The sequence below is a fragment of the Streptomyces sp. NPDC127117 genome (genome assembly GCF_042677325.1).
GTDB lineage: Bacteria > Actinomycetota > Actinomycetes > Streptomycetales > Streptomycetaceae > Streptomyces.
On the sequence record NZ_JBHXTM010000003.1, the window covers coordinates 199,201 to 255,902 of the forward strand.

Below are 56,702 nucleotides of genomic sequence, written 5' to 3' on the forward strand. Positions count from 1 at the left end.
TCCGGCGCCCCCGGGCCGCGCCGCGGGGGGGGGGCCGGGTTCCGGGCGGCAGTCCCCCGGCGGCCCCCCCCCCCCGGGGCGGCGCCGGACGCGCTCGACAGACGGCTCGGGGGCTTGAAGGCCCAGCGGGCCCGGCAGACGGTTCATCGACTCGGGGAGGACACACACCATGGGCGTCACGCTCGCCAAGGGAGGCAATGTCTCCCTCTCCAAGGCCGCACCCAACCTCACCCAGGTGCTGGTCGGGCTCGGCTGGGACGCACGATCCACCACGGGCGCCGACTTCGACCTCGACGCCAGCGCGCTGCTGTGCCAGTCGGGCCGGGTGCTCGGCGACGAGTGGTTCGTGTTCTACAACAACCTCACGAGCCCCGACGGCTCCGTGGAGCACACCGGTGACAACCTCACGGGCGAGGGCGAGGGCGACGACGAATCGGTCATCGTGAATCTCACCCAGGTGCCGGCGCACTGCGACAAGATCATTTTCCCGGTCTCGATCCATGAGGCCGACAATCGGGGCCAGACCTTCGGCCAGGTCAGCAATGCGTTCATCCGCGTGGTGAACCAGGCGGACGGTCAGGAACTCGCGCGTTACGACCTCAGCGAGGACGCCTCGACGGAAACCGCGATGATCTTCGGCGAGCTCTACAGGTACAACGGCGAGTGGAAGTTCCGCGCAGTGGGACAGGGGTACGCGTCCGGGCTGCGCGGTATCGCTCTAGACTTCGGGGTCAACGTTTCGTAAAGCCGCGCACGGCGCGGGGGAGCCCCGTACATCTCGGGGGAGACCCGTTACATACACGATGGGGTAGCCAGTGCTTCTGAAAACCTTCGGCTGGTCGTTCGCGGTTACCGCGCTCGGCCTGGTCGCAGCGGTGATCTACGGAGGGTGGGAAGCCTTCGGTGTCGTCGCGATTCTTTCCGTCCTGGAGATCTCGCTGTCCTTCGACAATGCGGTGGTCAACGCCGGAATCCTGAAGAAGATGAATGCCTTCTGGCAAAAGATCTTCCTCACGATCGGTGTGCTCATCGCGGTCTTCGGTATGCGGCTGGTGTTCCCCGTCGTGATCGTGGCCATCACCGCCAAGATCGGTCCGATCGAGGCGGTCGATCTCTCCTTCAACCAGCCCGATCGCTATCAGGAACTCGTCACCGACGCCCACCCGGCGATTGCCGCGTTCGGTGGGATGTTCCTGCTGATGATCTTCCTCGACTTCATTTTCGAGGACCGTGACATCCAGTGGCTGCGCTGGATCGAGCGTCCGCTCGCCAAGCTCGGCAAGGTCGACATGCTGTCGGTCTGCATCTCGCTGATCGTGCTGCTGGTCGCGGCCATGACCGTCGCGACCAACGCGCACCAGCACGGTGGCGGTCACGCGGACAAGGCGGAGACGGTCCTGCTCGCCGGTGTCGCCGGTCTGATCACGTACCTCATCGTCGGCGGCCTCTCCGGCTTCTTCGAGAACAAGCTGGAGGAGGAGGAAGAGCGCGAGCACGAGGAGGAGGAAGAGGCCAAGCGGACCGGCAAGAAGGTCTCCGCCGTCGCGCTCTCCGGCAAGGCCGCGTTCTTCATGTTCCTCTACCTGGAAGTGCTCGACGCGTCCTTCTCGTTCGACGGTGTCATCGGTGCCTTCGCCGTCACCAACGAGATCGTGCTGATGGCCCTCGGCCTCGGTATCGGCGCCATGTACGTCCGTTCGCTCACGGTCTACCTGGTCCGCCAGGGCACGCTCGACGACTACGTCTACCTGGAGCACGGCGCCCACTACGCGATCGGTGCGCTGGCCGTGCTCCTGCTCGTCACCATCCAGTACCAGATCAACGAGCTCATCACCGGTCTGACCGGCGTCGTGCTGATCGCCTGGTCGTTCTGGTCCTCGGTCCGGCGCAACAAGGCGCTGGGGGCCGGCGGCAACGACGAGGGTTCCAAGGCGGAAGTCCCGTCCGGGGTGTGACCCGGTAAGGATTGAGGAACGCTCTCAGCGGGGCGGTCCGTGAGGCAACGGTTCTCCGGAGACATCCGGACCCGGCCCCGCGGCCGCCCCGCAGTGATGCGGGCGCCCCCGCCGAGGCGCGGGCCGGCCGTGGGACGGGCACTTTTCCACTGAGATGCATGGGGGTTGGGGATGGGGTTCTGGGACGGCCTGTGGCCGCGGCGGGAGGCACAGTTCGAGTCGGGCAGCGCGGCGACCAACTCCATCGTGCTCACCCGGCGGCACGCCACGGTCTCGCTCACCAAACAGGGTGCGCTGACCGGCAATCTTCGGGTCAACCTCTCCTGGCAGATGCGTACGTCGGACATCATGGGCCGGTCGCGGCAGAGCGGCCGGCTGCTGCGGCCGATGAAGCTCTTCCAGCCCGAACCGGTCCAGGCCCACACCCAGGGCATGGTCAACGTCGACCTGGACCTGGGCTGCATGTACGAACTGAAGGACGGCACCAGGGGGGTCGTCCAGCCGCTGGGCAACCTCCTCGGCGACCTGAACGCGCCACCGTACATCCGGCTCAGCGGGGACGACCGCTTCGGGGCGCCGTCGGGTGAGACGGTCTACGTAAATCTCGACCAGCGCGACCAGATCAAACGGCTGCTGTTCTTCGTCTACATCTACGACCAGACACCGGCCTTCGACCGTACCCACGCCAAGGTGACGCTGTACCCGGGCAACGGCCCGCGGATCGAGATCGAACTCGACGAACACGCCCCGGAGGCCCGCTCCTGCGCCGTGTTCACGGTGGACAACTCCAAGGACGAGCTGATCGTGCGGCGCGAGGTGAAGTTCGTCTACGGATTCCAGTCGGAGCTGGACCGGCTGTACGGCTTCGGCATGCAGTGGGGGCGCGGTTACAAGTCCCGGACCTGAGCGCTGCCACCGAAACGCCCCCGGCCCGTGTGTGTGGGGCCGGGGGCGTTTCGTGTCGCTGTCGCTGTCGCTGTCGCTGTCGCTGTCGCTGTCGGTGCCGGTCTCGCGTCCGCTTCCGCTCAGGCGCCCGCCTCAGGACCGTACGAACTGCGGTCCCTGCGGCGGCAGCACGAAATTCGGGTCCGGGGCGGGCGCCGCGGCGGCTGCGGGCTGCGGATAGGCGTGGGCCGGCTGCGCGGCGGCCGGCTGCGGGTATCCGTACGCGGGCTGCGGAGCCGGCTGGGCGGCGGGCTGCGGATAGCCGTACGCGGGCTGCCGGTGCTGGATCGTGGCCTGCGCGTCGGGTCCGGAGGCAGCCGGAGGGAACTGGGGCGCGGGCGGGATCCCGGGCACGGGCGAGGGAGCCGGCGTGGGCGACGGGGCCGGGCCGGGCTCGGCCGCCGCGGTCTCGTCGACCGAGATGCCGAAGGCGGTCGCCAGGCCGATCAGCCCGGTCGGATAGCCCTGCCCCACGGCTCGGAATTTCCAGCCATCGCCGCGCCGGTAGAGCTCGCCGCAGATGATCGCCGTCTCCTCGCCGGTCTCCGGCCGCACGTCGAAGACCGCGAGCGGCTCCCCGTCGGCCGACGCCGAGTCGTACAGCAGGATGCGCAGATCGCGCACCTGAGCGAACGCGGCGCCGTCGGAGGACGCGGCGACGACCACCTGCTCGACCGAGGCGTCCAGCCCGCCCAGGTCGGCCTCGATGGTGTCCGTGAGCCCCTCGGGGACGCTGCGCTTCGGCAGCCGTCGTACCAGGCCGGAGGGGTGGCGGGGCTGGTTGTAGAAGACGAAGTCCTCGTCCGAGCGCACGCGGCCACCGGCTCCGAGCAGCAGGGCCGAGGCGTCCACGTCCGGAATTCCGGCGCCTGGGGTCCAGCGCAGAACGGCCCGTACGGCCATGGCGTCCAGAGGGACGTTCGAGCCTTTCACCATCGCGTGCGTCATGCCCGTCATCCTGCCTGCTGGCTGCCCGCGCGGACAACGCGGGGGCGCACCGGATGTCTCCCGGGCGCGCCGGGAATACCGGATCCGGGGCGGTCCCACCCATCGGGAAATGGACGAGTTACCCGGAATTCATGCACGTGGGGAACTCTTGACACCCGCCCGTACGTACTATTACCGGCCATACGTCGTCCGGCCGGTCAGGCAGTTCGGGGGAGTTACATGCGTCATTTCGGGCATATTGCGCCCGCTACGAGGAAGGGTCTGTTCTTCCAGGAGCCGTGCGAGTTCGGTCCGGATTCGTCGGCCCGCGTGCTGTCGGCCGCCCTGGGAGCGACCCTCTACAGCCCTGCCACCCGGCCCGGGCTTGCTGACGACGTCATCAAGCAGGCCGGACGCGGTGTTGTCTCGATGGTGCTGTGCCTGGAGGATTCGATCGACGACTCCGAGGTCGCCGGTGCCGAGGAGAACCTGGTCAGACAGTTCGCCGACCTCGACGCACGTGGCGTCGAGGTGCCGCTGCTCTTCATCCGGGTCCGGGAGCCGGGTCAGATTGCCGATCTGGTGCACCGCCTCGGCGACACCGTCCGGATGTTGTCTGGTTTTGTACTTCCGAAGTTCACCGAAGAGCGTGGCGTGCCCTTCATGGAGGCGCTCACCAACGCGGAGAAGGCGTGCGGGCGGCGTCTGTTCGCGATGCCCGTTCTCGAATCGCCGGAGCTGCTGCATCTGGAGACCCGGGGCGAAACGCTTCAGGGAATAGCCCGCACCGTCGACAAGTACCGCGACCGGGTGCTCGCGCTGCGGCTCGGCGTCACCGACTTCTGCTCGGCGTACGGACTGCGCAGGGCGCCCGACATGACGGCGTACGACGTGCAGATCGTCGGCGCCGTCATCGCCGACGTGGTCAATGTGCTGGGCCGCGCGAACGGCACCGGCTTCACGATCACCGGGCCGGTGTGGGAGTACTTCCGGCTCCAGGAGCGGATGTTCAAACCCCAGCTGCGCCGCAGCCCGTTCCTGGAGGGCCGGGCCGAGGAGCTGCGCACGGCACTGATCGAGCACGACCTGGACGGCCTGCTGCGCGAGATCGACCTCGACCGGGCCAATGGGCTGCTCGGCAAGACCTGCATCCACCCGTCGCACGTCGCGCCCGTGCACGCGCTGTCCGTGGTCAGCCACGAGGAGTACAGCGACGCCCAGGACATTCTGCGGCCGGAGCGCGGCGGCGGTGGCGTCATGCGCTCCGCGTACACGAACAAGATGAACGAAGTGAAGCCGCACCGCGCCTGGGCCGAGCGGACCCTGCTGCGGGCCGAGGTCTTCGGCGTGGCGAGGCAGGACGCCGGTTTCGTGGAGCTGCTGGCCGCGGGCCTCGCGGAGTGAGCGCGGGGCGCGGCACGAGCGTGTCCCGCCGGGTGGGCACGGGATGAACGGCAGAGCCGGACGACCGGCAACGGCAGAGAAGGAGACGGCGGACGTGGTGTGGTCGGGCAGCTGGGTGGCGGAGCGACTGGGCGTCGAGCTCGTCGGTGACGGGAAGCCGGACGGCGACGGGGAGCTGAAGGACCTGCTGGGACTCGCCCTGCGCCGCAACCCCAAGCGGGCCCACCTCCTCGTGTCGAACGTGCTCGGCAAGCACGTGCCGCAGAAGCCCTCCGTGGTGTACGGCACCGGATTCGAGCTCGGTCGCAGGGTGCGCGAACTCCTCGGCGACGCCGAGGCGAGCCGGGCCGTCGTGCTCGGTTACGCGGAGACGGCCACCGGCCTCGGCCACGCGGTCGCCGACGGGCTGGGCGTGGCACCGTACCTCCACTCGACCCGCCGACCCGTCGAGGGCGTGGCACGGGCGGGCGGCTTCGAGGAGTCCCACTCGCACGCCACCTCGCATCTGCTGCTCCCGGAGGACCCGGATCTGCTGGCGGGCGACGCCGGTCCGGCGCCCCTGCCGGGCGCCGTTTCCGACGCGCCGCTGGTGCTGGTGGACGACGAGTTCTCCACGGGCAACACCGTGCTCAACACCATCCGCGCACTGCACGAGCGGTACCCGCGGAGCCGTTACGTCATCGTCGCCCTGGTGGACATGCGGTCGCCGGCCGACCGGCGGCGGCTGACCGGGTTCGCCGCGGAGATCGGTGCCCGCGTCGACCTGGTGGCGCGAGTCTCGGGCACGGTCACCCTCCCGGAGGGCGTCCTGGAGAAGGGCCGGGCGCTGGTCGCCGCACACGAGCCGGAGCCCGCGGTTCCCGCCGGGCCCGAGGCAGCCGCCGCCCCCGCCCCCCGTCCCTGCACCCGGGTCGATCTCCGCTGGCCCGCCGGTGTGCCCGACGGCGGACGGCACGGCTTCACCCCCGCCCACCGGGCCACCCTGGAACCCGCGCTCCCCGCCATGGCCGCCCGGATAGCCGGAGCCCTGGGCGACGCCCGCCGCGTACTGGTCCTCGGCTTCGAGGAGCTGATGTACGCCCCCCTGCGTCTGGGCACGGCCCTGGAGCACCACACCGACGCCGAGGTGCGCTACTCCACCACCACCCGTTCCCCCGTCCTCGCCCTGGACGACCCGGGCTACGCGATACGGACCCGGCTGGTCTTCCCGGCCCATGACGACCCGGCCGACGGACCCGGCGACCGGTACGCGTACAACGTCGCGGGCGCCGGGTTCGACGCCGTGGTGCTCGCCGTGGACTCCGCCGCCGACACACCCGAACTCCACGCCCCGGACGGCCTGTTGGCGCAGCTCGCCGCGCACACCGACCGCGTCCTGCTCGCGGTCGTCCCCTCGTACATACCCCCGTACGCCCGGTCGGCCCCCGATCCGTACGCCTCCGAACGGCAGGAACCCCCCATGCTGCCCGAGCCCCTCCGCGGCCCCGCCTTCTCCTCCTACGCGCCGGACGAGGTCGGCTGGCTGCTCCAGGACCTCTCGGACACCGAGCTGGAGGCGCCCACCGAGGAGCGCGAGGAAGCGATACAGAGCGGTGGCGCGCACTACGCCGAGTCGCTGCCCGTCGAGTACCAGCCGTCCGGCCAGTACCAGGAGCTGTTCAAGGCGGCGCTGGAGCTGTCGGCCGCCCGCGTCGCCCGCGCCGTGGGCACCGTCACCGAGACCGTCCTCGCCGAGCGCACTCCCCGCCCGGTCCTGGTCTCGCTCGCCCGGGCCGGCACACCGGTCGGCGTACTGATGCGCCGCTGGGCCAGGCACCGGCACGGAATCGACCTGCCGCACTACGCCGTCTCCATCGTCCGGGGCCGGGGCATCGACGCCAATGCCCTGCGCTGGCTGGCCGCCCACCACGACCCGGCGGACGTCGTCTTCGTCGACGGCTGGACCGGCAAGGGCGCGATCACCCGCGAACTCTCCGCGGCGCTCGCCGAGTTCGACGGATTCAACCCGGAGATCGCGGTACTGGCCGACCCCGGCGGCTGCGTCCGCACCTACGGCACCCGCGAGGACTTCCTCATCCCGTCCGCCTGCCTCAACTCCACGGTCTCCGGGCTGATCTCGCGGACCGTCCTGCGCGCCGACCTGGTGGGCCCCGAGGACTTCCACGGCGCGAAGTTCTACCGGGAGCTCGCGGACACCGATGTCTCCGGCCACTTCCTCGACACCGTGGCCGCGCACTTCGACGAGGTCGCCGAAGCCGTGGACGCCGAGGTCAAGGAGGTGCTCGCGGCCGATCGCGCACCCACCTGGGAGGGCTGGGCCGCGGTGGAGCGCATCAGCGAGGAGTACGGCATCCACGACGTGAACCTGGTCAAGCCGGGCGTCGGCGAGACGACCCGCGTACTGCTGCGGCGCGTCCCGTGGAAGATCCTCGCCAAGCGAGGGGCGGGCGCGGACCTCGAACACATCCGTCTGCTGGCCGAGCAGCGGGGCGTACCGGTGGAGGAGGTCGATGAACTCCCGTACACCTGCGTGGGTCTGATCCACCCGAAGTACACCCGGGGCGCGACGGGCGCGGACGGCAGGGCGGTGGAGTCCAAGTGACCGGCCCGACGCCCTCGGCCGGTGCGGACACCGCCCCCGTGACACTCGTCGCGAGCGACCTCGACCGCACCCTGATCTACTCCTCGGCGGCGCTCCAGCTGGCCATGCCGGACGCCGAGGCGCCCCGGCTGCTCTGCGTGGAGGTGTACGACCACAAGCCGCTCTCCTACCTGACGGAGACGGCCGCAACACTCCTGGACGAACTGGCCCGCACCACGGTCCTCGTCCCGACGACCACCCGCACCCGCGAGCAGTACGGACGCATCCATCTGCCCGGTCCCGCACCGCGGTTCGCGATCTGCGCCAACGGGGGACACCTGCTCGTGGACGGAGAGTCCGATCGCGACTGGCAGCGGCAGGTGGCCCGCAGGCTCGCCGACGAATGCGCCTCCCTCGCCGAGGTCCGCGCCCACCTCCTGGCCGCCGCCGACCCCGCCTGGCTGCTCAAGGAACGGGTCGCCGAGGACCTCTTCGCCTACCTCGTGGTGGAACGCCCGCTGCTGCCCGAGGACTGGGTCAAGGAACTGGGGGAGTGGGCGCTGACGCGGGGCTGGACGGTCTCCCTCCAGGGCCGCAAGATCTACGCCGTTCCGGGCCCGCTCACCAAGAGCGCCGCCATGAACGAGGTGGCCCGGCGCACCGGCGCCACGCTCACCCTCGCCGCCGGTGACAGCCTCCTGGACGCCGATCTGCTCCTCGCCGCCGACCGCGCCTGGCGCCCGGCCCACGGCGAACTGGCCGACACCGGCTGGAGCGCCCCGCACGCCGAGGTGACGGCCGAGCGCGGCGTGGCGGCGGGCGAGGAGATCCTCCGGCACTTCCTGCGGGCCGCCGGCGAGGCAAGATCGTCCTGACGCGGGACGGAGACGTCACCGGCCGATCGACGGACGAGGAGCACGGCATGACCAAGGGCAACGAAACCAAGATCACGGACGAGCTGTACGCGTACATGCTGGCGCACAACCCACCGCTCGACCCGGTGCAGCGCGAACTCGTCGAGACCACGTACGCCCGCCTGCCCGAGCAGGCCGGCATGCAGTCGGCCGAGGAACAGGGGCCGCTGCTCGCCTTCCTCGTCCGGCTGACCGGGGCCCGGCACATCGTGGAGGTCGGCACGTTCACCGGGTTCTCCGCCCTGTCGATGGCACAGGCCCTGCCCGCCGACGGGCGGCTGATCGCCTGCGACGTCTCGGAGGAGTGGACCGCCTACGGCCGGGAGGCATGGGAGAAGGCGGGCGTCGCGGACCGGATCGAACTCCGCATCGCCCCCGCGCTGGACACACTGCGGGCGATGCCGGCCGAGCCGCACATCGATCTCGCCTACCTGGACGCGGACAAGGGCAACTACATCCCGTACTGGGAGGAGCTGGTGCCCCGGATGCGGCAGGGCGGCCTGATCGTCACGGACAACGTGCTCTTCCACGGCGGGGTGACCGACCCGCACGCGACCGGCGGAGCGGCGGCGATCAAGGAGTTCAACGAGCATGTGGCCGCCGATCCGCGGATGGACAGCGTGCTGCTCACCGTGTCCGACGGCCTGACCCTCTCCCGCAAGCGTTAGAGCCCCCACGCAAGGACTGACCGGGGGGCTGCCCGTCCCCTCAGCCGCAGCAGCCCCCACCACAGCAGCCGCCCCCGCCACCGCCGCCACCGGCCGAAGGAGCGGCGGGAGCGGAGGAAGCGGACTTGGCGGACGACCCGCCGACGGCCACGGTCGAGAGCAGCTTCACGGTGTCGGCGTGCCCGGCGGGGCAGGAGGCCGGGTCGGACGACTGAGCCATCGGACGGCTGACTTCGAAGGTGTCTCCGCAGGAGCGGCAGCGGAATTCGTAACGAGGCATGGCCCCAGGCTAACCGCGACCCCGGCCTCAGGAGTCACGCCGGACGCCCGGCATCGGTGGCGTGGCCGCCCTCCGGCTCAGCCGCATCTCCCGCTCGGCCTCCTCGGGGTGGCGCGCCCGCCAGTACGGGTTGTCGTGCGGAAGGCCGCCGCTGACCCGTCCGTACATCCCGAAGACCATCAGCATCAGGCCGACCACGAAGCTGAACAGCACGTTCTGGATGCGGAAGGCGAGGAAGTTGTAATCGGTCTCCAGCAGCGCGAGATTGACGAAGCCACTGAGGATGAAGGCGATGCCCAGAATCATGTTGAGCGTCGAGGCGAAGTTGCCGCCGATCACCATCCCGGTGAACAGGAGCAGACCGACGCAGATGGACAGGACGCTCAGCGCGCCGTTGGTGTTGAGGCCCGCGACGGTGGCTCCGCCGGTGTTGAAGAAACCGATCTTGTCGATCAGCCCCAGGACACCGAAGGCGAGCAGCACCAGCCCCATCAGCCCTGCTCCGACCCGATAGACCCGGCTGAGCCGGTGATCGACCGGCAGATGCCTGTCGAGCTGGGTGGCCTTGCGGCGGCGGGGAGCCCGTCGCCCTGTGGGGTGCAGCACATGGGTGGCCATGGCGGTCGTCTCCTTCGGGCGTACTACCAGGATCCGCCCAAGGCGCTGCCACTGCACGCCGCACGCCGCACGCCGCACGCCGGAGCTGCCGGGACGCGGCGGGACGCGGCGGGAGGCGGCGGGAGGTGGCGGGAGGTGGCGGGAGGCGGCGCGGGAGGTGGCGGGTGGTGGCGGCGCGCAGTGGGTGCCGTTCCGGTGTCCGTGTTGCGGAGCGGGCGCTGCTCAGGTCCTCACGCTGCGGAGTGAGTGCTGCTGGGGTGCCCGCGTCGCGGAGCCGGTGCTGGGGTGCCCGCGCGTCGGAGTCGGTGCTGGGGTGCCCGCGTTGCGCAGTTGGTCCCGCCGACGCAGTCTGCGTCGTTCAGGTGCCCGCGCTGCGGGGCCGGTGCCGCTGGGGTGTCCGCGCGTCGGAGTCGGTGCTGGGGTGCCCGCGTTGCGCAGTTGGTCTCGCCGACGCAGCCTGCGTCGTTCAGGTGCCCGCGCTGCGGGGCCGGTGCTGTTGGGGTGCCCGCGCGTCGCGGAGTCGGTGCTGCTCAGGTCCGCCCCGCGCGGTCCCGGTTCGTACCGCCGACGCAGCCCGCCCCGCTCAGGCGCCCGCCCCGCGCTCCTCGCGGATCTCGGAGACCACTCGCGCGGCCGTCCGCCGCACCGCTTCGGTCTCGGTCAGGAAGTGCCAGTAGTCGGGGTGACGCCCGTCGAGCGCGACGACGGCGCGATCGAGCCGGGCCACGGCATCGTCCAGCGGACGGGCGTGGCGCGGATCGGGCGTGCTGCGGCCGTCCATGGCCAGGCGCTGGGCGTCACGGACCGCGAACCGGGTCCGCTGGATCTCCTGCTGCGGGTCCTTCGCCACCGCGTCCAGCCGGTGCAGCCGGTCACCGGCCGCGGACACCGCCTCGTCCGTGGCGTTGAGCAGGGCGCGGACCGTGCTCAGCCGGGACGTCGCATCGGCCCACCGCTGCTCGTCCCGCGCCTGGGCGGCTTCCTTCAGCTTCTCCTCGGCCTGCCGCACATTGACGGCCGCCTGCTCGGGCACGGGCTGGAGATCCTGCCAGCACGCCGCGGAGAACCGCCGCCGCAACTCGCTCAGCACCGGCTCCACCGACCCCGCCCGGGTGGTCAGCGCCTGGGCGCGCGTACGCAGCGACACCAGCCGGTGATCGATCTCGGCGGCCCGCTCGGGCAGCTTGGCCGCCTCGGCCCGTACGGCCTCGGCATCGCGCAGCACCCGGTCGGCACGTTGCAGGGTCTCCGGAACGCCGTGCCTGCCTGCACCCTGGTTGAGCTTGGTCAGCTCGGGAGCGAGAGCCGCCAGCCGCGCGGCGAGATCATCCGCCCGCAGCCCGGACGCGCGCACCGTATCGAGAGCGTTGCTCGCACCCAGCAACGCCTGCCGGGCCCGCTCCACGGCGGGCGCGAGCCGTGCGAGCTGCGTCTCCGCACTGCCCAGCAGCGGACCGAGCCCCTGCGCGAACCGGTCCAGCTCGGCCTTGACCCGTACCAGCTCGTCCTTGGCCGTGGTCAGCTCCGCCCGAGCACGGGAGGCGACCGACGGCTCCAGATCATCCCGGTCCAGATCGTGCGCGTCGACCGCGGTGATGTACGTGTGACTGGCCTCGTCGATCCGCCGCCCCAGGGCCGCGAAGTCGTCCACCACCCTGCGCGCGGCGGGGGAGCTGTCCACCGCGGTGATCGTCTCGATCGAGATCCGCAGATCGCGCTGGGCCGTGTCCAGCTCGTAGAAGGCCGACGCGGCGGCATCCTTCGCGGCCTGCGCCTCGGCGCGCTGACTCTCCCCGCGCCCGCCGAACCAGCGCCTCGTACCGCCACCGGCGAAGGCGGCGGGCAGCGCGGCGACGAGCAGCGGCACCGGCAACAGCATCAGCCCGAAGACGTCCCTGACGGCGGAACTGCCACCCGCTCTCGCCCGCGCGTGTGTCGCCGTCACATCCCTCTCCCGTGCCGTTTCGCCCTGCCCGGTACATTCTCCCACCAGGTAAGGACGAACACACGGGCCGGTTAGTTCGCGCTTCGGACGGTGACTTCGCCGTTGTCGCTCCGGGCCTTCACCACATGGCCGCTGTTGTCGCCGCGCGGCACGTCCACGGAGGTGCTCCCGTTGTGGGCGACGGCGTCCACCGCGTACTTCGCGGAGCCGCCCGGCAGATCGATGGTGATCTCCCCGTTGTCGCTCACGGTGTCCACCCGATCCGGCACCGCGGTGAACCCCAGCCGGATCCTGCCGTTGTCGGACCGCGCCGACACGGACTTGGCCGAGATCCCCGTGGCGACGACGTCCCCGTTGTCGCTCCCCAGGCGGAGCGGCCCGGTGGAGTCCCGGACGGTCACCTCGCCGTTGTCGGCGTCGAGCGTGAGCGGGGTACGGAAACCGGAGGCGACGACCTTCCCGTTGTCCCCCTTGACGACCACCGCCACCCCGCGCGGCACCTTCACCTGATGCTGCGCGGCACAGTCACTGATCAGCGCCTCGCACTTCACCCGGAGCGTGAGCGTGTCGTCCTTCATCTCCCACCGGGGTTCGGGCCCGTTCCCGAGCACCACCCACCCATCGACCTGACGGGTCACCTCGACCTTCTGCACATCGGCCGGCACGAGCTCCACCGACGACTGCCCGGAACGGATGGTCAGCGTCTTCCCGCTCAACGCGAACGACTTGTGCTCGACAGGCGCGTCGCTCACGTCCGTACTGCCACAACCGCTGAGCGCGAGTGCCATGAACACGGCGCCACCGGACGCGACAAGAGTACGGGTGCGAATGGCCACGATGATCTTTCCCCCAGGTCGAACGGCGGTGCACCCGACGGTGCGAGCTTCACCGTACGTACCACCCCACACCCGACAGAATCCGGACGGCCACCGTATGCGGGGTAGGGATATCCCCCGCACCGGCCCCGACCGGCCACCGCGCGGTTCCCGGCGGCACCTCGCCGCCGGGAACCGTTTGTGACCACAGGCCGTAGTCCATGTACGCTGTTGCCTCATCCACGGGTGCGTAGCTCAGGGGTAGAGCGCTGCTCTTACAAAGCAGATGTCGGCGGTTCGAAACCGTCCGCGCCCACCAGTAGGAAGCACAGCAAAGGCCCAGGTCACCGGTAACGAACCGGGAGCCTGGGCCTTGTTCGTTCCTCAGCCGCGGAGGCGGGGGAGAGGCGTCGTGCCAGTTACGTGCCAGATGCGTCGCCGGGCTCTGCCGGCCGGACCCTCCTGATCTGCTCGTCGACGTGGGCGGCGATCGCGTGGTCACGGCCGTTCACCAGGTGCTGATAGATCAGCGCGGCACGCACCGAGGAGTGGCCCATCCGCTGCATCAGCTCCCGAGTGGTCGCACCGCCGGTCGCGGCGAGGGTGTTCCCGGTGTGGCGCAGATCGTGGAAGTGGACGTCTCCGAGGCCGGTCGTCTCCAGAGCCCGCAGCCACAGGCGGCGGAAGTTGTTCCGGCGAAGTTGCCCGCCGCGTGCTCCAGTGAAGACCAGCCCGGTACGACCCGACTCGGCGTAGGCAGCGAGGTGTGCGGCCAGGTTCTCCGTCAGCGAGGCTGGGAAGGCGACGGTGCGGACACCGGCCGCGGTCTTGGGTGTCTTGATCAGGATGCCGTGCGTGCGAGTCTCGGCCAGGGCACGCCGCACGGCGACGGTTCGTCGTTCCAGGTCGATGCGTGAAGTAACGCCACAGGTCGGAGGCGTAGTTGTTCCAGAGCACGGCGCCGGCGTAGTCGTACGTGTTCGGGTCGAGAGCGGTGCCGAGTCCGGGGGCGTTGGCGGGGTGATGCGGAGTGCGCCGAGAGGTCTACGAAGAGACTGGCATCAAGGTCCAGGTGGACCGACTGACCGGGGTCTACAAAAATACAGCCCGGGGCATCGTCGCCCTGGTCTTCCGATGCCACGCCGAAGGTGGCCACGAGCAGCTATCCGAGGAGTCCACCGCGGTTGAGTGGCTGACCCCGGACGAGGTGACCAGCCGCATGGCCGAGGTTTATGCAGTCCGTGTTACCGATGCCCTGCTGAACGATGCTCCCCACGTGCGAGCACACGATGGCCGGAAGCTTGCCAGCAGCTAAGAGCCCCTCAGATAGCGCCGGCCCAGGAACGCTGGTCCCGCGCCACGGCATACACGGCCTCCACTTGCTCAGGCCGCAGGGCCCCGGCCAGGGGTGCCAAGGCAGCCAAGCCCCGTTCGTCGAGCGCCCGCACGTCGTGTAGCGAAGGCACCACAGTGAGGCCGGCCGGGCGGACGAAGACGAGTACCGGGTTCACTGCAACGGGGAAGCCGCATCCTCGTTCGAGCACATCCTTGACGATCGCGGCCTCGCGCCGGCTGCTCCGGAGGTACGGGCGCCCCTTCCCATGGTTGATCCGGACGGCGTGGTCACCGACCCAAACCGACTTGTTGCGATGGTTCTTCGTGTTGATTGAGAAGACACCGCCGAGCCCTACGAGCAGGTGGTCGATATCCCAGGTCGGGGAAAGCGGTACGGAGTGCAGCGTGCGCCAGTTGTGCCGTGACAGCCGTGCCAGTTCACGACTGACGACGCGTTCACCGCGGAGTCCGGCTTTCCAGGAATCAGCCTCGGTGGGACGACGCAGTATCCACGCGAGGTAGCGCTCCAGCAGGCCCGGGGAGGCTTCCTTGATCTTGCTTCTCAGCGCATCACCAGGGTGCCGTAGGGCCAAGTCGTGTTCGGGTGGAGGGGGAAGTCGCGTCGGCGCGACCGCAACGAGCGGAGTCGCCGAGCGGGTCATGTACGGGGCCAGGACGTCCAAGATCAGCTGACGTAACGCCTCGTCCATGACTTCGATATGCCCTGTGTTCTGATCGAACCATGCCACGGCCGTGCCATCGGACGTGTTCACGTATAGCCGGTCCAGTCCATGGCGCTTCCACTTCGACACCCGCAGCTCAGTCACGCCCGCTCCCAGCATTCCGCGTACCCCGTACCACAATGGGACCAGGAGCGGATTCACCCCACAAGGTCGCCCCATGCCCCCTGCTCCAGCGGGCTGTTACAGGTTTCTCTACCTCATCAAGGTGCCCGGCTGCGCTCCGCTCCGTCGGGCGCGCTTCCCGGCTCTGGTTGAGCCCGCGCTCCTGCCTTCGGCCCGCTCGGCGCTGCCGCCGCCGACGCGTGCCCGCTGTGTAGGCCCGTGGGGCATGAGACGAGAACCAAGCCTGCGGCTTCAAGACGATGCCTCCGGCGGGGGCGCTCCGGCACCAGGATGGGAGGGGCGCCGTTCGCGAGTGCCGGCCGGAGCTTGGTGAGCGTCGTGGGGCTCTCATCCCGTCCACCTTCGACCCAGGCAGAGCCGAGCGGTCGCGGCCCAGGGCGTCAAGGTCGTTCGTACAGTGGCGCGCTCCACCTTGACGCCCTGAACCACGACCGCTCCACGGTGTGTGGGTCGAAGGCGGACGGGATGGGAGCTGGGGGTGACTGGTGGGTGAGGTCAGCCCCAGCGCGCACGTTCTCTCCCATCGACCTCGACTGCAGAAACGACAGAATGTCGCGCCGATTTCATCTAGTCGAGGGCATTTAAGTCTGCGGCCGGCCGAAAGATCGGAGATTTCATCCGAATGCGCTCATTCGATCTCTCGTTAGCACCGGAGAAATCTCCGCTAAGCTGGCAGAAGACGCACCACTTGATAGATCGTTCTACTCGTGATCCTGGTGTGCTTCATGCTTAACGATGGACGTCTTAGGCTCAGGTGGATCTAGCTTGACCCGGCCAAGGCCAATCTGCATAGCCATCAAGTCCATGGCTTGTCGTAGATAGGGGAATGCATCTTTGATGCCGACTTCGTTTCCAAAGCTCACGGCATCCTTCGGCAGAATTTCCGGGTGCTCATCGCCAATTCGATAGTTTCCCACTACTTCAGCTTCGACTCTCCCGATCGGCTTGCCCGACTTGCCTTCACCTGTGGCAACGCAGGACAACCCGATGTGCAGATGGTCCTTACTGAAGCCGAAGGACCTCTTGAGGGAGATGTCCCACTGGCTCACTTGCCCCGGTCGTTTCTTTTCGGCGTTTAGTCGCTTTGTCGAGACCTGGCACAGGCGCGCGTTATCGTGCAGCCACCTCGGGTCGACCGCAATGATTTCATCACCATTCAATTCCGACACTTCACTACACCTGCACTAGACGATGTTCAATGACGGAGTCATCGAAGCTTTCCCAGGTCATCGGCTCTTCCGGCTCCCTCTCCAGTGCCAGCGGTTTGGCCTGATGCGTGACAACTAGCTCGACGTCGTCAGCCCACGAGACGTACTGCTTCTCCCGCTCGTCATCACACTCGACGTGCGGTCGACTGGCAATGACTTGCTCACGCGGCTTGCCCGACTCGACTCGCTCCAACTTCAGCTCGAAGCCTAGGGCGTGCAGATACTCTGCCAGCGTCGAAATCCTCAAATTCCCGTCCCCGTGCACCACTTGGTTGACGGCTGACTTTCGAATGTCTAGGCGGCGCGCAAGCTCAACTTGAGTGATTCCAGCATCTCCGAGGGCGTCGTGGATGGAAGCCAAAGCTTCATAACGTAGGCGCGCGGAAGCGAGCGCACGGGAACCCTCTGTAGTGGCAGCAAGGCGCTCGTAGAGATTTTTCATCACGCGGCTCCATCCTCCCTCATAACCCAGAGTGCTTTAACGATGTGCTTCCTGGGGGTCTTCTGTGATTCCTTCAGGAAGCCGTGCGTCAGTCGTACCGTCTTACCAGTGAAGTGCTCGCAATAGAAAAACGGGAGTCTCACATCTCCGGCTTTAATTTCCCATATATCATCGCGAAGGTGATTCAGCTGGAGGGGGATCCTCAGGGCTCCCCGATCTGCGAACTCTTCCATGCGTACGGCAATATCAGCAAGCCTTTGAAGATTCCCCTTTCGCTTGATCTTATTCTCTAGATCGGCGATGAATTCTTCGGCTTCGAACTTCCCTTCCGTCGTCCGCGCAGCTTCGATCATGAGGGTTGCCCCCCGCTCGTAACTGATCCGGTTGCAGTCGGTGCACATCGTTCGCTGTACAGTTTCCACTGTACCGCCCTCCCCAAACGAGCGATATGAGTGAGCGGGATGTTATCCCAGCTCTGAGACTGGTCGCGGGGCTTCAGCGGAACCCGGATGGCTGACGAGCCGAGTGCGCTCCACAGCCCTTCCAGGGGGACAGGTCGCCTGAGCTCTACTCACCCCGGCCATCGCGGGGCCGTGGAGGGCCAATGAGCGGTCAGCAGCGCTGAAGTTAACACCGTGGCGACTGCCCAGCAGGCCGCAGGGCTGATTGGGAAGCCCCACTAGTCGGCCCCAGGACCGCTGGTGGAGCGGCGGTACAGCAGCGAAGTACCGCAACTACAGCAGCCACCCCCGCCAGCCAGCCTCTCTCTGGCATCCCGTGGCAACCGGTATGACCGCTCCTGACCGTCCCTGCTAGAGCTACGGATCAGAACGTTGCCCGTCCCCTGCCTCGTTCCTCGTCGTGCCTGGCACAATCACCGGCACAACGACGGCGAGGTGGGGGATGCTCGGTGGGTAGCCATTTGCGTGTCGGTGAAGTGCTGCGGTCCTCGCGGAACAGGGATCCGTCCATCGAGGCCATGGACGGCTACCCGAACATCCACCACCTCACGGCTTCACAGGCCCTCGCTCCGATACAGCTGAGCAAGGGAATCAACCCGATAGCTGAGGTCAAGGTCGCACGCGTCGCACGGCGACCGGCGGTCCTCATACGTTCGAGTCCGTGGAAGGCCGGCTCTGTCGAGACGCCCTGGCACGACGAGTTCGACCTAGGGAACGGGCGTGTTACCTACTTCGGAGATCAACGCGTCGATCACACGGTTCCTGTGGGCGAGACCCAGGGCAACAAGGTGTTGCGGAAGGCATGGACAAGCCACCGGGCGATGACCGTGCAAGAGCGGACCCTGGCTGCGCCACTGCTGGTCTTCGCAACGGTCACGCGCAACAAGACTCCCAAAGGATACGTAAAGTTCTGCGGCTTGGCGGTCATCGAGGGCGTTGAAGAGATCGAGCAGAACGACAAGGGGCGGCCGTTCCTCAACTTCCGCTATGAACTGGCCCTTCTCGACCTGAGTGCAGAACATGACCTGCTGAACTGGGCCTGGATCGAAGCACGCGGCGATCAGAGGCTCTCGACGGCTGAGGCGCTGGAACACGCGCCGCACTCTTGGCGTCGTTGGGTGGAAGGTGGCCATGCCGTCTTGCCGGAGGTTCGCCAACGTCCCCTTCACCTTGAGGAGCCCGAAGTCAGCTCTCGTTCCGTCAACCGTTCGACGGATGAAGATGCATTGTTTCCCACTCCTCCGCAGTCACAGAGCGGGCCTGTATCCAGGGTCAAGCACGACGACCGGCAACCAAGACTTACGGCAGCCGTGCTCATGGAGAGACTGAGGAGTCTCAAAGTTCATCGGCAGGAGGGACACCCGAGCCGGCACAAGCCCTTGGCCCTGATGTGGGCCATCGCGAGGAACGCCCGAGGAGAGTCGCGGCTCTCTCCCTGGCCGGAGTTCCGTGACGAGGTGGGCAAGCTATTGATCGAGTTCGGCCGCCCCCAGTCATCTCCGACGCCGGAATACCCGTTCTGGCATCTGCGGACGAGCGGCTTGTGGGACGTTGATGGCATCCCGGCGAAGCAGGCAGGCAAGATCAGCGCCTCAGTGCTCGATAGATCCAAGCCTCAAGCGGGGTTCACTCACCAGGCCGACCGCCTGTTGAATGATCCGTTCGTACGGTCCCAGGCGATCGCCGTCCTCCGAGAGACCTACTTCGCCGAGTTCGCTCAGCACAAGTTGATGGAGCAACTTGGGCTGGCCGGCTACGAGAACGCAAGCGGCATCGAGGCGCTGGCAGAAGAGCAAAAGCAACAAGGTCCTGCCGCACGCCGCGCCACGAACACGTCCCGCATAGTGCGCGATGTTGGACTGGCTAACAAGGTTAAGGAGATGCACTCCGACCACTGCCAGGTCTGTGGAACGCAGCTAGCGAAACGGTTCGGCACATACAGCGAAGCAGCCCACATCCGCGGTCTCGGACAGCCGCACAACGGACCCGACGAGCTTGCCAACTTGCTCGTGCTGTGCCCCAACCACCACGTCCAGTTTGACACGTTGGCGATATACATTGATCCGCACGGCGTCGTCCGCGCGACGACGGACGGCAGTCACCAGGGTGTGCTCCGCCAGCTTCCGAAGCACCACATAGGCGAAGTCTACCTGCGATACCACCGAGCTCTTTGCGGCAGGGACACGCCGGACCAGGAATCACCGGTTCAGAGCCCTCGCCCGGTACAGCCCTAGGTGTGTTGTTCGGGGAGGTTGGTGACGCGGCTGGCGGGTGTTTGGCCTGCGATGCCGGTGTGGGGTCGGTGGTAGTTGTACCAGTCGATCCAGTCGGTGAACGCGGTCTGGCGTTCGGTGTCCGAGGTGTAGGGCCGCTGGTAGGCCCATTCTTCCAGCAGGGTGCGGTGGAAGCGTTCGACCTTGCCGTTGGTCTGTGGCCGCCAGGGCCTGGTCCAGCGTGGGCTGATGCCCGGCTCCCGGCATGTCTGACGCCAGGTGTTCTTGCTGTAGGCCCAGGCGTTGTCGGTCAGGACGCGTTCGACGGTGATGCCCGGGGAAGCGAACCAGGCGGTGGCCCGTGTGAGGAAGGCCGCGCAGGTCGGGGCGGTCTCGTCGGGCAGGTCTTCTGTGTAGGCGAGGCGGGTGTGGTCGTCGAGGGCGGTGTGGAGGTAGGCGTATCCCGCCCCGTTGCGGCGGTCCTTGTTCGGACTGCCGGCTGCCCTGCCGAGGACTTTGTGTCCGCCGCCGTCGGGGATGCGGCCGAGTTTCTTGACGTCGATGTGGACGAGTTCGCCCGGCCGGGCGCGTTCGTAGCGTCGGACGGGCTCACCGGTGGCCCGGTCGAGTGCGGCCAGGGGCGGCAGACCGTGCCGGGCGAGGATGCGACGGGTGGTCGAAGGCGCGATCCCGCATCGGGCGGCCGGCCTCAGCGGTCCGATCCGGTACTCGCTGCGCAGCCGCAGAACGTGTTCCTCGATTGCGGCCGGGGTCCGCAGCGGCTGGTGGTGCGGACGGCTGGTCCGGTCACTCATTCCGGCGACGCCGAACTGGCGGTAGCGGCCGGCCCAGCGGGCAGCGGTGGTGTGGCTGACCTGGAAGCGTTCCGCGGCCCGGCGCAGTGGCCAGCCGTCCTCCACGACACAGCGGGCCAGACGAAGCCGACCGGTCTCGGTCAGCGGGGCATTACGGTGGGACACGAGGGCCTCCTCGGATCGGTGCAGATGTCGCAATCCACACCGAGCCAGAAGGCCCTCACCCATTTCAAGAACCCAGCACGTGTGTCACCAACGTCCCGGGACAACACACCTAGGCGCTCTGGTCTGCTGGCTTAGTGCCTAACTAAGTGATATCGCCGACAAACAGCAGCAAACGTGCGCGTACGTCTGCGGACGATCAGCGCAGCAGGTGTCGGCGTGCCAGATCCGTGCCAGATCGAGCGGTCAGCCACGGTCAACTGGGGAGCGCGGCGGTGCAGGTGCTGTGTCGACAGTCCCAGCGCCTCAGGTGGCGGGTGACCAGCGAGGACGTCTCAGCGCCCGGCGCCAGGCTTACAAAGCAGATGTCGGCGGTTCGAAACCGTCCGCGCCCACCAGCAGGTAGCACGACAAAGGCCCAGGTCATCGGCAGTAAGCCGGAAGCCTGGGTCTTTTGGCGTGAGTGGTGGTCGCCTGGTCCCGTTCCTCGGCCGGATGCTGATGGATCAGCGCCGCCCCCGGACCGACGAGCGCCTGGGCGCCGATCGGGCCGCTCCTCGATCCGAACCCGCTCCGCTTTCAGCCGGCCCGAGGCGGCCTCGGATCGCCATGGCCCATCCTGGAAAGTGTTATCACGCAGATCGGGATCATGGTAGTAAGAGCCACATGTGCCCAGACACCACACCACCTGTCACAACCCAAGAACTGGCCTCGGCAGCACAGGAACCCCTCGCTTTCGACGACGAAGGTGAGCGGCATACGTCAAACGAGGAACTGGCCGATCAGGTCTCGGTCATCCTCCGGGTGGATCGAGACCGAGCGGCATTCATAGTTGCCGAATCTGAGCGTCTTTATGTGAATCGCATGCGCGAAAGGTTCTCAAAGCTCAAGGTTTCCGAACGCCTCAAGAGAACCAATCCGTTCCTTCTGCGAATTCGTGGCGCAGAGACAGTCCGCGACTGGGCAACACTTCAGGTGCAGAGCGCTCTGTATGCCTCGGAAGAGGAAGCCGTCGGGCATCTCCTCGAAGCCATTATTAAATCTTGCTTTCCGGGAGCGACGGAACCTGCGCTCCCCGATGATTTCGATTTCGAGAGCATCGAATCGGATGAGGTGATTCATGGGTATCAGGTCAAGATGAGCTGGGACTGTATGCCCATGAGTTCACGGAAGAACCTGTCGAACACCATCGTCAGAGTGAAAGAGCAGTATCAGAGTCAGGGAAAGTCTTTCGTGGGGTATTTCGCCCCTTGTTACGGAAGGGCCAAAACCACAAAGCCGCCTGGCCAGGAATACATTACGCTCGCCAGTAAAGAGTTTTGGCAACAGGTCGGGGGCGGGGAACCCGACTACGATGTGAGGGTCGGAGAAGTTTGCGCTCTGCTGTGCTCGGAGTTCCGGTCTGAAGTGCTCGACACTCTGGTTCCGGACCTGTTGGAGAGACTTACGCATGCGGCGCAACCTGAGATTGGGAATCAGGATGGCCGGATCGACTATGCAAAACTGTTCCGCAGAGTGAACAAGTAACCATTCGGCTGAGTGTCAGTAGCGCCTCTTCCTGGTCGTACAGGAATGGCGCTGCTGCCGCCCGACTATGCTGAAGTTACGGCTGCGCGCGAATCCAGCGTCGACCTCACGTGTTCGCCTATGGCCTGCGCCAGAAGCACAGGGACGGCATTCCCCACGAGCTTGTATTGCTCCCGGCCCGGGCCGTGGAACTTCCAATCGTCCGGGAAGGTCTGAATCCGGGCGCACTCGCGGACGGTGAGTGGCCTGTCCTCCACAGGGTGGCAAAGGGCGGTACTAGCATTCTGCGGCTCAGTGAGAATGGTCGGAGAGGGAGACTTGAAGGACAGGCGACGCCAATAACCCGAACGCCCTCCCTTGGCGTAGAAGGCGCGCCCCATGGACTCCTTCTGAATTTCCTCCGGGAGATGCCTCCAGTTACCGCCCTCAGGGACCATGCGCAGATATTTCAACTTGCGCTCACTGAATTTTGCGCAGTACGAATCATCATCAACCAAGCCATCGAGGGCGTCGCCGATGGTGCGCCAGGGCTCCAAGAAAAGGCTTGATTCCTTCGCGTGCGTGGGTTCGGGGAAGGATACGGGCGTACCATCCCTGTATCCGATCAAGAACACCCGCTGCCTGGCCTGAGGGACTCCGTAATCAGCCGAATTGAATTCTCGGTACTTGAGGCTGTAGCCAAGCTCCTCCAGCTGGGAGCAAAGCTCACGGAGGAGCGACCCGTGCAGGTCATCGATAACCTTGCCATTGTTGTTGTACGGAAGCTGCCGCCATGTGACGGAAGCGGACAACAATCCCTTGACGTTCTCCATGAGGAATGCCTTGGGCTTCAGTTCTTTTACCAGGCGCACGAATTCAAATACGAGTGGCCCTTTTTCGGAGTCGTCGAGACCGAGCCGCTTGCCGGCAGTGCTGAAGCTTTGGCAGGGGGGGCCGCCGGCCAGTAGGTCCACATCCCCTTCGGCCAATCCGGTCGACTGCAGGATCTGCTCTGCCGAGAGAGCCCTGATGTCGCTTTCATAGTAAGGCAGAAGTGGGCGGTTGGCCCGAGCCGTGGCAACGGCGGCGGGCATGTTGTCTGCGGCGAAGCGAATATCGAAACCAGCTTGTTCCAGTCCGAGATCCAGCCCCATCCCGCCCGAGAAGACCGACACGCAATTTGGTGCACCCATGGTTTGGCAGCCACTCCCCACGTTTTCATTTCCCACAATTTTCGTGGCAACCTCGGAGATGCGCCGATGCGCCAGCCGGTATTCTACACTGTCTCGATATTTCCCCGTGAACCCCGAGGTGACCGTCTCGCGCGGTCTACTTGCGGACACGTAGGTCTTTGAGCAGAAGAAATGCGGAACATGTAAGCCCTGCAGAGTCCTGTGCGGTACAGCAGCGAAGTTCGCAACTCTGCACCGACCGCCTATATCGCCGATGGGCCGACTGACCAGTGCGGCAGACGCCGGCGACCGCCCGCCCGCCCGCGCCCTCCGCGATCGCGGAGGGCGCGGGCGCCGTGCCGCTTACGTGCCGGTTGTCTTCCCGGGCTGCTCAGAGCCCGCGGCTCAAGGACGTGTCTCCGGTGGGGGTGCTCAGGTTCCGGGGTGGACAGGGCGCCGTTCGAGGCCGCCGGTCGGAGCGTGGCGAGCGCTGCGGGACAGGGAGTGCCTGACCGACTGTCAGTGGTCGCCTTTACGCTCTCGCCATGCGCAAGGGTGCGGTCGGTCAAGACGGTGTTTCCAAGGCAAATTTTCGCCTACGGCCGGATGTCGAAGCTCTGTTCCGAGTAATGGAACCTGGCTTGCGCGCGCTCCCGTTTCGGTCGGCACACGTTTTGCTGCGCTACGGACGGAGGACTGCTGACGACGTCGTGAGAGGGGGCGTTGAGCTTTGAGTGCGTGTGCCGGATGCGTGCCGGACCGAGCGGCCGGCCACGGTTGACCCGGCTGTGTGGCGGTATCGATTAAGGACCCTGTCCCCTGCCGTCACCGCCCGTGCCTCCCGGTCGTGATCGGCCGGGAGGCACTCAGGCTTTGCTCGGTGGGTGTGGTTCAGGCGTTGGGGCGCTTGCCGTGATTGGCGTTCTTCTTTTTGCGGGCGCGGCGCTTGTTTCCTCGCTTGGCCATGGGATGCCTCCCTCACCTGGGGTTTCGTGGCTTCGTCAGTTTAGGTTCGAGGGGTCTCGGACGCATCAGCGGAGCGGGCGGGCGGTGTTCGGCTTCAGGGGGGTCGGCCTGGGCGGGTTCCCGGCTGGGGGAGTGCGGTGCCGTTCATGGGCGGGGCCTTCCGGGCCGGCCCGGGGGAGGGGCAGGTCCGGGGGCGCCATAATGTGTCCTGGTCACGTCAGTTATGTCCCAGGGGGGAAACATGTCGTACGGCTATCCGCCGCCGCAGCCCGGTCAGGAGCCTCAGCCCGGTTCCGGTCAGCCGCCTCAGCCGCCCCACCCGTCTCAACAGGCGGCGTCGCCCTACGCCCAGTGGCCGCAGGGTCCGGGGCCCGGGGCGTACGGCTATCCGCAGCCGGTCAAGAAGTCCCGCACCGGGCTGATCGTCACCTTGTCGGTGCTCGGTGGGGTGGCCGTGCTGCTGGTGCTCGGTGTGCTGATCGCCTTGGCCGGTGGCGGGGACTCGCCCTCGGCCAAGGCGAAGCCGTCGGCGGTGGAGGGCACGGAGAGCGGGGCGCCCGCTGCGAGTGGTGCGCCCGCGCCGGGGGATGCCTCGGATGCGCCCACGGAGCTGCCGGCCCTGGAGGGTACGGATGGCGAGGGCGATGTGCGGATCACCCGGTGCCAGGTGGACTCGCTGACCGAGTGGCCGGATGCGGATGTGGAGATCGTGAACCACGGCGACAACCAGGCGTCCTACATCGTGTCCGTGGAATTCGTGGACGGGGACGGCACGCGCCGGGCTTCGGGTCTGGCGACGGCGACCGATCTGGCGGCGGGGCAGAAGTCGGTGCAGAAGGCCCAGGGGCTGGGGAAGGTGCCGGGCAAGATGACGTGCAAGGTCTCGAAGGTGACGCGGCTTCCCTCGTCGTAGGCACGGCCGCGGTCCGTGGCGGGCATCACCCGGATGGGTGCGTCCGAGTGGTTGCGCGGGTGAGTGGCGCGCAGGGTCGGTTCTGTCCCACAGTCCCGATCCTGCCAAGGAGTTCCGATGGCTCACACAGCGCCCACGCCCGGTACCGCTGGTTCCGGTTCTGTCGGTCAGGGGGATGTCAATCCCTGGGCGGCCAGCGGAGTCATCTTCGCGGGTGTTCTGCTGCTCGTCGACGGTGTCCTCGGAGTGATCAAGGGCATCTCCGGCCTCGCCACCGACGATGTCTACGCCCACGTCAGGAACTACACGTTCAAGTTCGATGTGACCTCCTGGGGTTGGATCCACCTCGTCCTCGGCATCGTGCTCGGGATCGTCGGCTGGAGCATCCTCAAGGGTGCCGAATGGGCCCGCGCCACGGGTGTGGTGCTGGCCGCCATCAGCGTGATCATCAACTTCATCTGGCTGCCGTACCAGCCGATCTGGGCGATCATCTCCATCGCCATCGACGTGTTCGTGATCTGGGCGCTGTGCACGGACCGCTCCAAGGCGGTCATCTGAGGCGGTCGTCCGAAAGGAACGCTGGGCCGGGAGGAGGCAGCGGTGGAACTGGACGCTCTTGCCGCCGAGGCGTATGTCTACGGATATCCGCTGGTCCGCGACCTGTCGGTGGTCGAGGGCGCCATGTACACGGGCTACGGTCCACTGCCGCCCACCCCGTTCAACCACTTCGCGCACGCGGACCGGCCGGTGCCTCCCGACACACCCTTCGTGTCCGTCGGCGACGACACCGTCCGGTCCGTCGCCCATCTCGACCTCTCCGGTGGACCGGTCCTGCTCCACGTCCCCGGTCCGGACGGCACGTACCGCGTGCTGCAGTTCGTCGACGCCTGGACCGACAACTTTGCGTACGTCGGTGACCGCGCCACCGGTACCCGGGCCGGTGACTGGCTCGTCGTACCCCCGGGCTGGGCGGGCCGCGTGCCCGGCGGGGTGCTCGGGGTCATCGACGCGCCCACCTCGGTCGTCACCGTCATCGGCCGCAGCGGCTGCGATGACGGTGACGAAAGAGGTGGGCCGGAGCGGATCCGCGCGTTCCAGGAGCAGTTGACCATCACGTACGTCGAACCGGGTGCGCACCGTACGGGGCTGCCCGCGCCGGACCCCGACGTACCGGAGCCGCTGCGGTTCTTCGAGCAGCTCAGGGTGTGGATGGCCGATTTCCCGCCGTCCGCGCCCGACCGGGCGTATCAGGACCGGTTCCAGCCGCTGGGGCTGTTGGAGGAAGGGCCCTCGCCCTACGTCCGGGCCGATGCCGCCCGGGCCGATGCCGTCCTTGTGCGCGCACTGACCGAGGGGGCGGCGCGGGGCAGGGCACGGGTGGCGGAGGCGGGCCGGGCCGATGCGGTACGCGCGGGGTGGGTGATGGAACCGCATCTCTTCGACTACAACCTCGACCACCACGGCGTCGGGACCATCGACTCCCCGGAGTGGCGTATCGCCGATCGGGAGGCGTCCTACCTGACCAGGGCGGTGGCGGCGCGGAGCGCGCTGTGGGGTGTCCACGGTTACCGGGCGGTGTACGCCCACGCACTGTGTGACGCCGGAGGTGAGCGGCTGAACGGGGCCCATTCCTACGTGCTGCGCTTCGAGGGCCGGCCGCCGGCCGAAGCGGGCTGGTCCCTGGCCGTGTACGACATGGCCGGGGACGGCCCGGTCGGTCGGCGGATCGGCGAGACCCTGGTGGGGGGCGGACCGGCGTACGCGGAGGACGGTTCGCTGACGGTCCGGATCCAGCGGGAGCGGCCGGACGATCCGGTCGCGGCGGCGAACCGGCTGCCCGCGCCCGACGGGGACTTCCGGGCCGTGCTCGGGCTCTGTGCGCCGGGAGCCGGGATCCTCGACGGTACGTATGAGCTCCCCGTCGTCGAACGGGTTCGGTGAGCGAGGGAGAGGAGGGGAGGGGGAGGGGAGCGGAGGCCGGGGAGGCCGGGGAGGCCGGGGAGGTCGGGGAGGGCGATTGTCAGTGGCGCGGTTCACACTTGAGTCATGTGCCGCAGCATCAAGACCCTTCGCCCGCCAGCCATCCCCGAAGAGGCCACCGAGGAGGAGATCCGGGCCGCCGCCCTGCAGTTCGTACGCAAGGTGTCCGGTTTCCGCGCTCCGGCCGCGCACAACCAGGAGGTGTTCGACCGGGCCGTCGACGAGATCACCGAGGCGACCGTCAGACTGCTGGACGGTCTGGAGATCCGGGGTGCGGTCAGGACGCCGTAGTGGCCGTGACGGTCGCCGATGCCGCGGCGGCCGCTGCTGCTGCCGGGCGGCGCATCAGGCAGGCGGCCAGGGCGCCCGCCACGAACAGGGCGAGGACCGAGACCGCTGTGCCCACCCATGTCGCGCCGAGCCACTGGCCGCCGAAGTAGCCGAGCCCCACGCTGTAACCGGCCCATGCCACGCCCGCCAGGGCCGACCAGGGCAGGAATTCCTTTACCTTGCGGTGCGCCGCGCCCGCGCCCAGGGAGACCACCGAGCGCCCGGCCGGGGCGAAGCGGGCGATGATGACGAGGATGCCGCCGCCCCGGGCGAGGGCGGCGCCGAGGCGCTCCTGCGCGGAGGTGAGGCGGCGGGAGCGGGCGATGGCCCGGTCCAGGCGCTCCCCACCGCGCCAGGCCAGCCGGTAGGCGACGAGGTCGCCGAGGACCGAGGCGGTGGCCGCGCAGAGGATCAGGGCGAGGAGCGAGGGGACCTTGGTCACCTGCTGGGCGGCGCCCGTGCCCGCGACGGTCGTCGAACCGGCGGCGGCCGCCGTGGCGGCGGTGATCACCAGGACCCCGCTGGGCAGCAGGGGCAGAAAGACATCGAGGAGCACCGAAAGCGCCACCACGACGTAGATCCATGGGCTGCCGGTCAGCGCGCCCACACTCTCAAGCACCTACTACTCCCCGATTCGGAACAACGCCGCGACGTCGCAGGGGAGCGGCAGGAGCGGCAGGGTCAGCTGTACAGCGTACGCCTGGCGTTCATCCGGTGATCGACAAATACGGGCGATGTTGGGAACCTCACGTACACCCGGAAATGGGAAGCCTCGGTTCCGGGCGCAGGCCCGGATGTACGTGAGGAAGGGCCCCGAGGGTCAGACCGTGACGGGCGGTGCCTGCTCGGGCGCGCGGTCCTTGTCGTGCTCCGTGCCGCCCCGGCCGAACAGCCGGTCCAGGGCCAGTGCGCCGGGTCCGGTGAAGACCAGCAGCAGGAACGCCCAGCAGAAGACGGCCGAGGGCTCGCCGCCGTTCTGCAGCGGGAACAGCGCCTCGGGCTGGTGGACCTTGAAGTACGCGTACGCCATGGAGCCGGAGCAGATCAGGGCGGCGATACGGGTGCCGAGTCCGACCGTCACCAGGATGCCGCCGACGAGCTGGATGACCGCCGCGTACCAGCCGGGCCAGGTGCCGGCGGGTATGGAGCCGCCGTTCATGCCGCCGAGGACGCCGAAGAGCGAGGCGGCGCCGTGGCAGGTGAAGAACAGGCCGATGACGATCCGGAAGAGGCCGAGTGCGTAGGGCTGAGCCTGGTTCAAGCGTGCGTGCATGGGGGGAGGGCTCCTTCGGTCTGGTGGGGACGTGAACCGATTGAGTGCCTCAGATTAGGGAAACCTCACCAATGCTTGCAAGTTCAACATTATGTCGACTGGCTGAAAGTCGTCCTGTGTTTCTCGGTCGGGATTCGGTTCGGCACCGCCTCCAACTGCGAACCTGTCCTTGCTGTCTTGGCCTGAACCAATGGCGGCGCAGCTTTCCGGCCATGTGAAGTCAGGGGGGTGGGCGGGTTGTCGGGCCGTGGTCCGTCCGGGCTGTACCACTGGGCCGGTGACGCGTCGGTCCGGCCGTCACCGCGCGAGCGCTCCGCCGGTCCGCCGTCCTGTGCGGCTCCGGGTGGGGCGGAAGCCGGCTCCGGGTGGTCCGGGGGCGGGCCGCGCGCGGGCGGGGCAGGTCAGCTGCCGGATGTGGCTCCAGGGGTGCTGTCCGGCGCCGGGGCGGGCCGCGCGGCTCCGACGCGTATGTAAGGGGCGCAACGCTCGGCGGCGTATGGACCGGCACCGGAGTGTTCGGCGGGGAAGCGGCCCCGAACACTCCGGCGACGATGTGTGGACCAGTGGTGGCGGGAGCCGGGGCGGCGAGGCGTCACGGCCCTGTGCGGGGCGGGGTGGCGAGGGGGTTCTCCGGGGTCCGGCGGGTCTGCTCGGTGCCGAGTGTCGGCGGCCGCCGCCCGTCGGGTTCCCGGGGCATGCCGGTGCCGGCCGCGATCAGTCGTACTCGGCCGTACTCGGCCGAAAACGCGTCGGGGGCGGACGGGAGGGAACGGGTGCGCACATGGGTACGGAGCCGTGCGGTCTGCACGGCTCCGTACCCATATGGAACGAACGACCGGGGAGGAGCGGTCGGGCTTGCTCGGCAGTTGTACGGGCGGCTCGCTCAGCAGCCGTTCAGGATGGACTGCAGCGCGCTCTTCTCGGCCGAGTCGACCGTCAGGTCGTAGTAGTGCTTCACATGCACCCAGGCGCGCGCGTACGTGCACTTGTAGGCGGCGCGCGAGGGCATCCACTTGGCCGGGTCCTTGTCGCCCTTGGCCTGGTTGACGTTGTCCGTGACCGCGATGAGCTGCGGACGCGTCAGGTCATTGGCGTACGCCTGTCGCTGGGCGGTCGTCCAGCTGCTGGCGCCCGACCGCCAGGCCTCGGCGAGCGGGACCATGTGGTCGATGTCCAGATCGGAGGCGGCGGTCCAGGTGGCGCCGTCGTACTCCGAGTACCAACTGCCGCTGACGGCAGCGCAGCTGGAGTTCTGCTCCACGTTCGTGCCGTCGCGCTCCAGCACGACCTCGCGGGTGTTGCAGGCGCCCGACTGGGTGATCCAGTGCGGGAACTTGTCGCGGCTGTAGCCGTCCGACGAACCCTCGGCCGAGACGGTCAGTTCGCTCAGGTAGGTGCGGGCGGTCGAGGCGGAGACCGGGGTGGGCATGGCTGCCTGCGCGGTGGGGGCGGTGAGCAGACCGGTGGTTGCGGCGAAGGCGGCGGATGCGGCGACGACGGCGATGCGACGCGCGTAGACACCAGACATGCGAACTCCCTTGATGTGGGGGGACCTTGGACGGGTGACCCGTGGGGCCCGGCCATCGTGGCGGTGCCAGGTTTCCGTGGGGTGGGCACCAGGTAACAGGGTGGCGACATGGCCACGTCACATCAAGGGTTCTGACCAACAGGACTGGAGTGTGGGGGCGTACGTCCGCATCTGCGCGGGCGCACAGGCTGACCCAGCGACAATTCGGCGACTTCGGAGGCTGATTCGCGTGGGTGGTGCGGGCCGGGCCGGTCGTAGGGTTGCGGCGTGCTGCTACCGGTCAACATCACGCTCGGTGTCGTACTCGCCCTGCTGCTCGCCGTGGCGGCCACGGTCGCGGCTCTGGCCTCGCTCGGCCGTGCGCGCGAGATTCTGCTGGCCGGGCTGCGGGCCGCGGTCCAACTCGCCGCGGTTTCCCTGCTCATCGGCTGGGTGGTCCGTTCGCTGCCGCCGCTGCTCGGGTTCGTGGCGCTGATGTACGCGGTGGCGGTACGGACCGCCGGACGCCGGATCACTCGCAATCGCACCTGGTGGTGGGCGGCATTGCCGATCGCGGCGGGCGTCGTTCCGGTGGTCGCGCTGTTGCTGCTCACCGGGCTCCTGCCGGTCCGGGGCATCGCGCTGATCCCGGTGACCGGCATCCTCATCGGCGGTGCGCTGACCGCGACCGTGCTCAGCGGGAGGCGGGCGCTGGACGAGCTGACGACCCGGCGCGGGGAGGTGGAGGCGGGGATGGCGCTCGGGCTGCTCGACCGTGACGCGCGGCTGGAGATCGCCCGGCCCGCGGCGTCGGACGCGTTGCTGCCTGGGCTGGATCAGACCCGGACGGTGGGGCTCGTGACCCTGCCGGGGGCCTTCGTGGGCATGCTGCTGGGCGGCGCCTCACCGGTACAGGCGGGCGCCGTGCAGTTGTTCGTACTGGTAGCCCTGATGGCCGTGCAGGCGGTGGCCGTCACGACGGTGCTCGAACTGGTGGCGCGGGGGCGGCTGCACCGGGCGTGAGGCCGGTCCCTGAGTGGCTGCGGGACCGGGCTCAGCGCGTGTGCTGGGTGTGCCGCGTGTATGCGGGGCTGCCGGGTGCGTGTGCCGCGTGTGCCGCGTGTATGCAGGACTGCCGGGTGCGTGTGCCGTGTGTGCTGGGTCGGCGGGTGGCCGACGGGCGGTTGTCGCGCGTCGGCGGGTGGGTCATCGCGCGCTGATGTGCAGCCGGATCGAGCCGTCCGGGGCCGCTTCCACGCGTACCTGCGTCAGGTCCTCGACGTGCGCGTCGGGGGAGAGCGCCCCCGCGCGCGGGCCGACGCCCACGACGCGCATGCCCGCCGCCCGGCCCGCCGCGATGCCTGCCTCCGAGTCCTCGAAGACGATGCAGTCCGCCGGGCCGAAGCCCAGCTCGGCAGCGCCCTTGAGGAAGCCCTCGGGGTCCGGCTTGCTGGCGCCGACGCTCTCGGCGGTGACGCGGACGGCGGGCATCCGCAGGCCCGACGCGGTCATCCGGGCCCGGGCCAGCGCCTCGTCCGCCGAGGTGACCAGGGCGTGCGGCAGCGCGGCGATCGCATCCATGAAGGCGGGTGCGCCGCCGATCGGTACGACGCCTTCGGTGTCGGCGGTCTCCTCCGCGAGCATGACCCGGTTGTCCGCGTAGTTCTGCTCCATCGGGCGGTCGGGGAGGAGCACCGCCATGGTGGCGTACCCCTGCCGTCCGTGGACGACCTTGAGCGCGGCCTCCGGGTCCAGCCCCTCGCGCAGCGCCCAGCGCCGCCAGCAGCGCTCCACGACGGCATCGGAATTCACCAGGGTGCCGTCCATGTCCAAGAGGAGGGCGCGGGCGGTGAGGACGGTGGCCGGCATGGGCGGGCTCCAGAGCGCGGGGGAGCGACGGCGCCGGGAAGCGACGACGCGGGAAAGAGAACAAGCAGCCTCGCCCGCCGGTCAGGGGGTGGCGGGCGGAGGCTACTTTGTTTCATCACGATACAAAAACCTGTCCGAGAAAGCCAATTCCTTCGGTTTCGGGCAGTCGCGACGGCCTGTTTGCGGGGTGGCCGGGACGGTCCGTTTGCGGGGTGGCCGGGACAGCCTGTTTCCGGGGTGGCCGCGACGGCCCGGTGCAGGTGGCGGGCCGGTCACCGGCCCGTCGTCTCGGCCTCCAGCGCGCGGCGGGTGTTGGGGCCGTACACGCCCGGCGGGTCGCCCTCGATGGCCTTGTACGACTGGTAGACGCTCACCGCGTGCTCGACCTGGTCGGAGTAGTCGCCGTCGTCGCGCCCGTGATACAGCCAGACCTCCTCCAGGCGGCGTTGCAGCTCGGCCACCGCGGCCCCCTGGTCGCCGTTGCGCAGGGTGGGCCCGGCCAGGGAGGCGGGCGGTGCGGCCGACGACGGACTGCTCGTGGTGCGCGAGGGCGCGACGGAGGCCGGCGGCGAGGAGGCGGTGGACGCGGAGGCGGACGGCGAGGCGCTCGCCGAGGGCGAGGCGGTGGCCGACGCGGACGGTGACACGAGGGCCGACGCGGAGGGCGAGGGCGGCGCGGAAACCGGCGCCGGGCTCGTCGCCGGGACGCTCGCCTCGGGCACGTCGACCGCTGTGCCGGGCAGGGCCTGCCGTCGGCCCGTGTCCCCGTCGTCGCCCCCGCCGAGCAGCCCGGTCGCGAACGCCACCGTGCCCACCACGGCGGCCAGGGCCGCTCCCACGGCGACGGCCGCGAAGGGGCGGCGGCGAGGCCCGCCGGGTTCCTCGCCGGGCGCATCGGCGGGACGGGCCGGACCGGCGGGATCGGCCCGACCGGCGGCGTCCGGCAGCGGGTCCGCCGCCGTCGGGCCGAGGAAGAGTGGCATCGTCGTGGCCGCGTCCCCTGGTATGTGGTGCGGTTCCTGTTCCCGCGGGGCCCCGTCGGCATCGGCCGGGGCCGCGTCGACCCCCAGCGTCACGTACGGACGTATCCGCAACGGATCGAAGTCCTCGGCGGCCGCCATCTCCGCCCTCTCGGCCGCCCGCCGCGCGCAGACGCACCCCCCTCCGGGACCTCCTCCGGCGCCGGGTCTGCTGTCCATACCGCACTCCGGGCATATATGTCCGGTCATTGTGGGCCCCTCCCCTTGAATGCCCTGCGATTATGCAGCCCGCTGCCGGAATGCCCAACGCCGTACCGAATGCCGCACCGAAGCACGCCGCCTGCACCGAAGCACGCCCCTTGCACCGGGGCACGACTCCGCACCGAAAGCGCGACCCCCGCAGCGAAGCACGCCCCCTGCACCGAAAAGAGCGACCCCCGCGCCGGAGCGCGACCCCGTACCGGTGGCGACATGCCCTCGGCTCCGGTAGTGGCGCGGCCCCCGTTCCCATGACCACGGCCCCGCTCATGTAACCGCGGCCCCCGGCCCCGTAACCGAGGCCCCCGGCCCCGTAACCGAGGCCCCGCTCCCGTAACGGAGACTCAGCAGGCCATAACGGCATGAAAAGGCCAGGATGGGGTTGTAGCGGACCCGAGGAGATGTCCATGGCCCAGCATCTGAGCGCCCCGGCCCCGGCCCCGGCCCCGGCCCCCGGCGAAGAGCGTTCCACGCGGTCGGTCCTCGTGGCCATCGGGGCACTGCTTCTGGGCATGCTTCTGGCCGCACTCGACCAGACGATCGTCTCCACCGCACTGCCGACCATCGTCAGCGACCTCGGCGGACTGGAACATCTCTCCTGGGTGGTCACGGCCTATCTGCTGGCGTCGACCGCCGCGACCCCGCTCTGGGGCAAGCTCGGCGACCAGTACGGCCGCAAGAAGCTCTTCCAGGCCGCCATCGTCATCTTCCTCATCGGCTCGGCGCTCTGTGGCATCGCCCAGAACATGCCGCAGCTCATCGGTTTCAGGGCTCTTCAGGGCCTCGGCGGCGGCGGGCTCATGGTGCTCTCCATGGCGATCGTCGGCGACATCGTCCCGCCGCGCGAACGAGGCAAGTACCAGGGTCTGTTCGGGGCGGTCTTCGGTGCGACGAGTGTCCTCGGGCCGCTGCTCGGCGGCCTGTTCACCGAGCACCTCAGCTGGCGGTGGGTCTTCTACGTCAACCTGCCGATCGGCGTCGTGGCGCTCCTGGTGATCGCCGCCGTGCTGCACATCCCGGTCCGCGCCACGAAGCACACCATCGACTACCTCGGCACCTTCCTCATCGCCTCGGTCGCCACCTGCATGGTCCTCGTCGCCTCGCTCGGCGGCACCACCTGGGCCTGGGGCTCGGCACAGATCATCGGTCTCGCCGTGCTGAGCGTCCTGCTGCTGATCGCCTTCGTGCGGGTGGAGCGCCGGGCCGCCGAACCCGTCATCCCGCTGAAGCTCTTCCGGATCAGGACCTTCACCCTCGTCGCCGTCATCAGCTTCGTCGTCGGCTTCGCGATGTTCGGCGCGATGACCTACCTGCCGACCTTCCTCCAGGTGGTGCACGGGATCTCGCCGACGATGTCCGGTGTGCACATGCTCCCGATGGTGCTGGGCCTGCTCATCACCTCGACCGCGTCCGGCCAGATCGTCAGCCGCACCGGCCGCTGGAAGGTCTTCCCGGTCGCGGGCACCGGCCTCACCGCGATCGGACTCCTGCTGCTGCACCGGCTCACGGAGACCAGCAGCACCTGGGTGATGAGCAGCTACTTCTTCGTCTTCGGTGCGGGACTCGGCCTGGTGATGCAGGTCCTGGTGCTGGTCGTGCAGAACGCCGTCACGTACGAGGACCTCGGCGTCGCCACCTCCGGCGCCACCTTCTTCCGTTCCATCGGCGCCTCGTTCGGCGTCGCCGTCTTCGGCACGATCTTCACCAACCGGCTCACCGACAAACTGGCCGACGCGCTCGCCGGCCACCCACTGCCCCCCGGAGCCGGTGTGGACGGGCTGGCGTCCGACCCGCGCGCCATCGGGCAACTGCCGCCCGCGCTGCGGCCGGCGGTGCTGCACGCGTACTCGACGTCGATCACGGACGTGTTCCTGTACGCGGCCCCCGTCGTGCTGATCGCCTTCGTCTTCGCCTGGTTCCTCAAGGAGGACAAACTGCGCGGCTCGGTGACCGCTCCGGAGCCCACCGAGACCCTGGCGTCGAACCCGGTCGAGCGGTCCTCGTACGACGAGTGCGCCCGTGCCCTCTCGGTGCTCGCCACGCGGGCGGGGCGCCGCCAGATCTACGTGAAGATCACCGAGCGGGCGGGCTACGACCTGCTGCCCGCGGCGAGCTGGATGCTGCTGCGGATCAGACGGCACGGCACGGTCGAGCCGGGCCTGCTCGCCGACATCGCCCCGGTGCCGCTGCGGGTGATCAGCGAGGCGGCCCGGCAACTGGAGGAACGCGGGCTGGTCCGGCGCGAGGGCGTGCAACTGGTGCTCACCGAGGCCGGCTCGGAAGTGGTGGTGAAGCTCGCGGAGGCCCGTGAGGCGTCCATGGCCGAGCTGCTGGGCGACTGGTGGGGGCCGGACCGCCCGACCGATCTGGTCAGGCTCGTGGAGGAACTGACCGCGGAGGCGAACGGATCGAGCAAGGAACGGCCGCAGAGCCCCGAACCGAAGCGGGACCACGCGGCCTGAGCCCGCGGCCCCGAACCGAAGCGGGACCACGCGGCCTGAGCCCGCGGCCCCGAACCGAAGCGGGACCACGCGGCCTGAGCCCGCGAGACCCGTACTCCTACGAGCCGTCCGACTCCGCGCCCAGCTCCTTCGCGAACCAGTGCTCCGCGTACTGCCCCCGGTTGAACGCCGGGACCTCCCGGTAGCCGTGCTTGGCGTACAGCCCTCGCGCCTCGACCAGGTCGTTGCGGGTGTCGAGCCGGAGCGTGCGTACGCCGAGGGCGCGGGCCGCGTTCTCGATGGCCGTCAGAAGCAGTCCGCCGCCGCCCGTGCCGCGGTGTTCGGGGCGTACGAAGACCCGGGTCACCTCGGCGGTGTCCGCGTCCACCACCAGCAGTCCGGCGCAGGCCGCGGGCTTCCCGTCGAAGCGGCCGACGACGAACTCACCGGTGGGCGGGACGAGCCGGTCGGCCCCGTCGTCGGTGAGCCCCTCGTCGATCTCCTCGGCGGTGGCGGGCCGGCCCCAGTAGCGGCCGGCGACTTCGCCGTAGTAGTCGCGGCGCAGGAGAGAGGCGTCTGGGGAGTCGAACGGTTCGGGGGCCAGCATCCAGGTCATGCCGGCCATTCTGACCTGGACACGATCAAGGGGGCCAACGATTTGGCGGGCGCCGCCCGTCACCCGTGCACAAGTGCGGGCGGGCGCCGCCCGTCACCCGTGCACAAGTGCCGGCGGGCGCCGCCCGTCACCCCGTACGCAAGTGTTCGGATCCTTGGCGCTCAACCCACCGGTACGGGACGCGGTCGCCGGGCCCGCAGCACCAGCAGCAGTACCGCGGTGGCCGCCACCAGCGCGGCCGCGAGCAGCGACAGCACCCAGACGGGGATGTCGCCCACGGTCAGCAGCCGGTTCTCATACACCTTCGTCCGGTACGGGGTGTCGTCGGCGGTCGCGCGCAACTGGTGATCGCCGTCGATCCGCTCCGGATGCGGGAAGGACTGCTCGATGGCGGTGAGGAACACCGGATCCGCTCCCGTCAGCTTTTCGAGCGCGTCCGTGTCGTCCGCCGCCGACCGGGGATCGATCCTGCCCGCGTACGTCACCTCCGGCGCATCGCCGCCGATCGGGCCGCGCGGCTCCATCCGGTGCGGGGCGAGGATGTACAGGCCGAGCTGCTGGGGCGTCGAGGCGAGCTTCGACAGCCGCATCGGGTAGACCAGCCGGTCGCTGGCGAAGCGCAGCCGCAGCGGGTCGAGCGTGCCGACCAGCGGAGTGCTGCTCTCCCGGGGAGCGAGGCGGATCGCGACGTACTCCCACTTCTGGTCGACGTAGGGCTTCAGCGCGGTCGCCAGCCGGTCGGGCAGGTCGAAGCCGTTTTCCTCCAGCCACTGCTCCAGTGCCTGGGGGTCGGTCGCGGCCAGCCTCGCCACGTCGAAGGGGCCGAGCCGTTCCCGGCCGACCACCTCGACGGACGGCGCCCCGGCCCATGGAGCGGCGGCCCCGTCCCCGACATTGCCGGAGTCGGAGAACGGCCAGTCGTGGGAGCGGGGCCAGAAGTAATGCCTGGTCACATGTTCCGGCGCGGTGATGGCGGACAGCTCGGAGAAGAGACCGGAATCACCGAGTTCCACGCTCGCGCGGTTCGGCACCGGCATGATCCAGGCCGCCTCGGGGGCGTTCCCGCGCACCGTGAGGCGCATGACGATCTGCTCGGTCCGGCCGTCCCAGTCCACCACCGATGTCTCCCGGTCGACCGAGACCTGGGAGTCCTTGCCCGGGACCATCGCCCCGCAGCCGCAGGCGTACGCCGGGCTGATCAGCGACCCCAGTTGCAGCGACACCAGCATCAGCAGCAGCGACAGGGCGCGCGCCAACCACCCGCGCCCCTCGTCCCGGGCGCCCCGCGCACTCCGCTTCACCCCTGTGCACCGCATGTTCCGTCCGACTCCCCCGTGAACGACAACGTGATCGACAACACGGGGGAGGACGTACGCGCCGTGAATCCGGTTCCGGTTCACGTTCGGGCAGGCAGGCAGGCAGGCAGGCAGGCAGGCAGGCGCACAGACAGGCACGCACGCAGGCCGACAGCCCGCACTCGGATCCGAATGTCCGGCTGGGCATCTTTTCGGATGAAAAAGGGGTGACGGTCAGGCGAAGGAAGGGCGGATTGGGTCTATCTCATTGCGTAATGCCATGGTTTCAGCAGCATGCCCGGATCGAGGGACGGGCACCGGAACGGCGGGAGGGCCGGCGCAGCGTGGCGAACGTGGAACACAGTGTGCGCGGAGATGCGGCGACGGGGGCGAGGACCGGGGCTGCCCGTGTTCTGCTCTGGCTGATCGTGGCCGCCCTGGCCGTACGGCAGATGGCGGTGGTTCTGTGGCAGCCGCCGGGCGAGCGGCTCACCGATCTGGAGACCTGGATCGGCGAGAACGGTGTCCTGCATGTGGCGGGGTCGCTGTACGACAGCGACCGGTTCACCGGCACCCCGTTCGCCGGGCTGGTGCTGAAACCGCTGACCCGAACGGCGGAGCAGAGCCTGGGCGTCGCCTGGACCTTCGGTTCGCTGCTGCTCGTCGCCACGCTGGGCGTCGTCGCCGCCCGTGCGCTGCCCGGACCGGTGTCCCGTCGCACCGCGCTGCTGGCCGCGCCCGTCGCGATCAGCCTGCTGATGCTCTCGCTGCCGGTCCGCAACGCGTTCCACCTGGGGCAGACCAGCATCCTGCCGGTCCTGCTGGTGCTGCTGGGCTGTTTCGTGGTCCGGGGGGAACGCGCCTCGGGCGTCCTGATCGGATCGGCGGCCGCACTCCAGCCGACCGTGCTGCTCTTCGCCGTACTGCTGTGGCTGACCGGACGCAGACGGGCCGCGCTGACCGGCGGCGCCACGTTCGCCGCCTGCACGGCGTGGGCCTGGGCCGCGATGCCGGGCGACTCGTGGACGTACTGGGTGCACCACGTCGCGGGCACCGGGCTCGGCGGCAACGCGGACAGCCTCGCCAACCAGTCCCTGCACGGCGCGCTGCTCCGGTCCGGTCTCGCCGGCCCGCCGGAGATCGCGCTGTTCGTGGTGCTGGCGGCCGTCGTCTGCTTCCTGGGGCTGCGCCGCGCGGCCCGGTACGCGGCCGACGGGCAGCTGCTCCTCGCCGTCGCGGTGACCGGCTGCGTCGCCGTCGCCGTCTCGCCGACCGCCTGGCAGCACCAGTTGCTGTGGGTGCTGCTCGCCGTGGTCGGCCGGGTCGGGAGGCGGGCCTCCGACCGGCTGGTCTGGCCCGCGGTCGTGGTCCTCGTCATCACGCTGCCGGGGACGATGCTGCTGCCGAACATGGCGGTCCTCTTCCCCGTGCGCGACAACGTGCTGCTGATCGCCGCGCTCGCCGCGGCCTGCGCCGTGCCGTTCCTGCCGCGCACCTCGGAGCACTGGCAGCACCCGATCCCCACGGATCACGCCGCCCCGGCCCCGGCCCGCTGGAACCGTGTCCCGCTGCTGCCGTTCCGGCGGCGGGCGCTGAGCCGGCCCAACCTGCTGCTGGAACTGCTCCTGATCAGGGTCGTGTACTCCGCGTACGCCCATGTCAGGCTCGCGGCGACGGCCGGCCGCGCCACCGCCGAGCAGCACGGCCACCAGATCCACGCCATCGAGCGGTGGCTGCACATCGACATCGAGCACCGGGTCAACCACGCGGTCGTGAACGTCGGGTGGCTGCGCGGCTTCTTCGACTACTACTACACGACGTTCCACTTCATCGTGCCGCTGACGATCCTCGGTGTGCTCTACGTACGACGTCCCGCCGACTACCGCTGGGCCCGCAGCACCATCGGCTTCGCCACCGTGTTCGCGCTGGTCGGCTTCTGGCTCTACCCGCTGGCCCCGCCGCGCCTGATGCCGGGGCTCGGCTTCATCGACACGGTCCACGGCGTCCAGGACTTCGCGAAGCCGGACTACGGGAGCCTGACCGCGATGACCAACCAGTACGCGGCGATGCCTTCGCTGCACTTCGGCTGGTCGCTCTGGTGCGGGGTGGTCGTCGTCATGCTGGCCCCGAAGATGTGGATGAAGGCGCTGGGTCTGCTGCACCCGCTCTTCACGGTCTCCGCGATCGTCGCCACCGCCAATCACTGGGTGCTGGACGCGGTGGGCGGAGCGGCCGTGGTCCTGCTCGGCTTCGGACTCGCGTACGTGCTGGCCGGGCCGCGGGCGCTGCGGCCGGGGGCCGTACCGACGGCGGCGAAGCCGCGGGACGACCTGGAGCGGTCGGTGCCGGTGCCCGTTCCGAGGTCCACGGACGAAGCGACGGGTGATGCGGTGGGCAGCAGGCAGCACTGAGCCACGGGCCCGCGAAAGGGCCGGGAAACGGGCTGCGAAAGGGCCGAAGGGGTGCCGGGACGAACACATCGTCCTGGCACCCCTTCGGCGTGGATCGCCGCCTGACCAGCATCCGCCCATCGGCCCGGGTCCGCCACTCGAACGGCTCAGGAGCCGGTCGTACCCAGGGCCCAGGTGGCGACGGAGAGCGTGGCCATGGAGACCACCGTCGAGGCCACCACGGCATTGCGGGCCACCCGGGTGTCCAGGCCGTACTGCTGGGCGTAGATGAAGGCGTTCTGAGCGGTCGGCAGCGCCGAGCAGAGCACCACGGCGAGCAGTTGGTGCTCCGGCAGATGCAGCAGCGGGCCGCCGACGGCGAGCGCGATCAGGGGCTGGACCAGTGTCTTGAGTGCCACCGCCACGACGACCTCAGTGCGCACCGTGCGCCCGGCGCGCACCGTGTGCCCGGCGCGCACCGTGTGCCCGGCGAGCGCCGGACGGTCCGTCATCCGCGACAGCTCCGGCGAATCGTCGGCGGCCGGGCGGGCGTTCAGGGACAGACCCAGCGTGATCAGCGCCGTCGGTACGGCGGCGGCGCCGAGCAGATCGCAGGAGTGGGCCAGCGCGTGCGGCAGCCGCAGTCCGAGCGCGGAGACGGCCACTCCGAGCAACGAGGCCATGATGATGGGATTGCGGACCGGCATGGTCAGCATCCGCCGGAACACGACCGCCTTCCCGGAACCCGGCTTCGCCCATCTCCCCGTCCCTGCCTCTGCCCCCGCTCCCGTCCCTGTCCCCGAGTCCAGCAGCGAGAGGATCACCGGGGAGACCAACAGGACCTGGAACAGGATGATCTGGGCGACGAACGACGCGTCACCGAGCACCTGGACCGCCACCGGTATGCCGAGGTTGGCGGAGTTGACGTAACCCGATGCCATGCTGCCGATCGCCCGGTCCGCCGTGCCCCGGCCGAAGAGCCGGCCGGACGCCAGGAACCCGAGCCCGCAGACCAGCGCCGTACCTGCGGCGAAGGCCACCATCGAGGAGTTGGCGAAGGTGTTCAGCCGCGACCCGGAGACCATGGTGAACAGGGCGGCGGGCATGGCCACATGGAAGACGAACCGGCCGAGCACGGCCTCCGCCTGCGCGCCGAGCAGACCGCTGCGGCCGACCGCGTAACCGATCGCGGTGAGCATCCAGATGGGCGCGAAGGCGGAGAGCAGGGCGTGCATGCCCGCCATGATCCTCGCGCTGTTGTGCGCCTCCCGCGCGGGGGTTCGGCGGGAGGCGCGTCTCCGGGCACGGACGGCAGCGGGCCGGCACACGGACGGCAGCAGGCCGGCACACGGACGGCAGAAGGTCAGCTCCCGGAGGAAGCCCCGGATCCGGAGGCATCGGAGACACCGGACGCCCCCGCACTGCTGACCTGAAGCTGCTTGATCCCGTTGAGCCACGCCGAGCGCAGCCGCCGCGGATCACCGACCAGCCGCAGATCGGGCAGTACGTCCGCGATCGCGTTGAAGATCAGGTTGATCTCCATCACGGCGAGGGACTTGCCGAGGCAGAAGTGCGGACCGCCGCCGCCGAATCCCAGGTGCGGGTTGGGATCACGGGTGATGTCGAAGGTCTCCGGGTGGTCGAAGACCTCGGGGTCGTTGTTGGCCGACGAGTAGAACAGCCCGACCCGGTCGCCCTTCTTGATCCGCTGCCCGCCCAGTTCGGTGTCCTGGGTGGCGGTCCGCTGGAAGGAGACCACCGGGGTCGCCCAGCGGACGATCTCCTCGGCGGTCGTCTCCGGGCGCTCGCGCTTGTAGAGCTCCCACTGGTCGGGGTGGCTGAGGAAGGCGTGCATGCCGTGGCTGATGGCGTTGCGGGTGGTCTCGTTTCCGGCCACCGCCAGCAGGATCACGAAGAAGCCGAACTCGTCGGAGGAGAGGTTGCCCTGGCCCTCCGCGGCGACCAGTTGGGAGACGATGTCCTTGGCCGGGCACTCCTTGCGGGCGGCCGCCAGATTCATCGAGTACGAGACGATCTCCATGGCCGCCTCGGTGCCGACCTCCTCGGTGATCGCGTACTCGGGATCGTCGTACGCGGCCATCTTGTTGGACCAGTCGAAGAGCTTGGACCGGTCCTCCTGCGGTACGCCGATGAGTTCCGCGATCGCCTGGAGCGGCAGCTCGACGGCGATATTGGTGACGAAGTCGAAGGATCCGTTCTCGTCGGCGGAGGCGAGCGCGGTCTCGACGATCGAACGGGCGCGGCTGCGCAGCGCCTGCTCCAGGGAGCGGACCGCCCGGGGAGTGAAGCCCCGCTGGACGATCTGGCGGACCCGGGTGTGCTCGGGCGGGTCCATGTTCAGCATGATCAGTTTCTGGACCTCGATCTGGTCCCGGCTGATCGACTCGTTGAAGCGGATGACCGCGGTGTTGATGTTGGAGGAGAACAGCTCGGGGTGGGTGGAGACGTACTTGACATCCGCATGCCGGGTGACGACCCAGTAGCCCTCGTCGTCGAAACCGGAGATGCCGGCCGGCTGGGCGCACCACCAGACCGGTGCGGTCTGCCGCATCCGGGCGAACTCCGGGTGCGGAATGCGGGCTTGGAGCAGATCGGGATCGGTGAAGTCGAACCCTTCGGGCAGATGGGGGCAGGACATCGGCAGCTCCAGGTCGGTCCGAGGGCCGCCCGGACGTTGCCTGACGACCCATCAGAAGTTGACGGAAAGGTAGTAACGAGTTCTACAACTGGCAAGAGAGGCGGTCCGTTCTGTTGCGTGAAGAGTGAGTGGGGTCGGTATGAAGCGGGCGCAAGGTGCGTGCAGCACTCTTGCGTACCGGGGGTAAGCCTCATAAGACTGCTTGCAGAACTAGAACGCGTACTAGTTCCATCCGTGGGCGCCGGGACGCCCCTGCGGATGTGCGAGGAGAGGACGAGCTCATGGCCGCGGAACCCGTCATCGTCGAAGCCGTACGCACCCCCATCGGCAAGCGCTCGGGCGCGCTCGCCAATCTGCATCCCGGCTATCTGCTGGGCGAGACCTACCGAGAACTCCTCGGCCGCACCGGCATCCACGCCGACTGCGTCGAACAGATCGTCGGCGGCACCGTCACCCACGCCGGGGAACAGTCCATGAACCCGGCCCGCAACGCCTGGCTCGCCGTGGGACTGCCGTACGAGACCGCCGCCACCACCGTGGACTGCCAGTGCGGTTCCTCGCAGCAGGCCTCCCACATGGTGGCCAACATGATCGCGGCCGGAGTCATCGACGTCGGCATCAGCTGCGGCGTCGAGGCCATGTCGCGGGTGCCGCTGGGCAGCGGTTCCAAGCACGGACCGGGAAAGCCCTGGCCCGACGAGTGGAACGTGGACCTGCCCAACCAGTTCGAGGCCGCCGAGCGCATCGCCCGCAGGCGCGGACTGACCCGGGAGAACGTCGACTCGCTCGGGCTGATCTCGCAGGAACGGGCCGCCGTCGCCTGGGCCGAGGAACGGTTCAAACGGGAGACGTACGCCGTCCAGGTGCCGACCACCGAGGAGGAGCAGGCGGCCGGTCAGGGTATGTGGCGCCTGGTCGACCGGGACGAAGGGCTGCGCGACACCACCATGGAGGGGCTCGGCCGGCTCAAGCCGGTCATGCCCACCGCCATCCACACCGCGGGCAACTCCTCGCAGATCTCCGACGGCGCCTGCGCGATCATGTGGGCCTCCAAGCGGATGGCGCGCGCCCTCAAGCTCAAGCCGCGTGCCCGGATCGTCGCCCAGGCCCTGGTCGGCTCCGACCCGCACTTCCACCTGGACGGGCCGATCGACGCGACCCGTGCGGTGCTCGGGAAGGCCGGGATGTCGCTCAAGGACATCGACATCGTCGAGATCAACGAGGCCTTCGCGTCCGTGGTGCTCAGCTGGGCCCAGGTCTTCGAGCAGGACCTGGAGAAGGTCAACGTCAACGGCGGCGCCATCGCGCTCGGCCACCCCGTGGGCGCCACCGGGGCCCGGCTGATCACCACGGCACTGCACGAACTGGAGCGCCGGGACAAGGAGTTCGCGCTCATCACAATGTGCGCGGGCGGCGCGCTGGCGACCGGGACGATCATCCAGCGGCTCTGAACCGGGCGTCGTACCGGGGCCCCGGAGGGTGAGCCCCCGGCCCGGGGTGTTGCCAGGTGCACCCCGGGCCGGGGGCCCACGCCGATGTCGGCGCGGCGCGCCGGCGCATAGCGTCACAGCCATGGAAAACGACAACAGCCGTGCGGGGTACCCGACTTCACACAGGCGGCGACGCATCGCCCGCCGGACGACGGCGACCGCCGCGGCGATGGTCCTCGCCGCCCTCGGCGTCGCACCGGCCGTGGCCCAGCAGCCCACCGCCCGGCAGCCCGCCGCACAACAGCCCGCCGGGGCGCCGGACCCGTACACCGCGCACGGCAGGGGAACCCTGCTGGGCATCACCCCCGTGGCCGACCTCGACCGCGCGGACGTCGCCCGGTTCCTGGCCTCGGGCGGCATGGACACCACCACCGTCCGCCACGGACTGCGCGGCTACCGCCTCACCTACCGCACCGTCACCCCGCAGGGCGCACCCACCACCGCGACCGGCCTCCTCGCCCTGCCCAAGGGCGGCCCCCACCGGCTCGACCTGGTCTCCGACACCCACGGCACCATGGCCCACCGCGACTACGCACCCTCCGTCGGCGAGGACTTCGGCCGCTTCGCCCCCTACCTGCACGCCTCGGCGGGCCGTGCCGTCGCCGCACCCGACTACCTGGGCCTGGGCAAGGGGCCCGGGCGTCACCCGTACATGGACACCAAGTCCTCCGTCACCGCCTCCGTCGACATGCTGCGGGCCGCACGCACCGCCGCACAGCGCCTGGGCCGGCCGCTCACCGGGGATGTGTACGCCAGTGGCTTCTCCCAGGGCGGCCAGGTCGCGATGGCCCTGGGCAAGGCGCTCGACGGCGGCGTGGACCGGCACTTCGGACTCCGGGCGCTCGCCCCCGTGTCGGGCCCCTACGACATCGAACACGCGGAGACGCCCGCCCTGTTCGACGGCCGGGTCAACGACATCAGCGCCGTCTTCTACATGTCGTACTACCTCACCGCGCAGAGCAGACTGCACCCGCTCTACAAGGACCCCTCCGAGGCGTTCCGGAAGCCGTACGCGGACATCGTCGACGGTCTCTTCGACACCGGCCACACCGAGGAGGAGATCATCCCGGCGCTGCCCGCGACGCTCAAGGAGCTGCTCACCGACGACTACTACCGCCGGCTCCAGCACCCCACCGGCGGCCTGCTGGAGGCGGCGCGCGCCCAGGACGGCAACTGCGCCTGGAAGCCGGACGTTCCGGTACGGCTGTACTCCTCGTCCGGCGACACCGACGTCCCGATCGCCAACGCCCGCAACTGCGCCGCCGATCTGGCCGCCCGGGGCGTCGACGCCCCCGTCGTCGACCAGGGGCGGGCCGACCACAACACGACGTACATGAAGTCGGGGCCGGAGATCGTCCGCTGGTTCGACACGGTGGCCGCGCGGCGCTGAGCGGCGGGCCCGTGAGGGCGGACGGTGCGGGGTGAACCCCGGCCGGGCGTCCGGCCGGGGCCGCGTCGCCGGAGCGACGGGGTGCGTGCTCAGTACGGCACGTGGGTGGGGAAGGTGGCGGTGGGGCTGAACAGCGCCGCGTAACCCTCTTCGTGGTGGCGGCGGTGCCGCCCGGACCGGCCGACGTCCGCGACCGGGGTCGCGAGCGTGAGCAGCCCGTCGTTGGCGAGTTCCTGCACGCGGATCAGCAGTGCTCTTACGTCCAGGCCGAGTTCGGCGGCCACCGTCTGCAGATCGAGGCCGGATTCCCAGCTCCACAGCAGCACGGAGTCCATGCTCGGCGACCAGGTGACGGTGTTGTCCACCTCGACCGGCGGGGACGGCGCCGGGATGTAGGCCAGGACCCCGGTGGTTGCCGGGGCCGGAGCCGACACCGGGGGCGTGGCCGGAATGGGGGGCGCGGTCACGGCCGGTGCCCGGGACGGGACGGGCTGCGGTGCGTCCGGCGGCGGCGCGGGGGTCTCCTCGGCCGGGTGCGGCAGGGGGCGTTCCGGCGGGGCGGACGGCGGCCCCGCCGGTTCGCCCGCCGTCGGCGGGGTCCGGTTCAGGAGCTTTTCGGCAAGGGATCGCGCGTCACTGCGGCCGACCGTGCGTCGAGCTAATCGCACCTCGCGCTCGTTGAGGCCCATCAAGTCCGCGATCGAGCCGTCGTCACCGACCGTGACGGCGAAGGCGGCCAGCGTCCTGCTCCGCTCCGCCTGTGTCTCGTCCAGCAGCGCCTGTGCCCGGCGCATGCGTTCGTCGCTGGCGCAGAAAGCTTCCGCCAGGACGGTGTTCCGCTCCCAGAATTCACGTGGTTCCACGAGAGTGACAACGCGCCGGTGGCCGCTGGGAAAGGATGGGCGCGCTAAATGCGCCTAAATGGACTAACAGGTAATTAAGTTGCCCAAGTGATATCAAGTGCGCTGTTCGCTCGGGCGGGTGGCCGGGACGGGGCCGGGGCCGGGCACGACGACGGCCCCGACCGGTGGTCGGGGCCGTCGTACGGGCGTCGGGGATGCCGGCTCAGTACCAGTGGTTGGCCTGCCAGAACGACCAGGCGCCGCACGGGCTGCCGTAGCGGGACTTCATGTAGTCCATGCCCCACTTGATCTGGGTGGTGGGGTTGGTCTGCCAGTCGGCACCGGCGGAGGCCATCTTCGAGCCGGGCAGGGCCTGCACCAGACCGTAGGCGCCGGAGGAGGCGTTGGTGGCGGTGTGGTTCCAGCCGCTCTCGTGCTGGACGATGTTGCTGAAGCACTGGAACTGCGCGGCGTTGCCGATCATCGCCTTCGCCGTGGCCTGCGCGCTCCCCGCGACGGACGTCGGCGCGGCGGCCGGTGCGGCCATGGCCGGGGTGACGCCGAGGCCCAGGCCGGTGGCGCCGAGGAGTACGGCGGCGCCGGCGACGGCGGACTTGCGGCGGGCGGTGCGGGGCTTGGCGAGGATGCTACGGGCGAACGACACAGAGAGACCTAACGTCGGGTACGGGGGAGTCGCTTGCCGGTCCGGATGGTGCGGTCGTGCGGGTGGACCGGGCTTCGTCGACCGCGGTCCGGTTCGGCGGACCCGGCGGTGCTCGGCGACTCGTCCAGTGTTAGCGGCGGCTTTCGACCGTGGCAACGACCCCTGGTACGAGCCCGCCTCGTACCAGGATCCGGAGGGCCCGGCCGGCCCCCGGCCGCCCCCGCCGTGCCGTCGCAGCTCGGCGGGGCCGCTCAGCGGGCCGTACGCCCGGGGAAGCGACTACTGCCCCGCATAGTGGAGGACCAAGGTCCTGTGGGAGTCCTCACTCGCGGGGAGCGTCAAATGTGACCTGGGCCTCGAAGTTGGCGCGGCGGGTGGCCCGGCGCAGTGCCTTCAGCAGCGCCGGACCGACGGCCAGGGTCAGCACCGCGGTGAGGGCCGCCCGGCCCAGGTCCCAGCCGAGCGAGGTGGCCAGACAGTAGGCGAGGAAGCGGACCAGGTTGTCCGTCAGCGGGTCGCCCGCGTGGAACGAGACCCCCGAGCCGGCCGGGGGCACGATCGTCCAGCCGTACAGGTTCATCACCGTGCCGTACCCGAACGACGCCACGAATCCGTAGCCCGCGAGCATCAGCGACTCGGGCCGCCCGCGCAGCCGGTCCGGGCCCGGCAGCAGGCCCGCGCCCATCGCGAACCAGCCCATCGACAGCATCTGGAACGGCATCCACGGCCCGACCCCGCCGGTGAGCAGCGCGGACGCGAACATGGTCACCGAACCGAGCACGAAGCCGAAGCCCGGCCCGAGCACCCGGCCGCTCAGCACCATCAGGAAGAACATCGGCTCCAGCCCCGCCGTGCCCGCCCCCAGCGGCCGCAGGGCCGCGCCGACCGCGGCCAGCACCCCCAGCATGGCGACCGCCTTCGCGTCGAGGCCGTCGTCCGCGATCGTCGCCACGACCACCCCGACCAGCAACGGCAGCAGCGCGGCGAACAGCCACGGCGCGTCCTGGGAGTGTGCGAGGCCGGAGCCGGGACCGGCGAGCAGCGGCCAGCCGAACGCGGCCACCCCGATCACGCTGATGAGGACGAGCGCGGCGATCGCCCGCGGCCCGAGCCGTACCGCTCTCACCCGGCGCCCGCTCACGACGGGTCTCCCAGCGCGGCGCGCACCTGCGCCACGGTCAGCCACTCCTGCGGGGCGAGGATCTTCGCGGTCTGCGGGGCGAACGCCGGGGACGAGACCACCACCTGCCGGGTCTCGCCGTCCGCGACGACCTCCCCGTCGGCGAGGATCACCACCCGGTGCGCCAGCTCGGCGGCGAGCTCCACATCGTGCGTGGCCAGCACGATCGCATGGCCGTCGGCCGCGAGGCCGCGCAACACCCCGATCAGCCGGGCCTTCGCCGCGTAGTCCAGGCCACGGGTCGGCTCGTCCAGGAGCAGCAGCGGGGGCCGTGCGGTGAGCACGACGGCCAGGGCGAGCGCGAGGCGCTGACCCTCGGAGAGATCGCGCGGATGTGTGTCGTCCGGCACATCGGGCAGCAGCTCGGAGACCAGGGCCCGGCAGCTGCCGGGGGCGGCGCACGCATCACTGTCCGCCGCGGCGCACTCGGCGGCGACGCTGTCCGCGTACAGCAGATCGCGCGGTTCCTGCGGTACGAGCCCGACCCGGCGCACCATCTCGCGCGGCTGGGTCAGGTGCGGGGTCCGGCCGCCGACGAGGACGGTGCCGGTGGTGGGCTCGACCATGCCGACGAGGGTGGCCAGCAGGGTGGACTTGCCCGCGCCATTGCGGCCCATCAGGGCCACGGTCTCGCCCGGGGCGACGGCCAGCGTCACCCGGCGCAGCGCTTCGACGCGCCCCCGCCGTACGCCGAGCCGCTCGACCCGGGCCGTGACATCGGCGGCCGGCTCGGGCACGGCGGCGCTCCGCGCGCCGCGGCCCAGCAGCCGGTCCAGGACGCCGCGCCGTACGGGGGAGGGGGCGACGGGTGCGAGCGGGGGAGCGGTCAGCGGCTCCGGGGCGGGCGGTCGCACGGATGCGAGCCGTTCGCGCAGGTCCGCCGCCCGGCGCCGGGCATCGCGGACCGAGAGCGGCAGCGGCTCCCACCCCGCCAGCCGGCCCAGCGCGACGACCGGCGGGCGTACCGGGGAGACGGCCATGATGTCCGCGGGCGCGCCCATGACCGGGGCGGCGCCCGGCGACGGCAGCAGCACGACCCGGTCCGCGTACTGCACCACCCGCTCCAGCCGGTGCTCCGCCATCAGGACCGTCGTACCCAGGTCGTGCACCAGCCGTTGCAGCACGGCGAGGACGTCCTCGGCCGCCGCCGGGTCCAGTGCGGACGTCGGCTCGTCGAGGACCAGGACCTTCGGGTGCGGGGTGAGGACGGAACCGATCGCGACCCGCTGCTGCTGGCCGCCGGAGAGCGTGGAGATCGGCCGGTCGCGCAGCTCGGCCAGCCCCAGCAGGTCCAGGGTCTCCTCGACCCGCCGCCGCATCACGTCCGGGGCCAGGCCCAGTGACTCCATGCCGTACGCCAGCTCGTCCTCGACCGTGTCGGTGACGAAGTGGGAGAGCGGGTCCTGGCCCACCGTGCCGACCAGATCCGCGAGTTCGCGCGGCTTGTGGGTACGGGTGTCGCGGCCGTCGACCGTGACCCGGCCACTCAGCGTGCCGCCGGTGAAATGCGGCACCAGACCGGAAACGGCACCCAGCAGTGTCGACTTGCCGACCCCGGACGGGCCGACGAGCAGCACCAGCTCGCCCTCGGGGACGGTCAGATCGACCCCGGACAGGGTGGGGCGCCCGGTCCCCTCGTAACGCACCGAGACCTGCTCGAACCGGATCACTGGATCTCCTTGGAATTCGGCGCACCCACCGGCGCACCCACCGGCGCACCCACCGGCGCACCCACCGGCGCACCCACCGGCGGCGGCACCGGCGCCACCACCGCGGGCAGCAGCCCGATCAGCACGGCCGCCGCGGGCCACAGCGGAAGCACCGGCGCGGTCAGCGGCACGACCCCCGGGTGCAGCGCCTCCCCGTAGGCACCGCCCGCCCAGATCATCGCCACCGCCACCGCGACCCCCGAACCCGTCACCAGCCAGGCCCGCACACCCCACCGGTCGGGCCGGTAGCGGGTACGGACCGAGCGGGCCCCGCCGAGCCGCAGCCCGGCCAGCGCGGCGACGAGCCCGGCGATCAGCAGCGGCACCCCGTACACGGCACCCTGCGCGGCCAGCAGCGCGTACGTACCGGCGCACACCCCGAGCAGCCCGCCGAGCGTGAGGAGGTTCGTGGTGCGGCGGACGCCGGGCGGGACCTGGGCGGTGCGCCCGTAGCCGCGCGCGTCCATCGACGCGGCCACCGCGACCGAACGCTCCAACGCGCCCTCCAGGACCGGCAGCCCGATCTGGAGGACCGCCTTGAGGCCGCCGGTCGGACGGCCCCGCAGCCGTCGTGCGGTGCGCAGCCGCATCACATCGGCGACCATGTTCGGCGCGAACGTCATCGCGACGACGACCGCGACGCCCGCCTCGTACAGTGCGCCGGGCAGCGACTTCAGCAGCCGGGCCGGGTTGGCGAGCGAGTTCGCCGCACCGATACAGATCAGCAGGGTGGCCAGCTTCGCCCCGTCGTACAGCGCGAAGACCAACTGCTCGGCGGTGACCCGGCCACCGAGCCTGACCCCCTGCGCCCACTCGGGCAGCGGCACTTCGGGGAGCGTGAACACCGTGTGCGTACCGGGGATCGGCGAACCGAGGAAGACGGAGAAGACCAGCCGCACACCGACGACGAACAGCCCGATCCGGATGAACGCCCCGTACGAGCGGGCCCACGGTGCGTCCGTGCGGCGAGCGGCCACGACGTAACCGGCCACCCCCACCAGCAGCCCCAGCAGCAGCGGATTGGTGGTCCGGGACGCGGCGGTGGCCAGGCCGAGGGCCCACAGCCACCAGGCCCCGGCGGGCAGGGCGTTGCTCCGGCTCGCCGCGGGCGCGCGCAGCGGACGGCGGCGAGCCGGGCCTCGCGAGCCGGCCGGGACTTCGTGGACACGGCCCGGGGCCGTGCCGCCGGTCCGGGCGGTCATCCGCGGCGGCGGCGGGCCTGCACGACCGCGGCGATGCCGAGGAGGAGCACGGCGCCGACGCCGACGAGCACCCCGGCGGACGGGCCGCCGCCCGAGCCGCCCGAGGCGCTGGAGGCCGCGGACCCGGCCGGTGACGCGGGGGCGGACGCGGCGGGTGTGCCGTTCCCGTCGCCGGAGACCTGTTCGCCGCAGCCCGAGCCCGGGTAGCCGGTGATGGCACAGAGCATCGCGTCGCTGTTGTAGCGCAGCGGCTTCGCCACCGAGGCGAGCGCCTCCGCGGCGCTCGCGTCCGGTTTGACCCGCGCGCACGCGGTGCGCGGCGCGGGCGGTGTCTCACCGGCCGGGGCGTCCGCCGCCGTGCCCGGGTCGATGACGAGCGCGATCCGCTTGGTGCCGTCCTTGGCCGGGGTGTCCGCGCAGATCTCCGTGAACTCCGGGGCGCGGCGCGGCTTCGCCGAGTCCTGGGAGTCCTCGCTGACCGAGAACCGGAAGCCCTGCACCGCCCCGTCGTCCGGCCGGACCAGTGACGGGCCCTGGGTGGCGTACGTCCAGCCGGAGCCGGAGCCCTCCCAGAACGACCAGTACCGGTACCCGGCCGCCTGGGCCGGTCCGGCGCCGAGCACGGCCAGGACGGCGCCCAGGACCACCAGCAGCGCGGTGGTCCGCCCCGCGCGCCTCACGGCTGCCTGTTCTTCCGGCGACCGCTGATCAGGAAGAACGCGATGGCCGCGAGGACCAGGCCGATGCCGATGTACCACCACACGCCCCCGATCACGTCGTCGCCGCTGTGGACCTGGTCCTTCTCCGTGGCCTCGTACCCGGTGTCGGCGGACGGGTCGGGCGTCACGACGGAGGCGGGCTCGGGGCCGGCCGCGTTGAGCCGGGCGACCAGGTCGACGCCGCCGAAGTCCCGGGCGTTGTTGCCGGTCGCGTGGGCGGCCAGGATCAGCTGGGCGTAGGCGGCGGGGCCGTTCTGTCCGGCCCACTCCGTGGAGTTCTTCTTCAGCCAGTCGACGGCTGAGGCCGCCTTGTCCTGGTGGCCGGACGCGGAGAGCGCGACGACCGCGTCCGCGGTGTTGCCGAAGTCGGGCTGCGGGGTGGTGTCGGTGGCACCGGGCATCGGCGCCAGGTTCAGGTGACCGGTGCCGGCGAGGGCGCCGGTGAGGTAGTGGGCGCCGTTCTGGGCGGCCTGCTCGGGAGTGAGTCCGGAACCGGGCCGGCAGGTGGGCGCCTTGCCCGCGGCGTTGTTCCCGACGGCCAGGGCCTTGCCCATCGTGCCGAGCACGGCGGCCGCGGTGGCGTCCGCGTTCGCGGCGAGCCCGCCCTTCTTGTCGGGCTGGTAGGCGAAGGCGCCGCCGTCCTTGCCGCCGCATGGGATGGCGAGGGCGAGCAGCGGGTCGTAGGGGGTCTTGCCGCCGGGGGTCGTGATGTCGGCGAGCCGCTGCCCCTGACGGGCGAGGGCGCCGATCACCAGGGAGGTGGAGTTGGCGTCACTGGGCGCGCCCGCGGTGTAGCCCCAGCCGCCGTCCTCGTTCTGTACGGACTTCAGCCAGCGCACCGAGTTGTTCACGGTCTCGCGGTGCCCGCCGACCTCGACCAGCGCCTGGGCGGCGGCCGCGGTGGCATTGGTGTCCCGCACCGTCTTGGCGTCGCACGGCTTGGCGGCATCGGGCCGGTACGCGGCGTAGGAGCCGTCGGCGCACTGCTGGCCGATCAGCCAGTCCACCGACTTCGCGGCCGGGGTGACCCCTTCGAGCCGTTGGGCGAGGAAGGCCAGTGACTGCCGCCACACACCGTCGTAGGTGGGGTCCTTCGTGCCGTACAGCCCGGACGGCAGCGCGACGGACGGCGAGGGCGACGGGGACGGCGCTGCCACCGCGACCGGCGCAGCGGCCGCGCAGAGCACGGCGGCGGTGGCGGCGAGCGTTGCTGCGCTGCGACGTACGGTCATGGCGGGCGGGGCCTCTCCTGCGGGGTGAACCGGGCACAGGCACGCTCAGGCACCAGGCTCCGGCTCCGTATACCTCGACGGTGCCGACCACCGGGGGATCCGGTGGTGCGAGCCGGTCACGACCGCGGACAGGGCATTCCGACTCACCGCCTGCGAAGACGGTTCACGGCTGCGTGGTCAGTGCCGGATTCGCACCGGCTTCCCCCTGAACGGGCATGATGACGACCCGCACACTCTACCGGGCGGCGCCGGCCGAGTTCCGGGCCGGGAGAAGCGCCCCCGGTCACACCGGGAGGTACGCGCCACCACTCACGTACGCGCCACCACACACCCCGCCACCACACACCCCGCCACCACGCACACCGCGACATACGGCACGCACACCGCGACGCATGCCACTCGTCACTGACACCGCGACGTAGATCACCTGCCACCTCACACCGCGACGTAGGTCACCTGTCACTGACACCGCGACGTATGCCACTCGTCACTGACACCGCGACGTACGTCACCTGCCACTCACACCGCGACGTACGTCACCGGCTCGCTCCCCGGCACCGCCTCCGCGCGCCCGAGCTTCACCAGCCGCCGCAGATGCGCCTCCGCCTCCGAGACGGCTATGTTCCGGGAGCCGTGCGGGATCTGCTCCCACGGCCGGTTCCACTCCATCCGCTCGGCCAGCTCCCACGGCGTCAGTGGCTCCGCCAGCAGCCCGAGCAGCCCGGTCAGCCGCTCCTCGTGGTGCCCGAGAAGCTCCCGTACGCGCCCCGCCGCATCGGTGAAGGCGTACTGATGGGCGGGCAGCACCTCGGCGGCCCCGAGCCTGCCGATCCGCTCCAGCGAGTCGAGGTAGTCGCCGAGGGGGTCGGTGACCGTGGCGTCGTCCGGGTCCTCGTACAGCCCGATGTGCGGGCTGATCCCCGGCAGCAGATGGTCCCCCGAGAAGAGCCGTCCCCGCCCCGGCAGATTGCCCGGGTGCTCCTCCTCCAGGTGCAGGCAGACATGCCCGGGCGTATGCCCCGGCGTCCAGATCGCCCGCAGCCTGCGCCCCGCCAGGTCGAGCAGCTCACCGGGCACGATCTCCCGGTCCGGAAGCGCGGCCCGCAGCCCCGGCAGCGTCCGCATCCTGCCCCCGCCGGCCGCGGCGGCCCGCAACGGCGCGAGGTGCTCCTCGGGCGCACCGACCGCGGTGAGCTTTGCCGCGAGATACGTCAGCCACCTGCCGGGTTCGTTCTCCCGGGTGCGGCGCACGATCGCGGTGTCCGCCGCGTGCATGGCGATCCAGGCCCCGGAGGCCTCGCGCACCTGACCGGAGAGCCCGTGGTGGTCGGGGTGGTGGTGGGTGATGACCACACCGTGGATGTCGGCCATCTCCGTACCGACGGCGGCGAGTCCGGCCCCGAGCGTGTCCCACGCCTCGGGATCGTCCCACCCGGTGTCGATCAGCACCGGACCCCGATCGGTGTCCAGGACGTGCACGAGGGTGTGGCCGAGCGGATTGTCCGGGATGGGCACCTTGATGCTGTGCACGCCCCCGCCGTGGTCGGTCACCTGCGTCATGAGGTCCCCATCTCTCTGGACGGCGTACGGCTTGCGGCTCCGGTGCGTCGCCCCCACTGTAACGAGAACTTGTTCCAGTAGTAGCCCCGGTCGACCATCTGGTTCGGGGTGCTGTCGCGGAACCGGGGGCTCACCCCGGATGAGGCGCTGCCCGGTTCTCCCTGAGTGCTGTCCCTCGCGGCAGTGCATGAGTGCCGGACGATGGCGGGACTCGGTGCCGTCGCCGAACTTCCCCTCCCGTCCATGCTGTTGAACGGTGTTCATGGCCGCTTCGGCCCATCACCGACCGCTCGTCGAACTTTCCCATGGTTCGGCCCTGGACCGGGTCGGCCCCGGTAGGTGCTGCCGCGGCCGTGGACTACTGGAACTGGAACTGGTATCAGTTCTGACACAGAGTCAGATGTTGAGTCGGGTACGCACCGGTTCGCGGGAGGCAGCAGTCATGACCGAGCTTGTCGAGCACGGAAAACTGTTCATCGGCGGGGAGTTGGTCGATCCGCTGGGCCGGGAAGTGATCGAGGTCGTCTCGCCCCATACCGAGCAGGTCATCGGCCGGGTGCCGCATGCCTCCCGGGCGGATGTCGACGCGGCCGTCGCCGCCGGGCGGCGGGCGTTCGACGAGGGGCCCTGGCCCCGGATGAGCCTGGACGAGCGGATCGCGGCGGTGACCCGGATCAAGGACGCGTTCGCCGTGCGGTACGAGGAGATCGCCCGGGTCATCAGCTCGGAGAACGGCACCCCGTACACATCGAGCGTCATGGTGCAGGCGCTCGCCGCGATGATGGTGTGGGACTCGGCGATCACCGTGGCCCGAGACTTCGCGTACGAGGAGCGGCGGACCGGGGCCCTCGGGCCGCTGCTGGTGCGGCGGGAGCCGGTCGGGGTGGTCGCGGCCGTGGTGCCGTGGAACGTTCCGCAGTTCACCGCCGCCGCCAAGCTGGCGCCCGCGCTGCTGGCCGGCTGCTCCGCCGTGCTCAAGGTCTCGCCCGAATCGCCGCTGGACGCCTACATCCTGGCCGAGATCGCCGCCGATGCCGGGCTGCCGGAGGGCGTGCTCTCCATCCTTCCGGCCGACCGCGAGGTCAGTGAGTACCTGGTCGGGCACCCCGGCGTCGACAAGGTGTCGTTCACCGGGTCGGTGGCCGCCGGGCGCCGGGTGATGGAGGTCGCCTCCCGCAATCTCACCCGGGTCACCCTGGAACTGGGCGGCAAGTCCGCCGCCGTGATCCTCCCCGACGCCGATCTGGACACCGCTGTCGCGGGCATCGTCCCCTTCGCCTGGATGATCAACGGCCAGGCGTGCGTGGCCCAGACCCGCATCCTCGTGCCGCGCTCCCGCTACGACGAGACGGCCGAGGCGTTCGCCGCGGCGGCGGGTGCGCTGAAGGTCGGCGACCCGCTCGACCCGGCCACCGAACTCGGCCCCCTGGTCGCCCGGCGCCAGCAGCAGCGCTCGCTCGACTACATCCGGATCGGGCAGGACGAGGGCGCCAAGATCCTCACCGGCGGCGGGCGCCCGGCGTCCCAGGAACGGGGCTGGTACGTCGAGCCGACCCTCTTCGGCGACGTCGACAACTCGATGCGGATCGCCCGCGAGGAGATCTTCGGCCCCGTCATCTGCCTGCTGCCGTACGGCGACGAGGACGAGGCGGTACGGATCGCCAACGACTCCGACTACGGGCTCAGCGGCAGCGTCTGGACCGCCGACACCGAGCGCGGCATCGGCATCGCCCGCCGGGTCAGGACGGGCACGTACAGCGTGAACACCTTCAGCCTCGACATGCTCGGCCCGTTCGGCGGGTACAAGAACTCCGGACTGGGCCGGGAGTTCGGGCCCGAGGGGTACGGCGAGTTCTTCGAGCACAAGATGATCCACCTGCCGGCCGGATACGAGGGGGCGTGATGGGCGACCGCTGGGCCGTCGAGGTCGACCGAGGGGTCTGCATCGGATCCGGGATGTGTGTGAACCACGCTCCGGGCGCCTTCGCCCTGGACACCGCCCGCC

General features: G+C 69.9%; 51 protein-coding genes, 1 tRNA gene, 2 pseudogenes and 1 riboswitch (1 of these 55 running past the window's edge). Of the genes and pseudogenes, 22 read left to right on the forward strand and 32 right to left on the reverse strand.

Going from position 1 to position 56,702, the window contains the following annotated elements:
• Positions 1–169: 169 nt before the first annotated feature.
• The 3 genes from ACFVH0_RS04400 (at position 170) to ACFVH0_RS04410 (ending at position 2,861) form a co-directional block, all read left to right on the forward strand.
• The gene (locus tag ACFVH0_RS04400) at positions 170–745 is read left to right on the forward strand and encodes a TerD family protein (RefSeq protein WP_114244350.1); all 576 of its coding nucleotides are present in this window, start codon (positions 170–172) and stop codon (positions 743–745) included.
• 70 nt (positions 746–815) lie between these two features.
• On the forward strand, positions 816–1,955 hold the full coding sequence (locus tag ACFVH0_RS04405; protein ID WP_385817953.1) for a DUF475 domain-containing protein: 1,140 nt from the start codon (positions 816–818) through the stop codon (positions 1,953–1,955).
• A gap of 171 nt (positions 1,956–2,126) precedes the next feature.
• Positions 2,127–2,861, forward strand: a complete 735-nt coding sequence (locus ACFVH0_RS04410; protein WP_385817954.1) for a Tellurium resistance — start codon at positions 2,127–2,129, stop codon at positions 2,859–2,861.
• Between the two features lie 132 nt (positions 2,862–2,993).
• Here the strand turns inward: ACFVH0_RS04410 and ACFVH0_RS04415 are convergent, their stop codons facing one another.
• Positions 2,994–3,848 carry a TerD family protein gene (locus ACFVH0_RS04415; RefSeq protein WP_385817956.1) on the reverse strand — a complete coding sequence of 285 codons (855 nt, stop codon included), beginning with the start codon at positions 3,846–3,848 and terminating at the stop codon, positions 2,994–2,996.
• Positions 3,849–4,067: 219 nt separating this feature from the next.
• Between ACFVH0_RS04415 and ACFVH0_RS04420 the strand changes: the two genes are divergently transcribed.
• Genes ACFVH0_RS04420 through ACFVH0_RS04435 form a run of 4 tightly spaced genes read left to right on the forward strand, consistent with a single transcriptional unit; the run spans position 4,068 to position 9,394 of the window.
• Positions 4,068–5,231 carry an HpcH/HpaI aldolase/citrate lyase family protein gene (locus ACFVH0_RS04420; RefSeq protein ID WP_385817957.1) on the forward strand — a complete coding sequence of 388 codons (1,164 nt, stop codon included), beginning with the start codon at positions 4,068–4,070 and terminating at the stop codon, positions 5,229–5,231.
• 43 nt (positions 5,232–5,274) lie between these two features.
• The gene (locus ACFVH0_RS04425) at positions 5,275–7,833 is read left to right on the forward strand and encodes a phosphoribosyltransferase (protein ID WP_385817958.1); all 2,559 of its coding nucleotides are present in this window, start codon (positions 5,275–5,277) and stop codon (positions 7,831–7,833) included.
• Positions 7,830–8,687 carry an HAD family hydrolase gene (locus ACFVH0_RS04430; RefSeq protein ID WP_385817959.1) on the forward strand — a complete coding sequence of 286 codons (858 nt, stop codon included), beginning with the start codon at positions 7,830–7,832 and terminating at the stop codon, positions 8,685–8,687. The genes ACFVH0_RS04425 and ACFVH0_RS04430 overlap by 4 nt, the downstream gene beginning before the upstream one ends.
• A gap of 47 nt (positions 8,688–8,734) precedes the next feature.
• The gene (locus tag ACFVH0_RS04435; protein WP_385817960.1) at positions 8,735–9,394 is read left to right on the forward strand and encodes an O-methyltransferase; all 660 of its coding nucleotides are present in this window, start codon (positions 8,735–8,737) and stop codon (positions 9,392–9,394) included.
• Positions 9,395–9,434: 40 nt separating this feature from the next.
• Here ACFVH0_RS04435 and ACFVH0_RS04440 read toward each other — a convergent pair whose 3' ends face one another.
• From ACFVH0_RS04440 to ACFVH0_RS04455, 4 genes are all read right to left on the reverse strand, one after another.
• Positions 9,435–9,674 carry a zinc ribbon domain-containing protein gene (locus ACFVH0_RS04440; RefSeq protein WP_385817961.1) on the reverse strand — a complete coding sequence of 80 codons (240 nt, stop codon included), beginning with the start codon at positions 9,672–9,674 and terminating at the stop codon, positions 9,435–9,437.
• Between the two features lie 27 nt (positions 9,675–9,701).
• The gene (locus tag ACFVH0_RS04445; protein ID WP_385817962.1) at positions 9,702–10,292 is read right to left on the reverse strand and encodes a DUF4383 domain-containing protein; all 591 of its coding nucleotides are present in this window, start codon (positions 10,290–10,292) and stop codon (positions 9,702–9,704) included.
• 583 nt (positions 10,293–10,875) lie between these two features.
• Positions 10,876–12,237, reverse strand: coding sequence for a hypothetical protein (locus ACFVH0_RS04450; protein WP_385817963.1), 1,362 nt, complete (start codon positions 12,235–12,237; stop codon positions 10,876–10,878).
• Between the two features lie 71 nt (positions 12,238–12,308).
• Positions 12,309–13,025, reverse strand: coding sequence for a DUF4097 family beta strand repeat-containing protein (locus ACFVH0_RS04455; RefSeq protein WP_385818065.1), 717 nt, complete (start codon positions 13,023–13,025; stop codon positions 12,309–12,311).
• A 271-nt stretch (positions 13,026–13,296) separates the two neighbouring features.
• On the opposite strand from ACFVH0_RS04455, the gene ACFVH0_RS04460 reads away from it, so the two are divergent.
• Positions 13,297–13,371 (forward strand) — tRNA-Val (locus tag ACFVH0_RS04460).
• Positions 13,372–13,471: 100 nt separating this feature from the next.
• Here the strand turns inward: ACFVH0_RS04460 and ACFVH0_RS04465 are convergent.
• Positions 13,472–13,963: a tyrosine-type recombinase/integrase gene (locus ACFVH0_RS04465; protein WP_385818066.1), complete on the reverse strand. Its 492-nt coding sequence runs from the start codon at positions 13,961–13,963 to the stop codon at positions 13,472–13,474.
• A gap of 1 nt (position 13,964) precedes the next feature.
• Positions 13,965–14,075, reverse strand: a pseudogene (locus ACFVH0_RS04470) (replication initiator); the annotation flags it as partial.
• A gap of 4 nt (positions 14,076–14,079) precedes the next feature.
• Here ACFVH0_RS04470 and ACFVH0_RS04475 point away from each other — a divergent pair.
• Positions 14,080–14,367 (forward strand): annotated as a pseudogene (locus tag ACFVH0_RS04475) (NUDIX domain-containing protein); the annotation flags it as partial.
• A 7-nt stretch (positions 14,368–14,374) separates the two neighbouring features.
• On the opposite strand, the gene ACFVH0_RS04480 reads toward ACFVH0_RS04475, so the two are convergent.
• From ACFVH0_RS04480 to ACFVH0_RS04495, 4 genes are all read right to left on the reverse strand, one after another.
• Positions 14,375–15,214, reverse strand: coding sequence for a nuclease-related domain-containing protein (locus tag ACFVH0_RS04480; RefSeq protein ID WP_385817964.1), 840 nt, complete (start codon positions 15,212–15,214; stop codon positions 14,375–14,377).
• Between the two features lie 740 nt (positions 15,215–15,954).
• On the reverse strand, positions 15,955–16,422 hold the full coding sequence (locus tag ACFVH0_RS04485; protein WP_385817965.1) for a hypothetical protein: 468 nt from the start codon (positions 16,420–16,422) through the stop codon (positions 15,955–15,957).
• Between the two features lie 4 nt (positions 16,423–16,426).
• The gene (locus ACFVH0_RS04490) at positions 16,427–16,903 is read right to left on the reverse strand and encodes a helix-turn-helix domain-containing protein (RefSeq protein ID WP_385817966.1); all 477 of its coding nucleotides are present in this window, start codon (positions 16,901–16,903) and stop codon (positions 16,427–16,429) included.
• A complete protein-coding gene (locus ACFVH0_RS04495; RefSeq protein ID WP_385817967.1) occupies positions 16,903–17,325 on the reverse strand; it encodes a type II toxin-antitoxin system RelE/ParE family toxin in 423 nt (140 codons plus the stop codon). The genes ACFVH0_RS04490 and ACFVH0_RS04495 overlap by 1 nt, the downstream gene beginning before the upstream one ends.
• 557 nt (positions 17,326–17,882) lie before the next feature.
• On the opposite strand from ACFVH0_RS04495, the gene ACFVH0_RS04500 reads away from it, so the two are divergent.
• Positions 17,883–19,598, forward strand: coding sequence for an HNH endonuclease (locus ACFVH0_RS04500; protein ID WP_385817968.1), 1,716 nt, complete (start codon positions 17,883–17,885; stop codon positions 19,596–19,598).
• Here ACFVH0_RS04500 and ACFVH0_RS04505 read toward each other — a convergent pair.
• Positions 19,595–20,557 carry an IS481 family transposase gene (locus tag ACFVH0_RS04505; RefSeq protein ID WP_385817969.1) on the reverse strand — a complete coding sequence of 321 codons (963 nt, stop codon included), beginning with the start codon at positions 20,555–20,557 and terminating at the stop codon, positions 19,595–19,597. The two genes, ACFVH0_RS04500 and ACFVH0_RS04505, sit on opposite strands and share 4 nt — an antisense overlap.
• A gap of 663 nt (positions 20,558–21,220) precedes the next feature.
• On the opposite strand from ACFVH0_RS04505, the gene ACFVH0_RS04510 reads away from it, so the two are divergent.
• Complete coding sequence (locus tag ACFVH0_RS04510) at positions 21,221–22,081, forward strand: PmeII family type II restriction endonuclease (RefSeq protein WP_385817971.1); 861 nt, start codon at positions 21,221–21,223, stop codon at positions 22,079–22,081.
• A 65-nt stretch (positions 22,082–22,146) separates the two neighbouring features.
• Here the strand turns inward: ACFVH0_RS04510 and ACFVH0_RS04515 are convergent, their stop codons facing one another.
• Together ACFVH0_RS04515 and ACFVH0_RS04520 are read right to left on the reverse strand one after the other, a co-directional pair.
• A complete protein-coding gene (locus ACFVH0_RS04515) occupies positions 22,147–23,253 on the reverse strand; it encodes a DNA cytosine methyltransferase (protein ID WP_385817972.1) in 1,107 nt (368 codons plus the stop codon).
• A gap of 870 nt (positions 23,254–24,123) precedes the next feature.
• Complete coding sequence (locus ACFVH0_RS04520; RefSeq protein WP_015034725.1) at positions 24,124–24,198, reverse strand: 50S ribosomal protein bL37; 75 nt, start codon at positions 24,196–24,198, stop codon at positions 24,124–24,126.
• Between the two features lie 241 nt (positions 24,199–24,439).
• Between ACFVH0_RS04520 and ACFVH0_RS04525 the strand changes: the two genes are divergently transcribed.
• The 4 genes from ACFVH0_RS04525 (at position 24,440) to ACFVH0_RS04540 (ending at position 27,382) form a co-directional block, all read left to right on the forward strand.
• Positions 24,440–25,111, forward strand: coding sequence for a hypothetical protein (locus ACFVH0_RS04525; protein WP_385817973.1), 672 nt, complete (start codon positions 24,440–24,442; stop codon positions 25,109–25,111).
• Positions 25,112–25,228: 117 nt separating this feature from the next.
• Entirely contained in the window at positions 25,229–25,669 is a 441-nt protein-coding gene (locus ACFVH0_RS04530; RefSeq protein ID WP_385817974.1) for a hypothetical protein, read from the forward strand.
• A 42-nt stretch (positions 25,670–25,711) separates the two neighbouring features.
• Positions 25,712–27,052: a DUF1254 domain-containing protein gene (locus tag ACFVH0_RS04535; protein ID WP_385817975.1), complete on the forward strand. Its 1,341-nt coding sequence runs from the start codon at positions 25,712–25,714 to the stop codon at positions 27,050–27,052.
• A 105-nt stretch (positions 27,053–27,157) separates the two neighbouring features.
• A complete protein-coding gene (locus ACFVH0_RS04540; RefSeq protein WP_072483455.1) occupies positions 27,158–27,382 on the forward strand; it encodes a DUF2277 domain-containing protein in 225 nt (74 codons plus the stop codon).
• Here the strand turns inward: ACFVH0_RS04540 and ACFVH0_RS04545 are convergent.
• The 4 genes from ACFVH0_RS04545 to ACFVH0_RS04560 form a co-directional block, all read right to left on the reverse strand.
• Complete coding sequence (locus tag ACFVH0_RS04545) at positions 27,369–28,040, reverse strand: DedA family protein (protein WP_385817976.1); 672 nt, start codon at positions 28,038–28,040, stop codon at positions 27,369–27,371. The genes ACFVH0_RS04540 and ACFVH0_RS04545 overlap by 14 nt on opposite strands.
• A gap of 201 nt (positions 28,041–28,241) precedes the next feature.
• Positions 28,242–28,694, reverse strand: a complete 453-nt coding sequence (locus tag ACFVH0_RS04550; RefSeq protein ID WP_385817977.1) for a DoxX family protein — start codon at positions 28,692–28,694, stop codon at positions 28,242–28,244.
• Between the two features lie 592 nt (positions 28,695–29,286).
• Complete coding sequence (locus ACFVH0_RS04555; protein WP_385817978.1) at positions 29,287–29,502, reverse strand: hypothetical protein; 216 nt, start codon at positions 29,500–29,502, stop codon at positions 29,287–29,289.
• A gap of 75 nt (positions 29,503–29,577) precedes the next feature.
• Positions 29,578–30,222: an HNH endonuclease family protein gene (locus tag ACFVH0_RS04560; protein WP_350980038.1), complete on the reverse strand. Its 645-nt coding sequence runs from the start codon at positions 30,220–30,222 to the stop codon at positions 29,578–29,580.
• A gap of 267 nt (positions 30,223–30,489) precedes the next feature.
• On the opposite strand from ACFVH0_RS04560, the gene ACFVH0_RS04565 reads away from it, so the two are divergent.
• The gene (locus ACFVH0_RS04565; RefSeq protein WP_385817979.1) at positions 30,490–31,224 is read left to right on the forward strand and encodes an ABC transporter permease; all 735 of its coding nucleotides are present in this window, start codon (positions 30,490–30,492) and stop codon (positions 31,222–31,224) included.
• A 183-nt stretch (positions 31,225–31,407) separates the two neighbouring features.
• Here ACFVH0_RS04565 and ACFVH0_RS04570 read toward each other — a convergent pair whose 3' ends face one another.
• Positions 31,408–32,070, reverse strand: coding sequence for an HAD-IA family hydrolase (locus ACFVH0_RS04570; protein WP_385817980.1), 663 nt, complete (start codon positions 32,068–32,070; stop codon positions 31,408–31,410).
• Between the two features lie 272 nt (positions 32,071–32,342).
• Positions 32,343–33,269 carry a peptidoglycan-binding protein gene (locus tag ACFVH0_RS04575; protein WP_385817981.1) on the reverse strand — a complete coding sequence of 309 codons (927 nt, stop codon included), beginning with the start codon at positions 33,267–33,269 and terminating at the stop codon, positions 32,343–32,345.
• Between the two features lie 446 nt (positions 33,270–33,715).
• Here ACFVH0_RS04575 and ACFVH0_RS04580 point away from each other — a divergent pair, with 446 nt between their 5' ends.
• Positions 33,716–35,770, forward strand: coding sequence for an MFS transporter (locus ACFVH0_RS04580; RefSeq protein ID WP_385817982.1), 2,055 nt, complete (start codon positions 33,716–33,718; stop codon positions 35,768–35,770).
• Between the two features lie 97 nt (positions 35,771–35,867).
• Here the strand turns inward: ACFVH0_RS04580 and ACFVH0_RS04585 are convergent, their stop codons facing one another.
• Positions 35,868–36,365 (reverse strand): GNAT family N-acetyltransferase, encoded by a 498-nt coding sequence (locus tag ACFVH0_RS04585; RefSeq protein ID WP_385817983.1) that lies wholly within the window; start codon positions 36,363–36,365, stop codon positions 35,868–35,870.
• Between the two features lie 161 nt (positions 36,366–36,526).
• Positions 36,527–37,594 carry a DUF2330 domain-containing protein gene (locus tag ACFVH0_RS04590; RefSeq protein ID WP_385818067.1) on the reverse strand — a complete coding sequence of 356 codons (1,068 nt, stop codon included), beginning with the start codon at positions 37,592–37,594 and terminating at the stop codon, positions 36,527–36,529.
• Positions 37,595–38,073: 479 nt separating this feature from the next.
• Here ACFVH0_RS04590 and ACFVH0_RS04595 point away from each other — a divergent pair, with 479 nt between their 5' ends.
• Positions 38,074–40,071 (forward strand): bifunctional glycosyltransferase 87/phosphatase PAP2 family protein, encoded by a 1,998-nt coding sequence (locus tag ACFVH0_RS04595; protein ID WP_385818068.1) that lies wholly within the window; start codon positions 38,074–38,076, stop codon positions 40,069–40,071.
• Positions 40,072–40,217: 146 nt separating this feature from the next.
• Here the strand turns inward: ACFVH0_RS04595 and ACFVH0_RS04600 are convergent, their stop codons facing one another.
• A complete protein-coding gene (locus tag ACFVH0_RS04600; RefSeq protein ID WP_385817984.1) occupies positions 40,218–41,294 on the reverse strand; it encodes an AEC family transporter in 1,077 nt (358 codons plus the stop codon).
• A 119-nt stretch (positions 41,295–41,413) separates the two neighbouring features.
• Positions 41,414–42,709 (reverse strand): cytochrome P450, encoded by a 1,296-nt coding sequence (locus ACFVH0_RS04605; protein ID WP_385817985.1) that lies wholly within the window; start codon positions 42,707–42,709, stop codon positions 41,414–41,416.
• Between the two features lie 281 nt (positions 42,710–42,990).
• On the opposite strand from ACFVH0_RS04605, the gene ACFVH0_RS04610 reads away from it, so the two are divergent.
• Both ACFVH0_RS04610 and ACFVH0_RS04615 read left to right on the forward strand, forming a co-directional pair.
• Positions 42,991–44,160, forward strand: a complete 1,170-nt coding sequence (locus ACFVH0_RS04610) for a steroid 3-ketoacyl-CoA thiolase (protein ID WP_385817986.1) — start codon at positions 42,991–42,993, stop codon at positions 44,158–44,160.
• A gap of 121 nt (positions 44,161–44,281) precedes the next feature.
• Positions 44,282–45,589, forward strand: a complete 1,308-nt coding sequence (locus ACFVH0_RS04615; RefSeq protein WP_385817987.1) for an alpha/beta hydrolase — start codon at positions 44,282–44,284, stop codon at positions 45,587–45,589.
• Between the two features lie 89 nt (positions 45,590–45,678).
• On the opposite strand, the gene ACFVH0_RS04620 is transcribed toward ACFVH0_RS04615, so the two are convergent.
• From ACFVH0_RS04620 to ACFVH0_RS04655, 8 genes are all read right to left on the reverse strand, one after another.
• On the reverse strand, positions 45,679–46,452 hold the full coding sequence (locus ACFVH0_RS04620) for a hypothetical protein (protein ID WP_385817988.1): 774 nt from the start codon (positions 46,450–46,452) through the stop codon (positions 45,679–45,681).
• Positions 46,453–46,654: 202 nt separating this feature from the next.
• The gene (locus tag ACFVH0_RS04625; RefSeq protein WP_385817989.1) at positions 46,655–47,095 is read right to left on the reverse strand and encodes a transglycosylase SLT domain-containing protein; all 441 of its coding nucleotides are present in this window, start codon (positions 47,093–47,095) and stop codon (positions 46,655–46,657) included.
• Between the two features lie 322 nt (positions 47,096–47,417).
• Complete coding sequence (locus ACFVH0_RS04630; RefSeq protein ID WP_385817991.1) at positions 47,418–48,236, reverse strand: ECF transporter S component; 819 nt, start codon at positions 48,234–48,236, stop codon at positions 47,418–47,420.
• On the reverse strand, positions 48,233–49,945 hold the full coding sequence (locus tag ACFVH0_RS04635) for an ABC transporter ATP-binding protein (protein ID WP_385817992.1): 1,713 nt from the start codon (positions 49,943–49,945) through the stop codon (positions 48,233–48,235). The genes ACFVH0_RS04630 and ACFVH0_RS04635 overlap by 4 nt, the downstream gene beginning before the upstream one ends.
• Positions 49,942–51,186 (reverse strand): energy-coupling factor transporter transmembrane component T, encoded by a 1,245-nt coding sequence (locus ACFVH0_RS04640; RefSeq protein ID WP_385817993.1) that lies wholly within the window; start codon positions 51,184–51,186, stop codon positions 49,942–49,944. Before ACFVH0_RS04640 ends, ACFVH0_RS04635 begins: the two co-directional genes overlap by 4 nt.
• A complete protein-coding gene (locus tag ACFVH0_RS04645) occupies positions 51,183–51,866 on the reverse strand; it encodes an SCO2322 family protein (protein WP_385817994.1) in 684 nt (227 codons plus the stop codon). Before ACFVH0_RS04645 ends, ACFVH0_RS04640 begins: the two co-directional genes overlap by 4 nt.
• Positions 51,863–53,137, reverse strand: coding sequence for a prenyltransferase/squalene oxidase repeat-containing protein (locus tag ACFVH0_RS04650; protein WP_385817995.1), 1,275 nt, complete (start codon positions 53,135–53,137; stop codon positions 51,863–51,865). The genes ACFVH0_RS04645 and ACFVH0_RS04650 overlap by 4 nt, the downstream gene beginning before the upstream one ends.
• A 109-nt stretch (positions 53,138–53,246) precedes the next feature.
• Positions 53,247–53,382: riboswitch (cobalamin riboswitch) on the reverse strand.
• A gap of 274 nt (positions 53,383–53,656) precedes the next feature.
• Positions 53,657–54,697, reverse strand: coding sequence for an MBL fold metallo-hydrolase (locus ACFVH0_RS04655; protein WP_385817996.1), 1,041 nt, complete (start codon positions 54,695–54,697; stop codon positions 53,657–53,659).
• 442 nt (positions 54,698–55,139) lie between these two features.
• Between ACFVH0_RS04655 and ACFVH0_RS04660 the strand changes: the two genes are divergently transcribed.
• The gene (locus tag ACFVH0_RS04660; protein ID WP_385817997.1) at positions 55,140–56,600 is read left to right on the forward strand and encodes an aldehyde dehydrogenase; all 1,461 of its coding nucleotides are present in this window, start codon (positions 55,140–55,142) and stop codon (positions 56,598–56,600) included.
• Positions 56,600–56,702 carry the beginning of a ferredoxin gene (locus tag ACFVH0_RS04665; RefSeq protein ID WP_385817998.1) on the forward strand. 131 nt of this gene lie beyond the right edge of the window, so only the first 103 of its 234 coding nucleotides appear in the window; the start codon lies at positions 56,600–56,602; the stop codon falls past the right edge of the window. Before ACFVH0_RS04660 ends, ACFVH0_RS04665 begins: the two co-directional genes overlap by 1 nt.

Bases quoted from the DNA above. Each gene is read 5' to 3' on its own strand.
- ACFVH0_RS04415 (WP_385817956.1), bottom strand. From the start codon at position 3,848: ATGACGCACGCGATGGTGAAAGGCTCGAACGTCCCTCTGGACGCCATG.
- ACFVH0_RS04660 (WP_385817997.1), top strand. From the start codon at position 55,140: ATGACCGAGCTTGTCGAGCACGGAAAACTGTTCATCGGCGGGGAGTTG.
- ACFVH0_RS04530 (WP_385817974.1), top strand. From the start codon at position 25,229: ATGGCTCACACAGCGCCCACGCCCGGTACCGCTGGTTCCGGTTCTGTC.
- ACFVH0_RS04650 (WP_385817995.1), bottom strand. From the start codon at position 53,137: ATGACCGTACGTCGCAGCGCAGCAACGCTCGCCGCCACCGCCGCCGTG.
- ACFVH0_RS04605 (WP_385817985.1), bottom strand. From the start codon at position 42,709: ATGTCCTGCCCCCATCTGCCCGAAGGGTTCGACTTCACCGATCCCGAT.
- ACFVH0_RS04655 (WP_385817996.1), bottom strand. From the start codon at position 54,697: ATGACGCAGGTGACCGACCACGGCGGGGGCGTGCACAGCATCAAGGTG.
- ACFVH0_RS04585 (WP_385817983.1), bottom strand. From the start codon at position 36,365: ATGACCTGGATGCTGGCCCCCGAACCGTTCGACTCCCCAGACGCCTCT.
- ACFVH0_RS04615 (WP_385817987.1), top strand. From the start codon at position 44,282: ATGGAAAACGACAACAGCCGTGCGGGGTACCCGACTTCACACAGGCGG.
- ACFVH0_RS04570 (WP_385817980.1), bottom strand. From the start codon at position 32,070: ATGCCGGCCACCGTCCTCACCGCCCGCGCCCTCCTCTTGGACATGGAC.
- ACFVH0_RS04610 (WP_385817986.1), top strand. From the start codon at position 42,991: ATGGCCGCGGAACCCGTCATCGTCGAAGCCGTACGCACCCCCATCGGC.
- ACFVH0_RS04435 (WP_385817960.1), top strand. From the start codon at position 8,735: ATGACCAAGGGCAACGAAACCAAGATCACGGACGAGCTGTACGCGTAC.
- ACFVH0_RS04550 (WP_385817977.1), bottom strand. From the start codon at position 28,694: ATGCACGCACGCTTGAACCAGGCTCAGCCCTACGCACTCGGCCTCTTC.
- ACFVH0_RS04560 (WP_350980038.1), bottom strand. From the start codon at position 30,222: ATGTCTGGTGTCTACGCGCGTCGCATCGCCGTCGTCGCCGCATCCGCC.
- ACFVH0_RS04445 (WP_385817962.1), bottom strand. From the start codon at position 10,292: ATGGCCACCCATGTGCTGCACCCCACAGGGCGACGGGCTCCCCGCCGC.
- ACFVH0_RS04420 (WP_385817957.1), top strand. From the start codon at position 4,068: ATGCGTCATTTCGGGCATATTGCGCCCGCTACGAGGAAGGGTCTGTTC.
- ACFVH0_RS04510 (WP_385817971.1), top strand. From the start codon at position 21,221: ATGTGCCCAGACACCACACCACCTGTCACAACCCAAGAACTGGCCTCG.
- ACFVH0_RS04590 (WP_385818067.1), bottom strand. From the start codon at position 37,594: ATGCTGGTGTCGCTGCAACTGGGGTCGCTGATCAGCCCGGCGTACGCC.
- ACFVH0_RS04490 (WP_385817966.1), bottom strand. From the start codon at position 16,903: ATGAAAAATCTCTACGAGCGCCTTGCTGCCACTACAGAGGGTTCCCGT.
- ACFVH0_RS04525 (WP_385817973.1), top strand. From the start codon at position 24,440: ATGTCGTACGGCTATCCGCCGCCGCAGCCCGGTCAGGAGCCTCAGCCC.
- ACFVH0_RS04600 (WP_385817984.1), bottom strand. From the start codon at position 41,294: ATGGCGGGCATGCACGCCCTGCTCTCCGCCTTCGCGCCCATCTGGATG.
- ACFVH0_RS04400 (WP_114244350.1), top strand. From the start codon at position 170: ATGGGCGTCACGCTCGCCAAGGGAGGCAATGTCTCCCTCTCCAAGGCC.
- ACFVH0_RS04575 (WP_385817981.1), bottom strand. From the start codon at position 33,269: ATGGACAGCAGACCCGGCGCCGGAGGAGGTCCCGGAGGGGGGTGCGTC.
- ACFVH0_RS04410 (WP_385817954.1), top strand. From the start codon at position 2,127: ATGGGGTTCTGGGACGGCCTGTGGCCGCGGCGGGAGGCACAGTTCGAG.
- ACFVH0_RS04425 (WP_385817958.1), top strand. From the start codon at position 5,275: ATGAACGGCAGAGCCGGACGACCGGCAACGGCAGAGAAGGAGACGGCG.
- ACFVH0_RS04455 (WP_385818065.1), bottom strand. From the start codon at position 13,025: ATGGCACTCGCGCTCAGCGGTTGTGGCAGTACGGACGTGAGCGACGCG.
- ACFVH0_RS04580 (WP_385817982.1), top strand. From the start codon at position 33,716: ATGGCCCAGCATCTGAGCGCCCCGGCCCCGGCCCCGGCCCCGGCCCCC.
- ACFVH0_RS04440 (WP_385817961.1), bottom strand. From the start codon at position 9,674: ATGCCTCGTTACGAATTCCGCTGCCGCTCCTGCGGAGACACCTTCGAA.
- ACFVH0_RS04640 (WP_385817993.1), bottom strand. From the start codon at position 51,186: ATGACCGCCCGGACCGGCGGCACGGCCCCGGGCCGTGTCCACGAAGTC.
- ACFVH0_RS04515 (WP_385817972.1), bottom strand. From the start codon at position 23,253: ATGGGTGCACCAAATTGCGTGTCGGTCTTCTCGGGCGGGATGGGGCTG.
- ACFVH0_RS04500 (WP_385817968.1), top strand. From the start codon at position 17,883: ATGGACGGCTACCCGAACATCCACCACCTCACGGCTTCACAGGCCCTC.
- ACFVH0_RS04540 (WP_072483455.1), top strand. From the start codon at position 27,158: ATGTGCCGCAGCATCAAGACCCTTCGCCCGCCAGCCATCCCCGAAGAG.